The organism is Streptomyces sp. NPDC051207 (assembly GCF_040682395.1).
Lineage (GTDB): Bacteria > Actinomycetota > Actinomycetes > Streptomycetales > Streptomycetaceae > Streptomyces.
On record NZ_JBFBAX010000013.1, the window covers coordinates 55591 to 111350 of the forward strand.

Annotated in this window: 53 protein-coding genes and 3 pseudogenes (2 of these 56 only partly in view); 28 read left to right on the plus strand and 28 right to left on the minus strand. The window is 73.9% G+C overall.

Features of this window, described 5'->3' with window-relative positions; translation table 11 throughout:
- Together AB0M97_RS15470 and AB0M97_RS15475 are read right to left on the minus strand one after the other, a co-directional pair.
- Window positions 1-198: pseudogene (locus tag AB0M97_RS15470) on the minus strand (MFS transporter); it reaches 1154 nt to the left of the window's first position.
- An 86-nt stretch (window positions 199-284) separates the two neighbouring features.
- Window positions 285-1298, minus strand: coding sequence for a hypothetical protein (locus tag AB0M97_RS15475; protein ID WP_365961361.1), 1014 nt, complete (start codon window positions 1296-1298; stop codon window positions 285-287).
- A 178-nt stretch (window positions 1299-1476) separates the two neighbouring features.
- On the opposite strand from AB0M97_RS15475, the gene AB0M97_RS15480 reads away from it, so the two are divergent.
- Window positions 1477-1914 carry a DUF4442 domain-containing protein gene (locus AB0M97_RS15480; RefSeq protein ID WP_365961467.1) on the plus strand — a complete coding sequence of 146 codons (438 nt, stop codon included), beginning with the start codon at window positions 1477-1479 and terminating at the stop codon, window positions 1912-1914.
- 103 nt (window positions 1915-2017) lie between these two features.
- Entirely contained in the window at window positions 2018-2665 is a 648-nt protein-coding gene (locus AB0M97_RS15485) for a DedA family protein (protein WP_365961362.1), read from the plus strand.
- Between the two features lie 54 nt (window positions 2666-2719).
- Here AB0M97_RS15485 and AB0M97_RS15490 read toward each other — a convergent pair whose 3' ends face one another.
- Window positions 2720-3250: a gamma carbonic anhydrase family protein gene (locus AB0M97_RS15490; protein ID WP_365961468.1), complete on the minus strand. Its 531-nt coding sequence runs from the start codon at window positions 3248-3250 to the stop codon at window positions 2720-2722.
- A gap of 107 nt (window positions 3251-3357) precedes the next feature.
- Here AB0M97_RS15490 and AB0M97_RS15495 point away from each other — a divergent pair, with 107 nt between their 5' ends.
- The gene (locus AB0M97_RS15495) at window positions 3358-4122 is read left to right on the plus strand and encodes an acyltransferase (protein ID WP_365961363.1); all 765 of its coding nucleotides are present in this window, start codon (window positions 3358-3360) and stop codon (window positions 4120-4122) included.
- Between the two features lie 23 nt (window positions 4123-4145).
- On the opposite strand, the gene AB0M97_RS15500 is transcribed toward AB0M97_RS15495, so the two are convergent.
- On the minus strand, window positions 4146-5006 hold the full coding sequence (locus AB0M97_RS15500; protein WP_365961364.1) for a DMT family transporter: 861 nt from the start codon (window positions 5004-5006) through the stop codon (window positions 4146-4148).
- A gap of 132 nt (window positions 5007-5138) precedes the next feature.
- Between AB0M97_RS15500 and AB0M97_RS15505 the strand changes: the two genes are divergently transcribed.
- Window positions 5139-5711 carry an XRE family transcriptional regulator gene (locus AB0M97_RS15505; protein ID WP_365961469.1) on the plus strand — a complete coding sequence of 191 codons (573 nt, stop codon included), beginning with the start codon at window positions 5139-5141 and terminating at the stop codon, window positions 5709-5711.
- A 43-nt stretch (window positions 5712-5754) separates the two neighbouring features.
- Window positions 5755-6312 carry a YbaK/EbsC family protein gene (locus AB0M97_RS15510; protein WP_365961365.1) on the plus strand — a complete coding sequence of 186 codons (558 nt, stop codon included), beginning with the start codon at window positions 5755-5757 and terminating at the stop codon, window positions 6310-6312.
- Between the two features lie 92 nt (window positions 6313-6404).
- Here AB0M97_RS15510 and AB0M97_RS15515 read toward each other — a convergent pair whose 3' ends face one another.
- A complete protein-coding gene (locus tag AB0M97_RS15515) occupies window positions 6405-7541 on the minus strand; it encodes a cation diffusion facilitator family transporter (protein WP_365961366.1) in 1137 nt (378 codons plus the stop codon).
- A 61-nt stretch (window positions 7542-7602) separates the two neighbouring features.
- On the opposite strand from AB0M97_RS15515, the gene AB0M97_RS15520 reads away from it, so the two are divergent.
- Entirely contained in the window at window positions 7603-7962 is a 360-nt protein-coding gene (locus tag AB0M97_RS15520; RefSeq protein WP_365961367.1) for a metalloregulator ArsR/SmtB family transcription factor, read from the plus strand.
- Between the two features lie 52 nt (window positions 7963-8014).
- Here the strand turns inward: AB0M97_RS15520 and AB0M97_RS15525 are convergent.
- A pseudogene (locus AB0M97_RS15525) lies at window positions 8015-9015 on the minus strand (FAD-dependent monooxygenase).
- 148 nt (window positions 9016-9163) lie between these two features.
- On the minus strand, window positions 9164-9580 hold the full coding sequence (locus AB0M97_RS15530) for a CoA-binding protein (protein WP_365961368.1): 417 nt from the start codon (window positions 9578-9580) through the stop codon (window positions 9164-9166).
- Window positions 9581-9817: 237 nt separating this feature from the next.
- Here AB0M97_RS15530 and AB0M97_RS15535 point away from each other — a divergent pair, with 237 nt between their 5' ends.
- The 5 genes and pseudogenes from AB0M97_RS15535 to AB0M97_RS15555 all read left to right on the plus strand — a co-directional run bounded on the left by AB0M97_RS15535 (window position 9818) and on the right by AB0M97_RS15555 (window position 16269).
- Complete coding sequence (locus tag AB0M97_RS15535) at window positions 9818-10825, plus strand: hypothetical protein (RefSeq protein ID WP_365961369.1); 1008 nt, start codon at window positions 9818-9820, stop codon at window positions 10823-10825.
- A pseudogene (locus AB0M97_RS15540) lies at window positions 10822-11342 on the plus strand (histidine phosphatase family protein); the annotation flags it as partial. The gene AB0M97_RS15535 and the pseudogene AB0M97_RS15540, both read left to right, overlap by 4 nt.
- A gap of 43 nt (window positions 11343-11385) precedes the next feature.
- Window positions 11386-12012 carry a YigZ family protein gene (locus tag AB0M97_RS15545; RefSeq protein ID WP_365961370.1) on the plus strand — a complete coding sequence of 209 codons (627 nt, stop codon included), beginning with the start codon at window positions 11386-11388 and terminating at the stop codon, window positions 12010-12012.
- 106 nt (window positions 12013-12118) lie between these two features.
- The gene (locus AB0M97_RS15550; RefSeq protein ID WP_365961371.1) at window positions 12119-13282 is read left to right on the plus strand and encodes an exonuclease SbcCD subunit D; all 1164 of its coding nucleotides are present in this window, start codon (window positions 12119-12121) and stop codon (window positions 13280-13282) included.
- A complete protein-coding gene (locus tag AB0M97_RS15555) occupies window positions 13279-16269 on the plus strand; it encodes an SMC family ATPase (RefSeq protein WP_365961372.1) in 2991 nt (996 codons plus the stop codon). Before AB0M97_RS15550 ends, AB0M97_RS15555 begins: the two co-directional genes overlap by 4 nt.
- A gap of 7 nt (window positions 16270-16276) precedes the next feature.
- Here AB0M97_RS15555 and AB0M97_RS15560 read toward each other — a convergent pair whose 3' ends face one another.
- Window positions 16277-16723: an Lrp/AsnC family transcriptional regulator gene (locus AB0M97_RS15560; RefSeq protein WP_365961470.1), complete on the minus strand. Its 447-nt coding sequence runs from the start codon at window positions 16721-16723 to the stop codon at window positions 16277-16279.
- Between the two features lie 123 nt (window positions 16724-16846).
- On the opposite strand from AB0M97_RS15560, the gene AB0M97_RS15565 reads away from it, so the two are divergent.
- Window positions 16847-17323, plus strand: coding sequence for a rhodanese-like domain-containing protein (locus AB0M97_RS15565; protein WP_365961373.1), 477 nt, complete (start codon window positions 16847-16849; stop codon window positions 17321-17323).
- Window positions 17324-17393: 70 nt separating this feature from the next.
- Here the strand turns inward: AB0M97_RS15565 and AB0M97_RS15570 are convergent, their stop codons facing one another.
- Both AB0M97_RS15570 and AB0M97_RS15575 read right to left on the minus strand, forming a co-directional pair.
- Window positions 17394-19082, minus strand: a complete 1689-nt coding sequence (locus AB0M97_RS15570) for a DUF885 domain-containing protein (protein WP_365961374.1) — start codon at window positions 19080-19082, stop codon at window positions 17394-17396.
- Window positions 19083-19114: 32 nt separating this feature from the next.
- On the minus strand, window positions 19115-19606 hold the full coding sequence (locus AB0M97_RS15575) for an Lrp/AsnC family transcriptional regulator (protein WP_365961375.1): 492 nt from the start codon (window positions 19604-19606) through the stop codon (window positions 19115-19117).
- Between the two features lie 60 nt (window positions 19607-19666).
- On the opposite strand from AB0M97_RS15575, the gene AB0M97_RS15580 reads away from it, so the two are divergent.
- Window positions 19667-20842 (plus strand): PLP-dependent transferase, encoded by a 1176-nt coding sequence (locus tag AB0M97_RS15580; RefSeq protein WP_365961376.1) that lies wholly within the window; start codon window positions 19667-19669, stop codon window positions 20840-20842.
- Between the two features lie 196 nt (window positions 20843-21038).
- On the opposite strand, the gene AB0M97_RS15585 is transcribed toward AB0M97_RS15580, so the two are convergent.
- The 3 genes from AB0M97_RS15585 to AB0M97_RS15595 form a co-directional block, all read right to left on the minus strand.
- Window positions 21039-22460, minus strand: a complete 1422-nt coding sequence (locus AB0M97_RS15585) for a GNAT family N-acetyltransferase (protein ID WP_365961377.1) — start codon at window positions 22458-22460, stop codon at window positions 21039-21041.
- A gap of 175 nt (window positions 22461-22635) precedes the next feature.
- Window positions 22636-24222, minus strand: a complete 1587-nt coding sequence (locus AB0M97_RS15590) for an alkaline phosphatase D family protein (RefSeq protein WP_365961378.1) — start codon at window positions 24220-24222, stop codon at window positions 22636-22638.
- A gap of 168 nt (window positions 24223-24390) precedes the next feature.
- Entirely contained in the window at window positions 24391-26070 is a 1680-nt protein-coding gene (locus AB0M97_RS15595) for a PLP-dependent aminotransferase family protein (protein ID WP_365961379.1), read from the minus strand.
- Between the two features lie 95 nt (window positions 26071-26165).
- On the opposite strand from AB0M97_RS15595, the gene AB0M97_RS15600 reads away from it, so the two are divergent.
- From AB0M97_RS15600 to AB0M97_RS15640, 9 genes are all read left to right on the plus strand, one after another.
- Window positions 26166-26660 (plus strand): hypothetical protein, encoded by a 495-nt coding sequence (locus AB0M97_RS15600; RefSeq protein WP_365961380.1) that lies wholly within the window; start codon window positions 26166-26168, stop codon window positions 26658-26660.
- Window positions 26644-27609 carry a DUF2156 domain-containing protein gene (locus AB0M97_RS15605; RefSeq protein ID WP_365961381.1) on the plus strand — a complete coding sequence of 322 codons (966 nt, stop codon included), beginning with the start codon at window positions 26644-26646 and terminating at the stop codon, window positions 27607-27609. Before AB0M97_RS15600 ends, AB0M97_RS15605 begins: the two co-directional genes overlap by 17 nt.
- Before the next feature lie 31 nt (window positions 27610-27640).
- Window positions 27641-28774: an acyl-CoA dehydrogenase family protein gene (locus tag AB0M97_RS15610; RefSeq protein WP_365961382.1), complete on the plus strand. Its 1134-nt coding sequence runs from the start codon at window positions 27641-27643 to the stop codon at window positions 28772-28774.
- Between the two features lie 284 nt (window positions 28775-29058).
- Window positions 29059-30216, plus strand: a complete 1158-nt coding sequence (locus AB0M97_RS15615) for an SDR family oxidoreductase (protein WP_365961383.1) — start codon at window positions 29059-29061, stop codon at window positions 30214-30216.
- Window positions 30213-31490, plus strand: coding sequence for an aminotransferase class III-fold pyridoxal phosphate-dependent enzyme (locus tag AB0M97_RS15620; RefSeq protein WP_365961384.1), 1278 nt, complete (start codon window positions 30213-30215; stop codon window positions 31488-31490). Before AB0M97_RS15615 ends, AB0M97_RS15620 begins: the two co-directional genes overlap by 4 nt.
- A gap of 40 nt (window positions 31491-31530) precedes the next feature.
- Window positions 31531-31995 carry an SRPBCC family protein gene (locus AB0M97_RS15625; RefSeq protein ID WP_365961385.1) on the plus strand — a complete coding sequence of 155 codons (465 nt, stop codon included), beginning with the start codon at window positions 31531-31533 and terminating at the stop codon, window positions 31993-31995.
- On the plus strand, window positions 31967-32554 hold the full coding sequence (locus tag AB0M97_RS15630) for a flavin reductase family protein (protein WP_365961386.1): 588 nt from the start codon (window positions 31967-31969) through the stop codon (window positions 32552-32554). Before AB0M97_RS15625 ends, AB0M97_RS15630 begins: the two co-directional genes overlap by 29 nt.
- Window positions 32551-33873, plus strand: a complete 1323-nt coding sequence (locus AB0M97_RS15635; RefSeq protein ID WP_365961387.1) for an FAD-binding oxidoreductase — start codon at window positions 32551-32553, stop codon at window positions 33871-33873. Before AB0M97_RS15630 ends, AB0M97_RS15635 begins: the two co-directional genes overlap by 4 nt.
- A 199-nt stretch (window positions 33874-34072) precedes the next feature.
- Window positions 34073-35314, plus strand: a complete 1242-nt coding sequence (locus tag AB0M97_RS15640) for a wax ester/triacylglycerol synthase domain-containing protein (protein ID WP_365961388.1) — start codon at window positions 34073-34075, stop codon at window positions 35312-35314.
- A gap of 90 nt (window positions 35315-35404) precedes the next feature.
- On the opposite strand, the gene AB0M97_RS15645 is transcribed toward AB0M97_RS15640, so the two are convergent.
- The 6 genes from AB0M97_RS15645 to AB0M97_RS15670 all read right to left on the minus strand — a co-directional run bounded on the left by AB0M97_RS15645 (window position 35405) and on the right by AB0M97_RS15670 (window position 41986).
- Window positions 35405-36295, minus strand: coding sequence for an SAM-dependent methyltransferase (locus AB0M97_RS15645; protein ID WP_365961389.1), 891 nt, complete (start codon window positions 36293-36295; stop codon window positions 35405-35407).
- A 137-nt stretch (window positions 36296-36432) separates the two neighbouring features.
- The gene (locus tag AB0M97_RS15650; protein ID WP_365961390.1) at window positions 36433-37986 is read right to left on the minus strand and encodes an AarF/UbiB family protein; all 1554 of its coding nucleotides are present in this window, start codon (window positions 37984-37986) and stop codon (window positions 36433-36435) included.
- A gap of 101 nt (window positions 37987-38087) precedes the next feature.
- Window positions 38088-38708, minus strand: a complete 621-nt coding sequence (locus AB0M97_RS15655) for a hypothetical protein (protein WP_365961391.1) — start codon at window positions 38706-38708, stop codon at window positions 38088-38090.
- Between the two features lie 44 nt (window positions 38709-38752).
- Window positions 38753-39277, minus strand: a complete 525-nt coding sequence (locus AB0M97_RS15660; RefSeq protein ID WP_365961471.1) for a sigma-70 family RNA polymerase sigma factor — start codon at window positions 39275-39277, stop codon at window positions 38753-38755.
- 195 nt (window positions 39278-39472) lie between these two features.
- On the minus strand, window positions 39473-41248 hold the full coding sequence (locus AB0M97_RS15665; RefSeq protein ID WP_365961392.1) for a tryptophan 7-halogenase: 1776 nt from the start codon (window positions 41246-41248) through the stop codon (window positions 39473-39475).
- An 84-nt stretch (window positions 41249-41332) separates the two neighbouring features.
- The gene (locus AB0M97_RS15670) at window positions 41333-41986 is read right to left on the minus strand and encodes a hypothetical protein (RefSeq protein ID WP_365961393.1); all 654 of its coding nucleotides are present in this window, start codon (window positions 41984-41986) and stop codon (window positions 41333-41335) included.
- Window positions 41987-42215: 229 nt separating this feature from the next.
- On the opposite strand from AB0M97_RS15670, the gene AB0M97_RS15675 reads away from it, so the two are divergent.
- The 5 genes from AB0M97_RS15675 (at window position 42216) to AB0M97_RS15695 (ending at window position 47126) form a co-directional block, all read left to right on the plus strand.
- Window positions 42216-43619, plus strand: coding sequence for a cation:proton antiporter (locus AB0M97_RS15675; protein WP_365961394.1), 1404 nt, complete (start codon window positions 42216-42218; stop codon window positions 43617-43619).
- A 109-nt stretch (window positions 43620-43728) separates the two neighbouring features.
- Window positions 43729-44262 (plus strand): SRPBCC family protein, encoded by a 534-nt coding sequence (locus AB0M97_RS15680; protein ID WP_365961472.1) that lies wholly within the window; start codon window positions 43729-43731, stop codon window positions 44260-44262.
- Between the two features lie 130 nt (window positions 44263-44392).
- Window positions 44393-45262 (plus strand): alpha/beta fold hydrolase, encoded by an 870-nt coding sequence (locus AB0M97_RS15685; RefSeq protein ID WP_365961395.1) that lies wholly within the window; start codon window positions 44393-44395, stop codon window positions 45260-45262.
- Window positions 45263-45323: 61 nt separating this feature from the next.
- Window positions 45324-46205: an RNA polymerase sigma-70 factor gene (locus tag AB0M97_RS15690; RefSeq protein ID WP_365961396.1), complete on the plus strand. Its 882-nt coding sequence runs from the start codon at window positions 45324-45326 to the stop codon at window positions 46203-46205.
- Between the two features lie 168 nt (window positions 46206-46373).
- Window positions 46374-47126, plus strand: coding sequence for a GntR family transcriptional regulator (locus AB0M97_RS15695; RefSeq protein WP_365961397.1), 753 nt, complete (start codon window positions 46374-46376; stop codon window positions 47124-47126).
- Window positions 47127-47290: 164 nt separating this feature from the next.
- Here the strand turns inward: AB0M97_RS15695 and AB0M97_RS15700 are convergent, their stop codons facing one another.
- Window positions 47291-48445, minus strand: coding sequence for an ROK family transcriptional regulator (locus tag AB0M97_RS15700; protein ID WP_365961398.1), 1155 nt, complete (start codon window positions 48443-48445; stop codon window positions 47291-47293).
- A 232-nt stretch (window positions 48446-48677) separates the two neighbouring features.
- Here AB0M97_RS15700 and AB0M97_RS15705 point away from each other — a divergent pair, with 232 nt between their 5' ends.
- Window positions 48678-49121 (plus strand): hypothetical protein, encoded by a 444-nt coding sequence (locus AB0M97_RS15705; protein WP_365961399.1) that lies wholly within the window; start codon window positions 48678-48680, stop codon window positions 49119-49121.
- A gap of 45 nt (window positions 49122-49166) precedes the next feature.
- Here the strand turns inward: AB0M97_RS15705 and mug are convergent, their stop codons facing one another.
- The 8 genes from mug to AB0M97_RS15745 all read right to left on the minus strand — a co-directional run.
- The gene (mug, locus tag AB0M97_RS15710) at window positions 49167-49712 is read right to left on the minus strand and encodes a G/U mismatch-specific DNA glycosylase (protein ID WP_365961400.1); all 546 of its coding nucleotides are present in this window, start codon (window positions 49710-49712) and stop codon (window positions 49167-49169) included.
- A gap of 13 nt (window positions 49713-49725) precedes the next feature.
- A complete protein-coding gene (purB, locus tag AB0M97_RS15715) occupies window positions 49726-51168 on the minus strand; it encodes an adenylosuccinate lyase (RefSeq protein ID WP_365961401.1) in 1443 nt (480 codons plus the stop codon).
- Window positions 51169-51287: 119 nt separating this feature from the next.
- Window positions 51288-52094 carry an SGNH/GDSL hydrolase family protein gene (locus AB0M97_RS15720; RefSeq protein ID WP_365961402.1) on the minus strand — a complete coding sequence of 269 codons (807 nt, stop codon included), beginning with the start codon at window positions 52092-52094 and terminating at the stop codon, window positions 51288-51290.
- 127 nt (window positions 52095-52221) lie between these two features.
- On the minus strand, window positions 52222-53235 hold the full coding sequence (locus AB0M97_RS15725; RefSeq protein WP_365961403.1) for a hemolysin family protein: 1014 nt from the start codon (window positions 53233-53235) through the stop codon (window positions 52222-52224).
- The gene (locus tag AB0M97_RS15730; protein WP_365961404.1) at window positions 53232-54608 is read right to left on the minus strand and encodes a hemolysin family protein; all 1377 of its coding nucleotides are present in this window, start codon (window positions 54606-54608) and stop codon (window positions 53232-53234) included. Before AB0M97_RS15730 ends, AB0M97_RS15725 begins: the two co-directional genes overlap by 4 nt.
- A 166-nt stretch (window positions 54609-54774) precedes the next feature.
- Window positions 54775-55200 carry a GNAT family N-acetyltransferase gene (locus AB0M97_RS15735; protein ID WP_365961405.1) on the minus strand — a complete coding sequence of 142 codons (426 nt, stop codon included), beginning with the start codon at window positions 55198-55200 and terminating at the stop codon, window positions 54775-54777.
- Window positions 55201-55294: 94 nt separating this feature from the next.
- The gene (locus AB0M97_RS15740; protein WP_365961406.1) at window positions 55295-55432 is read right to left on the minus strand and encodes a hypothetical protein; all 138 of its coding nucleotides are present in this window, start codon (window positions 55430-55432) and stop codon (window positions 55295-55297) included.
- A gap of 165 nt (window positions 55433-55597) precedes the next feature.
- Window positions 55598-55760, minus strand: the 3' end of a protein-coding gene (locus AB0M97_RS15745; protein WP_365961407.1) for an FtsX-like permease family protein. The gene runs 2405 nt beyond the window's last position; only the last 163 of its 2568 coding nucleotides appear in the window; its start codon lies off the right edge, out of view; the stop codon is at window positions 55598-55600.

The following is a 55760-nucleotide window of genomic DNA, read 5'->3' on the forward strand; positions in this document are numbered from 1 at the left end:
CAGCGGCAGGGTGCGGGCGGCGGCCACCAGGCCCACGTCGCCGCCGTCGCCGCCCGCTCCGAGGACGGCGAACGCGGCGGCGACCAGCGCGCCGTGACTGCCGAGGTTGGTGACGAACGCGGCGGCGGTCAGCAGCGTGTAGTTGCGGCCCGCCCACGCGGGCACGCGGGCGCGGCGGGAGGTGTCGGCGGAGGTCACCGGCCGACTATGGCCGCAGCCGCCCCGACTTGCCAAACCGGTACTTCACGGTCCGGGGCGCGGAGCAACGGCCCGGCCGCCCCGGGTCAGCCGCCCGTCGGCTCACCGTGCGTGCGCACGGTGCTGAGGATCTTCATGACGGTCTCGTCGGGCACCTCGTCCTTGACGCCCCTGGCGCCGTAGAAGTTCCACGAGACGAAGTCGCCGGCCGAGTTCTTGAAGCCGAACGTGACCGCCTTGCCGTCGCTCGCGCACTTGCCCTTCTGGGGCGTGCCGCTCGACTTCGCGGTGGCGATGCTGCCCTTGATGCCGGCCTTGGTGGTGTAGGGCTTGGCCTTCTTGTCGAAGTCGATGCTCTTCTTGTCGGGCTGCGTGTAGCCGCCGTACACCCACCAGGCGACCGTGTTCACGGCGACCTCGTCGGTGCTCTTGGCGCCGTTGGCGCCCTTGGTGCCCGCGGCGGCGAGCGAGGTGTCCTCGGTGCGGCCGTCCTTGTTCTCGTCGCTCGTGCACCACTTGGACTTGTGGAGCGCCGGGGCCGACATCACGATGAGCGGCTTGCCGTCGTCGGACTTGTCGTCCTCGAAGCCGATGGTCAGACCGGGGGACTCGACCTCCCAGTCCGCGGGGACGTCGAAGGCCGTGCCCCACTTGGGGTTGACGACGACCTTCCAGCCGGGAACGGTCGGCTTCTCGGTCCCGGTGCCGCGCGGGTTGTCGTCGGAGCCCGAGGGGGAGCCGGTGGGTTCGGCCGGCTTCGACGGGGAAGCGGACACCGACGGGCCGCCGCCCTTGGTGCCACCGCCCGCCGTGTCGTCCTCGTCGCCGCCGAGCACCAGGAATCCGGTGACGCCGGCGGCCACCACGACCGCCGTGGCCGCCACGATCGCGACCAGCTTCGTCCGGTTGCCGCCCCCGCCGCCGGGCGGCTGCGGAGGCAGCGGCACCGTGGGCTGCCCCCACTGCGGCTGGCCGTGCGGGCCGGTCTGCTGGTAACCGGGCTGCTGGTACGGATTCGGCTGCTGGTATCCCGGCTGCTGGTACGGATTGTTCGCCTGCGGGTTCTGCTCGCCCCCGGGCGGCTGCTGTCCTGGCCACATGGGCAGCCACCCTAGCGGCGCCAGGGACACGATTCGGTCACCGCCCGTTGACGGGCACGTAGCAACACTGCCGGCCCGGACGGCTCCGAGGACAGGCCGATATACGGCGGTGGCCGTCAGGCGGACCTGGCCAGCCGTCGCTACTCGTGGGTAACATCCCGGTATGACCGCAGACCAGATGTCGATCGGCGAGCTGCTCGCCGCCACGGTGCCGATGGTTCGGAGCCTGAACCTGGAGTACCTGGAGACCACTCCGGAGAAGGCCGTGCTCGCCCTCCCGGACCAGAGCGAGTACCGCAACCACGTCGGCGGGCCGCACGCCGGCGCGATGTTCACGCTCGGCGAGTCCGCCAGCGGCGCGATCGTCCTGGCCGCCTTCGGGGACCAGCTCTCGCGTGCCGTGCCGCTCCCCGTCACCGCCGAGATCGCCTTCAAGAAGATCGCCCTGGGGCCGGTCAGGGCCACCGCGACGCTGGGCCGGCCGATCGCCGACGTCGTCGCCGAACTCGACGCGGGCCACCGCCCCGAGTTCCCGGTGAGCGTCGCCATCCAGCGTGAGGACGGCGCCGTGACGAGCGAGATGACCGTCGTCTGGACGCTGCGCCCCAACGGCTGAGCGCGCCCGGGCTCCCGGCGGCCCGGTAGGCTTCCCGGGCGTGCGCCGTGATCACGGCGCACGCCCGGGAACGCGGACAACGGGGACACGGGAGGAACCGGCGTTGCACGTCCAGGAATGGCTCGAGACCGTGCCCGCGGCGGCCGTCTACGCCGTCGTCGGACTGGTCATCGGCCTGGAGAGCCTCGGCATCCCGCTGCCCGGAGAGATCGTCCTCGTCTCGGCGGCCCTGCTGTCCTCCCAGCACGCCGGCATCGACCCGCTCGTCCTGGGCGTCTGTGCCACGGTCGGCGCGGTCGTCGGCGACTCCATCGGCTACGCCATCGGGCGCCGCGGCGGCCGGCCCCTGCTGGCCCGGCTCGGCAGGAAGTTCCCGGGCCACTTCAGCGAGGGGCACATCGCGGCGGCCGAGCGGTCCTTCGAGAAGTGGGGCATGTGGGCAGTGTTCTTCGGCCGCTTCGTCGCCCTGCTCCGCATCTTCGCCGGCCCCCTCGCGGGCGTGCTGCGCATGCCGTACTGGAAGTTCCTGATCGCCAACGTCTTCGGCGGCATCCTCTGGGCGGGCGGCACGACGGCCGTCATCTACTACGTGGGTGTCGTCGCCGAGGCCTGGCTGAAGCGCTTCTCCTGGGTGGGCCTGGTCCTGGCGGTCCTGATCGGCGTCACGTCGATGCTGGTCCTCAAGCGCAAGGCGAAGAACGCCCAGCCGGTCCCGGCCGCGGAGGCGGACCTCGTCGCGGCGGGCGACTGACCCGGCGCGGGGCGCCGCGCGGGCGGGCCCCGCCGGACAGCCGCGACAGGACCGTCAGTCCTCCTGTGCGTCCCGGTGCGACCGCGCCAGCTCCGCGTACATCGTCCCGTTGAGCGTGATCCCCTTCCGCTCCTCCTGCGACAGCTCGCGGCGGACCTTGGCGGGCACCCCCGCCACCAGGACCCCCGGAGGGACCCGCATCCCCTGCGGCACCAGCGCCTGCGCCGCGACCAGCGAACCCGCCCCGATCACCGCCCCGTTGAGCACCGTCGCGCCCATGCCGATCAGGCAGTCGTCCTCCACGGTCGCGCCGTGCACCACCGCGTTGTGCCCGATGGACACGCGCTCGCCCACGGTGACCGGGAAACCGGGGTCGGCGTGCAGCGTGCAGTTGTCCTGGACGTTGCTGCTCGCGCCGACGGTGATCCGCTCGACGTCGCCGCGCAGCACCGCCCCGTACCAGACGCTCGCACCGGCGTGCAGCGTCACGTCCCCGACGACCGAGGACGTCGGTGCCACGAACGCCTCCGGGTCCACCTTCGGGTCCTTGCCGCCGATGCCCTGGATCAGCGCCCTGTGCGTCATCATCGCCTCCCTGCTCAGGTGTTCCCCGGCACCGTACGCCACCGGGTGGGGTGAAGATCACAGGGCTGTGGTGTCCGGCGCGGGCGGCCGCTGAGTACGGTGAGCGGGTGCCCAAGCGCAAGAACACGTTCTCGTCATGGCGGCGCCGCCTCGGGCAGCGCGCCGTCCACGCGGCCTGGGCCTGGGCGCAGCGCACGGGCTCCGTGACCGCCGAGCACCCCGGACGGCTCCGCTTCGGCGCCATGGGCACCGGTACCAGACTGGCCTTCCCGCTCGGCACGGTCTTCGGCGAACCCTGGATCCGGCTGGGCTCCCACTGCATCGTCGGCGAGCAGGTCACCCTCACCGCCGGCCTGATGCCCGACCTCGACCTCGGACCGGAGCCCATCCTGCGGATCGGCGACGGCGTGGTCCTCGGCCGCGGCAGCCACGTCATCGCCGACACGACGGTCACCATCGGCAGCGACTGCTACTTCGGGCCGTACGTCTACGTCACGTCCACCAACCACTCCTACGACGATCCGCACCAGCCCATCGGAAAGCAGTGGCCGCGCATGGAACCGGTGGAGATCGGGCCGGGCTGCTGGGTCGGCACCGGCGCGGTGATCCTGCCGGGCGCGCGCATCGGGCGGAACGTCGTCGTCGCGGCCGGCGCGGTGGTGCGCGGCACCGTGCCCGACCACGCCGTCGTGGCGGGCGCCCCGGCCCGGGTCGTACGGCGGTGGACGGCGGCCGAGGGCTGGCAGCCGCCGCTGCGGACGCCGGCGCCCGTGCCGATACCCGAGGGGGTCACGCCCGGCCAGTTGCTCGCGCTGTCGGAGCTGGACGAGGAGTCGGCGGCCCGGCTGGCCGAACTGGAGCCCGGCGCCTGAAGCCCGGTCCGCCGGTCGTGCGGTCAGCCGCTCGCCAGCAGCACCGTGCCCATCAGTGCGAGGCCCGCGCCGGCCGCCTGCACCGCGCGCAGCCGCTCGCGCAGCAGGCCCCGCGCGGCGAGCGCCGTCACCACCGGGTAGAGCGAGGCCAGCACGGCGGCGACGGTGACCGGGCCGTGCTGGGCGGCGATCGCGTACGTGCCGTTGGCCGCCACGTCCGCCAGGCCGACGAACGCCAGCGCGGGCAGGGAAGCCCAGGGGAACCCGGCCGGCGACAGCGCGGGCGTGCCGCGCCGCACGGAGACGTACAGCGCGAGGCCGCCCGCGGCCACGTTCGTCACGCGCTGCACGAACAGGGCGAGGAACAGCCCGGTGAGCGTGGTCGACGCCTCGGCGATCAGGGCCATCACCGCGCCGAACCCGAAAGCCGCGAGCAGCGTGAGCAGGATGGCCTGCCGCTGCACCGGGGCTCCGCCGCGGAACTGCGGACCGCCCGCCAGGCACACCCCGGCGACGGCCACCAGGATGCCGGCGAGTTGCAGCAGGCCCGGGCGCTCGCCCAGGACCAGGCCCACCCCGACCGGGACGGCCACGCCCAGCGAGCCGAGCGGCGAGACGACGCCCATCGGGCCGAGGGCGAGCGCCTTGTAGAAGGCCAGCATCGCCACCGGGCCCACCAGGCCGGCCGCCACCGCGAACCACAGCCTCGGTCCCGCCTCGCTCCAGGCGCCCGTGGCGGCCACGATCGCGCCGAGCACGGCGACCGCGACGGACTGCGAGACCACGACCACCGTCAGCGCGGGCGTCCGGCGGGTGAGCAGCCCGCCCCCGAAGTCGGCGAGGCCCCACAGCAGGCTGGTGGCCAGGGCGAAGAGCGCTGTCATGGAAGGATGGCCTCGCAGTACAGTTCAGTGGACGATCAGGTGCAGCACACCATAGTTCATCTTGTTGCACCACGCCATGCAGAATATTGTTCTGACGTGTGGAGGGAACGTGGCTCGAACGTGGACGGAACGGTGTCGGACCTCGACCTGCTGACCCAGTCCCTGGCGCGCAACGTCAAGCGGTGGCGCACCGAGCGCGGCTTCACCCTCGACGTGCTCGCCGCCCGCGCCGGAGTCAGCCGCGGCATGCTCATCCAGATCGAGCAGGCCCGCACCAACCCCAGCATCGGCACGGTCGTCAAGATCGGTGACGCGCTCGGCATCAGCATCACCACCCTCCTCGACTACGAGCAGGGACCGAAGGTCCGGGTCGTTCCAGCCGACCAGGTGGTACGGCTCTGGCACACCGAGGCCGGCAGCTACAGCCGGCTGCTCGCCGGTGCCGAGGCGCCCGGCCCGCTGGAGATGTGGGACTGGCGGCTGATGCCCGGCGACAGCAGCGAGTCCGACCCGCACCCGGCGGGCACCGTCGAGATCGCCCACGTCACCTCCGGTGAGCTGACCCTCACCGTCGACGGCGTCGACCACCGCGTACCGGCCGGCGCGAGCGTCACCTTCGAGGCCAACGCCCCGCACGCCTACGGCAATCGCGGCGACGAGCCGACCGAGATGGTGCTCGCTGTGTCGGTGCCCCCGGTCCGCTGAGACGCCCCGCCGGACAGCGCCCGGGCGGCGGTAGCCTGCGGTCATGCACGCACCGATCGGACACTTCGACAGCGCCCGGCCCGCCCCCGACTGCCTCGACGAGCTGACCCGCCCGGTCGCCGACGCCGTACGCCACTGGAAGGGCAGCGTCCCGGCCGACCAGATCGTCTACGTCGACACCGACCCGCAGTGGGCCGACACCGCCGTCTTCGTGGAGCACTACGGCCGGGAACTGCTCGAACAGTCCGCGAACTGCGTCGTCGTCGCGGGAAAGCGTGCCGGTGAGAGCACACTCGCCGCGTGCGTCGTCCTGTCCACCACACGCGTCGACGTCAACGGCGCCGTCCGCCGCCGGCTCGGCGTGCGCAAGGCGTCCTTCGCCAGCATGGACACGGCGACCGGGGAGACCGGCATGGAGTACGGCGGCATCACCCCGCTCGGCCTGCCCGACGGGTGGCCGGTGCTGATCGACCCGGCGGTCGTCGACCTGCCGTACGTGCTGGTCGGCAGCGGACGCCGGCGTGGCAAGCTGCTCGTCCCGGGCAAGGCGTTCGCGGAACTGCCGGGCGCCGTGGTGCTGGAAGGGCTTGGGATCGCCTGAATTCCGGCGCGCGGGCCCCTGTCCGCGATGTGGCGTCAGGGAGGGGGCTTCGGCCCGCCCGTCGGGCTCGACGCGCATGTCCGGAGGCCGGCTCAGGCCGCGGCGTGGTGCGCCAGTGGCAGGTGCGGGTCCGTCTCGCCCGGGACGGGCTCGGGGTCGGCGTGCACCAGGGCGGCCGTCAGACGCGGGACCGCGTGCAGCAGGGCGTGTTCGGCGTCGACGGCGATGCGGTGCGCCTCCCGCACGGACACGTCCCCGCGGACGACGACCGCGACCTCCGCGCGCAGCCGGTGCCCGATCCAGCGCAGCCGCAGTTCGCCCACGCCGCGCACCCCCGCGACCCCTTCGAGCGCCCGCTCCGCCCGGTCCACGAGCGCCGGGTCGACGGCGTCCATCACCCGGCGGAACACCTCGCGCGCCGCGTCCCGCAGCACCAGCAGGATCGCGGCCGTGATCGCCAACCCGACGACCGGGTCGGCCAGTTGCCAGCCCACGGCGGAGCCGCCCGCGCCCAGCAGGACCGCCAGCGAGGTGAAACCGTCGGTGCGGGCGTGCAGACCGTCCGCGACCAGCGCGGCCGAACCGATCGCCCGCCCGACCCGGATCCGGTACCTGGCCACCCACTCGTTGCCCGCGAAACCGGCGAGCGCCGCCACGGCCACCGCCGGCACGTGCTCGACCGGACGCGGGTCCAGCAGCCGGTCCACGGCCGTCCACCCGGCGAACGCCGCCGACGCCGCGATCGTCAGCACGATCGCGATGCCCGCCAGATCCTCGGCCCGCCCGTAGCCGTACGTGAACCGCCGCGTCGCCGCCCGGCGGCCCAGCACGAAGGCGATGGCCAGCGGTACGGCCGTCAGCGCGTCGGCCGCGTTGTGCGCCGTGTCGCCGAGCAGCGCCACCGAACCGGAGACGGCCACCACGACCGCCTGCGCGAGCGCGGTGACGCCGAGCACCACGAGCGACACCCACAGGGCGCGCATGCCGCGGGCCGAGGACTCCAGGGCGGGGTCCAGCTTGTCGGCGCTCTCGTGGGAGTGCGGGGTGAGGACGTGTGTGAGGCGGCGCAGGCCGGTGGGGGAGGAGTGGGGGCGATCCCGGTGTGGGTGTGGGTGGCCGGGGGCCTGGTCGTGGTTGTCTTCGTGCCGGTGGTCGTGGCCGTGGCCGTGACCGTGTGTGTGCCGGTGACCGTAGGCGTGGCCGTGGTCGTGGTGGTGGCTGTCGCTCACAGGGCTCCCCTTCCGGTGGGCGGAGGTGGACGAGGGCCGCCCACGACGCCATTATGTGCGTATGAGCGCACGCATGCACCTGTCACCTGCGCACGATGCGCACCCGCGCAGCCCCGGCGAGGAACAGTTCGCCCTCGCCGCGGAACTCCTCGCCCTGCTCGGCGACCGCACCCGCCTCACCCTGTTGCACGCGCTGACCGGGGGAGAGGCCGACGTCACGACACTCACCGAGGTGTGCGGGGCGGCCCGCCCGGCCGTGAGCCAGCATCTGGCGCGGCTGCGGCTCGCGGGGCTGGTCACGACCCGCAAGGAGGGGCGGCGCGTCGTCTACGCGCTGCGGGACGGCCACCTGCGCCGCCTGGTCGACGAGGCGCTGAACGTGGCGGACCACCGGCTCAGCGACCGGCCGTTGCACGACTAGCCGGCCGTTGCACGACGGGAGGCTGTCACCGCATCAGCCGCGGCGCGGGCTGTCAGTGGTCGGTGTCCTTGCCGATGTACAGCTCGGCGAAGGCCGCCGCTGCCGCCGGGGAGCCGAGGATGCGGCGCAGCCGGGCCAGTGTGGTGCCCGCGTGGAACGGGTCCCCGGACGACGCCCCGTGGAAGATGCCGGACAGCCACAGCGAGAACTCCTGGTACTGCCACACCCGCCGCAGACTCGCCTCCGAATAGCCGTTCAGGCCGCTGTTGTGCATGTCGAGGACGTGCTTCTCGATCAGCCGCCCCTCGGTGAGCGGCGGCGCCCCGGACGCCGCGAGCCGGTGGCGCAGCTCGGACCAGACGCGTTCGTGCGGCCAGTTCTCCGGATCGTCGCCGGGCGGGCATTGCAGGTAGTAGCGGGTGACCTGGGGGCTGCGGGCCATGTGGGCGGCGAAGCCCCGCCGGTGGATGCCGAACACCACGCAGTCCGAGGAGGGCGGCGCCTCGGCCAGCAGTGCCAGCCAGCCGATCCCGTAGTAGTGCCGGGCCGTGCGCTCCGGGGGCAGCACTGTGCGGGTCACGCCTCGCGCTCCGTCGCAGCCGGCCACGAAGTCGCAGTGCGGACGTGCCGTTCGCCTGTGTCGGGGCAGACGTAGGACACGGACGGGTGGTCCGTGTCGGTGTCGTGCGGCGTCACGTCCCGGACGCCGAAGCGGACGGCGCCGCCGCGCACGTCGGCGTATTCGCGCACCAGGTCCGTCACCAGCAGCGGCTGCGGGTAGACGAAGTGCCGCTGCCCGGTCGGCTCGGTGTACCGGAGCCGCTGCCGGGCGCCGTCGACACGGAACTCGCACTCGGTGTGCGTCGGCGCGTGCTCCAGCAACCGCCTGGCCAGGCCGCGCCGTTCGAGACCACGGACCGCCCACTCCTCGATGAAGCCCGCCCGGGGCCGCTGCTCGATGAACTCCCGTGTCTCGGTCTCCAGGACCAGACAGTCCACGGACGCCGCCCGCAGGATGTTCCCGAGTGTGAGACCGGCCGGGCCCGCGCCCACGACCGGAAACCGGGGTGGGGAAGGGGATTCGGCATCGACCGGGGCGTAGGTCACCGGCTCATTATGGGTGCCGGTCCGGGTGAACGGGGGGGCGGACGAGCAGCGTGTCCGCAGGCGTCCGGTGCGTTGTGTTCCGGGCGGGCGGCGCTCAGCCCAGGCGCGGTATCTCGATCGCCGGGCAACGGTCCATGACCATCTCCAGACCGGCCGCGCGGGTCCGCTCGTACGCCGCCTCGTCGGTCACGCCGAGCTGGAACCAGACCGCCTTGGCGCCCTTCGCCACCGCCTCGTCGGCGACCGCGCCCGCCAGGTCGCTGTTCACGAACACGTCGACCACGTCCACGTCGAAGGGGATGTCCGCCAGAGAGGCGTAACCCTGCTCGCCGTGCACCCGCTCCGCCTTCGGGTGGACCGGCACGACGCGCTTGCCGAAGCGCTGGAGGACGTCGGCGACGCCGTACGCGGCGCGGGAGCGGTTGTTCGACAGGCCCACCACGGCCCAGGTGTCACCGAGCTCGGTGAGGATCCTGCGGACCGTCGCGTCCTCTGCTGCGTCGCCGTACACGGTCGCCTCCTTGGGCTGAGCTGCCGAGCTGCCGCTGTCAATCCACCCAACGGGCCGCGGTGCCCGATGATTCCCCGGCCGCCGCCGTGACGGCCGGTCGGGCGCGGCCGGATCCGGCCGCCTGCCGCCGTGACTGCCCTCGGACGCCGCCGGGTCCGACCGCGCGGCGCCGCCCGGCCCGAGTCGATCCGTGCCCGCCGGACTGCGCTCCGGCGCCCGGGCGCCTACGCTCGCCTCGTGCTGCGCATCACCGACGCCCGTAGCGGCGAACTCGTCGACGCCGCCCGGCCCCGCCGCGGCCTGACCCGGGTCGAGGCACACACCTCCGGGTTCGACCTCACGAACCTGCGCGTGCTGCTCGTCGCCGACACCCTCGTTCGCGCCCTGGAACTCGGCGGCACGCCCGTGTGGGCGCGGCTGTCCGGCGAGCGGGAGCGGGCCGAGCTGCGGGCCGGTGCCGCCGCCCTCGGCATCCGCCCTTTCGAGGAGGGCCCGGAGGCCGGGGCGGGCCTCGGGGAGGCCCGGGTCATCCACGTCGCCGCGAAGGCCGACGGCGGTGGCATGACGGGCGGGGGTGGCGTGACGGGCGGGGATGGCTCCGGGCCCGGTGGCGTCCCCGGCGCTTCCTCTGGCGGTCCCGCGCCCGACGGCATCCCCTGCGCGGGCAGGGACGACTCCGAGCAGGGTGGCGCCCTCGGTGCGGGCCAGGGCAGTCCCGCAGCCGCGGGGATCCCTTGCGCGGGCGAGGACGACTCCGAGCACGGTGAAGCCCCCCGTGCGGGCCAGGACGGCCATCCAGCCGCGGGAACGCCCGGCGCGGGCCAGGACGGCCCCGCAGCCGGCGGTATCCGCCTCGCCGTGGCCCCCGTCGTCGAGCACGCGGCGCCGGACCTGGCCCAGGAGGCCGACCCCGCCGTCCTGCGGCTCGCGCTGCTCGCCCGGCCGTGGAGCGCGCCCTGCCGTCTCGACCCGGCCGCGCTGCACGACGCGCGCGACACCCTCGTCCGCTGGCGCCGCGCGGTCGCCGGATGGGCGTGCCGACCCTCGCGGCCCATCCCCGACGAGGTGCGCGCACGCGTGCGTGCCGCCTGGGAGGACGACCTGGACGTGCCCGGCGTGCTCCGGGTCCTGCGGGACGTCGAGACCGACCAGGAGCTGCCGGACGGCGCCCGGTTCGAGACGTACGCGCACGCCGACCGGATCCTCGGTCTCGACCTTGCCCGCGACCTCGGCGGCCCGGCGTGATCGCGCGCTCCGGGGCGGGCCCGCCGCGCCGACTCGTCGTCCTGGGCCACGCCAAAGCAGCGCGGCCCGCGGACACCCCGACCACGAGCGCGCGCTCGCCCCGCGACGCCCCCGCCGCCGGACACGCCCTCGGTCAGGCCGACCTGCCGCCGGACCTCGCCCTGTGCTCCACCGCCGTGCGTGCCCGCCAGACCTGGGAGCCGGCCGCCGGGCAGTGGGGCACGCCACCGCCCGTACGCCACGACCCGCGGCTGTACGCGGCCGGCGCCGCCGAGTCGCCGACCGTCGTGCCCGAGGTGCCCGACGGGATCGCGACCCTGCTGCTCGTCGGCCACAACCCGGGCCTGGAGGACCCGGTGCTCGCCCTCGCCGGGGACGGGCTCGGCGACACCCTGGAGCAGGCGCGTACGAAGTTCCCGACGTCCGCCGTCGCCGTCCTCGCCCGGCACGGCCCCGGCCGGCGGTCCCCGGCACCGCCCTGCTGACCTCGGTAACGGTACCGCGCGGCGGCAGGAAGCAGCCGGTCCGCCGCGCACGCGGCCTGCGCATAGGCTGGCCGGATGCAGGACGAGTACCGCACAGTGGCCCACGCGGGCGTGCACGAGACCGAGGTCAACCGCTCCCGCTTCCTGTGCGCCCTCGCCCCGGCGGCCACCGAACAGGAGGCGCAGGACTTCATCGCGGCCGTGCGCAAGGAGCACGCCGACGCCAACCACAACTGCTGGGCGTACGTCGTCGGCGCCGACGCGGGCATCCAGAAGGCGAGCGACGACGGCGAACCGGGCGGCACCGCGGGTGTCCCGATGCTCCAGATGCTGCTGCGCCGCGACATGCGGTACGTCGTCGCCGTCGTCACCCGCTACTTCGGCGGGGTCAAGCTCGGCGCGGGCGGGCTGATCCGGGCGTACGGCGGCGCGGTCGGCGAGGCACTCGACGCGCTCGGCACGATCACCCGGCGCCGCTTCCGGCTCGCCACCGTCACCGTCGACCACCAGCGCGCGGGCAAACTGCAGAACGAGCTGCGCTCCGCCGGACGCGAGGTGCGCGACGTGTGCTACGGCGAGGCGGTCACGATCGAGATCGGACTGCCGGACGCGGACGTGACCGCGTTCCGCGCCTGGCTCGCCGACGTGACCGCCGGAACCGCCGGGTGCGAACTCGGCGGAGAGGCCTACGGAGACGCCTGACACAACAGGCACAGCGCGCGGACCGTCTTCGCGTCGGGCCGTCGTGGCGGGGCGATACGGGAGTAACCACCCGTGGTGTCGGACCCGGCCGTTAGTCTCGGGGATCATGCGACTGCTGCACACTTCCGACTGGCATCTCGGCCGCGCCTTCCACCGGGTGAACATGCTCGGGGCCCAGGCCGAGTTCATCGGGCACCTCGTCACCACCGCGCGGGAGCGCGCGGTCGACGTGGTGGTCGTGTCGGGGGACGTGTACGACCGGGCGGTGCCGCCGCTCGCCGCCGTCGAGCTGTTCGACGACGCGCTGCACCGCCTCGCCGCCCTCGGCGTGCCCACGGTGATGATCTCCGGGAACCACGACTCGGCCCGGCGGCTCGGCGTCGGCGCCGGGCTCATCGACCGCGCCGGGATCCATCTGCGGACCGAACCGGCCGCGTGCGGCACACCCGTCGTGCTGTCCGACGCCCACGGCGACGTGGCCTTCTACGGACTGCCCTATCTGGAACCGGCCCTGGTGAAGGACGAGTTCGGCGTCGACAAGGCCGGGCACGAGGCCGTGCTCGCCGCCGCCATGGACCGCGTCCGCGCCGACCTCGCCGCACGCGCGCCCGGCACCCGGTCCGTCGTCCTCGCCCACGCCTTCGTCACCGGCGGCCGGGGCAGCGACAGCGAACGGGACATCACCGTCGGCGGGGTCGCGGCCGTGCCCGCGGGCGTCTTCGACGGCGCCGACTACGTGGCGCTCGGGCATCTGCACGGCTGCCAGACCATCACCAACCGCATCCGCTACTCCGGCTCCCCGCTGCCGTACTCCTTCTCCGAGGCCGGCCACCGCAAGAGCATGTGGCTCGTCGACCTCGCCGCCGACGGAGCGGTCACCGCCGAGCGCGTCGACTGCCCGGTGCCGCGCCCGCTGGCACGCATCCGGGGCACCCTGGAGGACCTGCTCGCCGACCCCGGTCTCGCCCGGCACGAGGAGGCGTGGGTCGAGGCCACCCTCACGGACGCGGTCCGCCCCGCCGACCCCATGGCCCGGCTCACCGAACGCTTCCCGCACACCCTCAGCCTCGCCTTCGACCCCGAACGGCGCCCCGACGACCCCGACGTGTCCTACGCCCGGCGCCTCGCGGGCCGCGACGACCAGCAGATCGCGGAGGACTTCGTCGCCCACGTGCGCGGCGCGGGCCCCGACGAGCACGAGCGGGCCATCCTGCGCGACGCGCTGGACGCGGCCCGCGCCGACGACGCCGTACGGGAGGTGGCGCGGTGAGACTGCACCGGCTGGCCGTCACCGCCTTCGGCCCCTTCGGCGGGACACAGACCGTCGACTTCGACGCGCTGTCGGCGGCGGGCCTCTACCTGCTGCACGGCCCGACCGGCGCCGGCAAGACGTCCGTCCTCGACGCCGTCTGCTACGCGCTGTACGGCTCGGTGCCCGGGGCCCGGCAGAGCGGCGGCCAGGGCGCGAACCTGCGCAGCGACCACGCCGCGCCCGCGACCCGCACCGAAGTCGCCCTCGAACTGACCGTCGCCGGACGCCGGCTGGAGATCACCCGCCGGCCGCCCTGGGAGCGCCCCAAGAAGCGCGGCTCGGGCACCACCCTCGACAAGGCCCAGACCTGGCTGCGCGAGTACGACGCCGCCACCGGGGCCTGGAAGGACCTCAGCCGCTCCCACCAGGAGATCGGCGAGGAGATCACCCAGCTGCTCGGCATGAGCCGGGAGCAGTTCTGCCAGGTCGTGCTGCTGCCCCAGGGCGACTTCGCGAGGTTCCTGCGCGCCGACGCCGAGGCCCGCGGCAAGCTCCTCGGCCGCCTCTTCGACACGCGCCGGTTCGCCGAGGTGGAAAAGCGCCTCGCCGAGCGCCGCCGCGTCACCGAGGCCCGGGTGCGCGACGGCGACGCCGAACTGCTCGCCGACGCGCACCGCATGCAGCAGGCCGCGGGCGACACCATGGACCTGCCGGAGCTGTCCCCCGGCGACCCCGGCCTGGCCGACGCCGTCCTGAGCGCCGCCGCCGTCGCCCGCAGCACCGCGCGCGAACAGCTCGCCGTCGCGCACAGCCGTCTCACGGCCGCGGAGTCCGCCCGCGCCGCGGCCGACCGCGCGCTGGACGACGTACGCGAACTGGCGCGGTTGCAGCGGCGGTTCAGGGAGGCGCGGGAGCGGGCCGGGCGGCTGGCGGAGCGGGCCGAGGACAACCGGCGGGCGCAGCGGCGCATGGAGCGGGGCCGCAAGGCCGAGGCGGTGGCGCCCGCGCTGGACCTCAGGGAGTCCGCCGACGCCGCACACCGGCGCGCCACCGCCGAGGAGGCACACGCGCGTGCCCTGCTGCCGGACCGCTTCGCCGACGCCGGAGCGGCCGGGCTGGCCGCCGCCGCGCGCCGGACCGCCGAGGAACTGGGCGGCCTGGAGTCGGCACGCCGCGCCGAGCAGCGGCTGGCCCGGCTCGTCGCGGAACGCGCCGACCTGGACCGGCAGGAGCGCGCCGACGAGGACGTCCGGCAGGAGGCGGAGGCCTGGCTCGCCGACTGGGAGGCGCTGCGCGCCGGGCTCCAGACCCGGATCGACGCCGCCCAGGAGGCCGCCACCCGGGCCGAACAGCTCGCCGTGCAGCGCGAACCCGCCCGGCGGCGGCTGACCGCGGCCCGGCAGCGCGACCGGCTCGCCCTGGACGCCGACGACGCCCAGCGGCAGGCCCTCGCCTCGGCCGAGCGGGCCGTGGAGGCCCGCGCGCACTGGCTCGACCTCAAGGAACAGCGGCTGACCGGCATCGCCGCGGAACTCGCCGCGCACCTCACCGACGGCGAACCCTGCGCCGTCTGCGGAGCCACCGAACACCCCGCCCCCGCCCGCAAGGTCGCGGGCCACGTCGACCGGGACGCCGAGGAACGCGCCCTCGCCGCCTGCCGGCGGGCCGAGGAGCGCCGCAGCGAGGACGAGCGCCGCCTCGGCGCCGTACGGGAGGCGCTGGCCGCCGCGACGGCCGAGGCCGGTGACGCGCCGGCCGCGGAACTGGCCGCCGAGGCCGAACAGCTGGAGCGGGAGTACACGCGGGCGCGTGACGCCGCCTCCGGGCTGCACGCCGCGCAGGAGGAGCTGCGCCGGGCCGAGCAGGAGCGGGAGCGGCGCGTCGCCGTCCGGCAGGAGGCCGCCGTCCGTGCCGCGTCCCGGGTGGGCCACCGCGAGCGGCTGGACCGCGAGAGGGCCGCCCTGGAGGAGGAGCTGGCGCGGGCGCGCGGGGCGCTGGACAGCGTCGCCGCCCGGGCCGCCGAGCTGGAGCGGCAGGTCGCGCTGCTCACCGACGCGGCCGACCGCGCCCGCGCCGCCGAGGACACCGCCCAGCGGCTCAAGGAGGCCGACGCCCGGCTCGCGGACGCCGCGTTCCGCGCCGGTTTCGACACGCCGCGGGACGCCGCGGCGGCCCTCCTCGACGACGCGGCCCACCGCGAACTCCAGCACCGGCTCGACGCCTGGCACGCGGAGGAGGCCGCCGTGCGCGCCGTCTTCACCGAGGCCGGCACCGCGACCGCCGCGCAGGCCCCGCCCGCCGACGTCACCGCCGCCGAGCAGGCCCTCGCCGAGGCGGACCGGCGGCTGCGCGACGCCGTGTCCGCACGGGACGCCGCGGCCCGCCGCTGCGCCGAACTCGACCGGCTCTCCGCCCGGGCCACCGCGTCCGTGCGGCGCCTCGGACCGCTGCGGGAGGAGCACGAGCGCATCGCCCGGATGGCCGGGCTCGCCGCCGGGACCTCGGCGGACAACGAGCGGAAGATGCGCCTGGAGTCGTACGTGCTCGCGGCCCGGCTGGAGCAGGTCGCCGCCGCGGCCACCGCGCGCCTGCAGCGCATGTCGTCCGGGCGCTACACCCTCGTGCACTCCGACGACCGCACCGGCCGCGGCCGCAGCGGGCTCGGCCTGCACGTCGTGGACGCCTGGACGGGCCGGGAGCGGGACACGGCGACGCTGTCCGGCGGCGAGACGTTCTTCGCGTCGCTCGCGCTCGCCCTCGGCCTCGCCGACGTCGTCACCGACGAGGCGGGCGGCGTGCGCCTGGACACCCTCTTCATCGACGAGGGCTTCGGCAGCCTCGACGACCAGACCCTCGACGAGGTCCTCGACGTCCTCGACTCGCTGCGCGAACGGGACCGCAGCGTCGGCATCGTCAGCCACGTCGCCGATCTGCGGCGCCGCGTCCACGCCCAGCTGGAGGTCGTCAAGGGCCGGTCCGGGTCGGTGCTGCGCCAGCGCGGGTGAACCGGCCTCAGCGGCCCAGCGGACGCCGGGGCAGCGGCGAGGAGTACACGACGCTCGTCGTCACCGAGCCCAGGGCGCCGATCCGGCCCGAGACCTCCTCCAGGTGCCGCATCGAGCGGGCGGCGACCTTGATGACGAAGCAGTCGTCGCCGGTGACGTGGTGCGCCTCCAGGATCTCCGGCGTCGCCGCGACCAGGTCGTTGAACGGCTTGTAGTTCCCGGTCGGGTAGCGGAGCCGGACGAACGCCAGGATCGGCAGGCCCAGCCGGTCCGGGTCGACCACGGCCGCGTACCCCTGGATGACCCCCGCCTCCTCCATGCGCCGCACCCGCTCGGTGACCGCGCTCGGGGACATGGAGACGGCACGGGGGAGTTCGGCGAAACTGGCCCGGCCCTGCCGCTGGAGGACGTCGAGGATGCGCCAGTCGGTGGCGTCCGGGGAATACGTGGTCATCATCGAGGGATAGCAGGGAGATCCACGGCGTGACAAGGGATGCGCCGGGGATCGCCCCTTCTGGGCGGCGGCCCGCGGCCGTAGATTTCCGGACGTCGGGTACCTCCAGGAAAGGCCACCGCCATGAGTTCCACCACGACCGCCAACCCCGTCCTGCGCGTGCCGCCCGCGGCGCCCGCCGAGGCCGCCGCCCACTTCCGCGCGAGCCTCGCCTTCCACGCCGACGTGTCCGACGTCGCGGCGGCGCTCGCGGCGGGCGGCGACCCCGGATTCGTCGTCCTGGACTGCCGCTCCACCGAGTCCTGGGACCAGGGACACGTCCCGGGCGCCGTCCACCTGCCCACCGCGCTCGTCCCCGAGCGGGCCGGACAGCTCCTCGACACGTCCGTGCCGGTCGTCACGTACTGCTGGGGGCCCGCCTGCGACGGCGCCACCCGCGCCGCCCTCGCGCTCGCCGAACTCGGTTACCCCGTCAAGGAGATGCTGGGCGGCTTCGAGTACTGGGTGCGCGAGGGCTACGAGTTCGAGACGCGGCAGGGCCGCGAGCGCCGCGCCGCCGACCCGCTCACCGCTCCGGTCGGCGCGGACTGCGGCTGCTGACAGGGCAGTCGGGGCTTCACGGGTCGCGGACGCGGCCGGCAGGGGTGAGGGCCGGCCGCACCCGCGCCGCTCACAGCTGGGACAGCTCGTCCACCAGGTCGTCCAGGCCCAGCGAGCCCTGCGACAGCGCCGCCATGTGCCAGGCCTTGAGGTCGAAGGCGTCGCCGTGGCGGCTGCGGGCGTTCTCCCGGCCCAGCAGCCAGGCCCGCTCGCCCAGCTTGTAGCCGATCGCCTGGCCGGGAATGGTCAGATAGCGGGTCAGCTCGCTCTCCACGAACTCCGCCGGACGGCTGCTGTGCGCGCCGAAGAACTCCTGGGCCAGCTCCGGCGTCCAGCGCTCACCCGGGTGGAACGGCGAGTTGGCCGGGATCTCCAGCTCCAGGTGCATGCCGATGTCCACGATGACCCGCGCGGCCCGCATCATCTGCGCGTCCAGGTAGCCGAGCCGCTGCTCGGGGTCCGTGAGGAAGCCCAGCTCGTCCATCAGGCGCTCCGCGTACAGCGCCCAGCCCTCCGCATTGGCGCTGACCAGGCCGATCGTGGCCTGGTAGCGGGAGAGGTTCCCGGCGACGTACGTCCACTGCGCGAGCTGCAGGTGGTGGCCCGGCACGCCCTCGTGGTACCACGTCGACACCAGGTCGTAGACGGGGAAGCGGGTCGCGCCCATCGTCGGCAGCCAGGTGCGGCCCGGCCGCGAGAAGTCCTCCGACGGGGACGTGTAGTAGGGCGCGGCGGCGCTGCCGGGCGGGGCGATGCAGGACTCCACCTTCCGCACCGGCTCGGCCAGTTCGAAGTGCGTGCCGTCCAGCTTCTCGATCGCCTCGTCCATCAGGCCCTGGAGCCAGGCGCGGACCTCCTCGACACCCTCGATGTGCCGGCCGTGCTCGTCCAGGTGCGCCAGCGCCTGCCACGGCGTCGCGGCCCCCGGCAGGATCTTCTCCGCCTCCTGCTTCATCTCGCCGAGGATGCGGTGGAACTCGGACCAGCCGTAGGCGTACGCCTCGTCGAGGTCGAGGTCGGTGCCGTTGTAGTAGCGCGACCAGCGGGCGTAGCGCTCGCGGCCCACCGTGTCCGGCGCGCCCTGCACTTGCGGTGCGTACACGTCCCGCAGCCAGTCCCGCAGCTCCACCACGGCCGCGGTCGCGCCGCGGGCCGCCTGGTCCAGCTCGGCACGCAGCGCGTCGGGACCCTTGGCGGCGAAGTCCTCGAACCAGCCGCGGCCCTGGCCCGTGTCGGCCCACTCGGTGAGCTGCCCGGCGAACGTGGCCGTGGGACGCGGAGCCGCGTACAGCTTGCGCTCCAGGCCGAGCGCGAGGGATTCGCGGTAGCCCTCCAGCGCGCCGGGCACCGCGCGCAGCCGCTCGGCGATCGCCGCCCAGTCCTCCTCGGTCTCGTCCGGCGTCACCGAGAACACCTCGCGCACCGAGTGCGCCACCGTGCCCAGGTTGCCGACCGCGCGCAGGCCCTCGTCGGCCTCGTGCACGGCGAGTTCGGCGGTCAGCCGCTCGCGCAGCAGGCGGGCGCACCGGCGCTCGATGCCGCTGTCCGCACCGGGCTGCCGCTCCGCCTCGTCGAGCCGGGCCAGCGTGGCCCGCTGCAGGTCCGCGACGGCCGCCTGACCCGCGGGCGACAGGTCGGGCAGCCTGCTCGAACTCTCCTTCACGCCGAGGTACGTACCGGTGACCGGGTCGAGGGCGATGAGGTCGTCGACATAGCGGTCGGCGACCTCGCGGGGCAGCGGGCTCTTGGTGTCAGACATGCCGACCATCCTCGTACGAGGACCGCCGCACGTCACTCGGATTGAGCCGAGGGCGAAGGCGGTAGCAGCGGTCCGCACTCCCACTGCTGGAAGATCAGGCGCGTCTCCACCCGGGCGACCTCACGGCGTGAGGTGAACCCGTCCAGAACCAGCCGCTGAAGATCGGCCATGTCCGCGACGGCGACATGGACGAGGTAGTCGTCGGGGCCGGTCAGGTGGTAGACGGTCCGCGACTCCGGCAGTGCCCGGATCCGGTCCACGAACGGCCCCACCAGCTCCCGCCGGTGCGGCCTGACCTGCACCGACAGCAGCGCCTCCAGACCCCGCCCGAGCTTGGCCGGGTCCAGCCGCAGCCGGTGGCCGAGGATCACCCCGGCCCGGCGCAGCCGTGCCACCCGGTCCAGGCAGGTCGACGGCGCGACACCGACCTGCGCGGCGAGGTCGCGGTAGGTGGTCCGGGCGTCGTTCTGCAACAGCCGCAGCAGATGAAGATCGACCGGATCCAGTACGACAGCTTCGGGCATTGGCCGAACGTAGCACGGTGTTTCTGCCGGGCGCGCCGGTCGTCGTTCACTCTTCCCTTCATGGACACGCCCACCGTACCGAGAGCACTGGCCACCGAGGCCGTGCACGCCGGCCGCGACGATCTCGCCCGGCAGGGACTGCACGCCCCGCCGATCGACCTGTCCACCACCTACCCGTCGTACGACAGCCGGGGCGAGGCCGCCCGCATCGACGCGTTCGCCGAGACCGGCGCCGACCCGGACGGCCCGCCCGTGTACGCGCGGCTCGGCAATCCGACCGTCGCCCGCTTCGAGACCGCCCTCGCCCGGCTGGAGGGCACCGAGGCCGCGGTCGCCTTCGCCAGCGGCATGGCCGCGCTCAGCGCCGTCCTCCTCGTCCGCAACGCGATGGGGCTGCGGCACGTCGTCGCCGTACGGCCCCTGTACGGGTGCAGCGACCATCTGCTGACCGCCGGGCTGCTCGGCTCCGAGGTCACCTGGACCGACCCGGCGGGCATCGCCGACGCGCTGCGCCCGGACACCGGTCTGGTACTGGTCGAGTCACCGGCCAACCCGACGCTCGCCGAGGTGGACCTGCGGGCCGTCGCCCACGCCTGCGGTTCCGTGCCGCTGCTCGTGGACAACACGTTCGCCACGCCCGTCCTCCAGCGGCCCGCCGAGCAGGGCGCGCGGCTGGTGCTGCACAGCGCCACCAAGTATCTCGGCGGGCACGGGGACGTGATGGCCGGTGTGGTCGCCTGCGACGAGGAGTTCGCCGGGCGGCTGCGGCAGGTGCGTTTCGCAACCGGCGGTGTGCTGCATCCGCTGGCCGGCTATCTGCTGCTGCGCGGCCTGTCGACGCTGCCGGTCCGGGTGCGGGCCGCGTCCGCGAACGCCGCCGAACTCGCCGGGCGGCTGGCCGCCGACCCGCGCGTGGCCCGCGTGCACTATCCGAGGATCGGCGGTGCGATGGTCTCCTTCGAGGTGCACGGCGACCCGCACGACGTCATCGCGGGCGTCCGGCTGATCACCCCGGCCGTCAGCCTCGGCAGCGTCGACACGCTGATCCAGCATGCGGCGTCTATCAGCCACCGCATCGTCGACGCCGACGACCGGCGCGGCGCCGGGGTGAGCGACCGGCTGCTGCGCATGTCGGTGGGTCTGGAGGACGTCGACGACCTGTGGGCCGACCTGGACGGGGCGCTCGGGGAGCCGGCCGCCCCGACGCCGCGGCGGGCGGCGCTGGCCGGGGACTGAGCCGGGAAGGCGGGGCGGGCACGTAGCCGCCCCTGGAGGGGAAGGAGCGGCCCGGCGGAGGGATGCCGCCGGGCGGCCGCTCGGCCCTCGTCGGCCGCCCGCCGCCTTCGGCCGTGTGGAGCGCCGGCGGCGGGTGCGCCGGTTCCCTCGCCGTTTCGGAGGCCGGGGGTGTCCCGGTTCGGTGGTGGTGGGTGACTCAGTCGCGGCGTCCGGACCGCTGACCGTGCGGCAGGCGCGTGGCCGGCCGGGTGGCTTCCAGGCGGGCCGTGACGACGAGGGTGCCCTCCTCGATCTGGTAGTCGAGGGGCAGGCCCAGGCCGCGCATCGCGGCGACCATGCCGGTGTTGGACGACTGCGTCACGGCGTACACGCTCTCGCAGCCCGCCTCGGCGGCCATCGCCACCAGCCTGCCGAGCAGTTCGGCGCCGATGCCGCGCCGCTGCCAGCCGTCCTCGACGAGCAGCGCGACCTCCGTCTCGTCGCCGTCCCACAGCAGATGCCCGAGGGCGACCACGCGCCCCGAGGCGGTCTGCGCCGCGAGCGTGCGGCCGAAGCGCGGGCTGAGCAGGTGGTTCAGGTAACGGTCCGCGTCACCGACCGGCCCGTGGTAGCGCATCGACAGCGTCTGCGCCGAGCACCGCTCGTGCATCTCCTTGGCGGCGTCCAGATCGCCGGTGTCGGCGCGGCGCACCGTGATGTCGTCGCCCTCGGGCAGCGTCAGCACCTGCCGGCCGCCCGGCACCCGCGGCCCGAGCCGGGAGTCCAGCTCCACCAGGGCACGCGCCCGGGCGAACTCGGTCGGCGTAAACGGCAGGTACGGCCGCTCGACCGTGATCACCCCGCCCTCCGGCGCCCGCAGCCGCATCACGGTGCCCTCCAGGGCGCCCTCCACCGGTACGGTCTCCGGCGCCCGTCCGCCGCCGGCCGGCCGGGCGGGCAGCGAGCGGATGGTGCACCGGCCGAGCAACTGCCGCAACGCCAGCGGCAGTTCCGCGGCGTCCAGCGCCGTGCGGGTGGCGAGGCCCAGGACGCGGGTCGGGGCGTCCACCAGATCGTGGGCGTCGGCCCGCTCGATCCAGGTGCTGGTACCGCCCGCCGAGGACACCGCCCGCGTCACGTCGGCCGCCGCGAGCCCGGCCGGGGCGCGCAGCAGGAACTCGTCCACGGTGCCGTCGGCCAGCGGATGCGTCTGCAGGCTGAGGATGTCGACGCGCTGCCCGGCCAGCGCCGTGCACAGCGCGGCGAGCGAACCCGGCTCGTCCTTCACCGTCGTCCGCATCCGCCACAGCGTGCTCTGCCCGGCAGCGGTGCCCGGCGCCTGCCCCGACGCCCCGGCCTGCTGGGCGGAGAACAGAGGCCGGGCGCCGGTATCGCCCCTCGGCGGTGCGTGGCCGTGGCGGCGTGCCCACCACGCGTGGAACGCGGCCGTGACGATCAGCGCAACCGCCGGAACCAGCAGCGGTACCGGGCCGTCCGGGCCGTACCCGGCGCGACCGGCCACCGAGCCCGCGACCGCCACCGCCGTCAACAGGGCGGCCAGCCCGATCAGGTCCCGCCGCCAGTGGCGCACGGGACGCCCGTGCCGCGCGCGCGTCACATCAGCTACGTCTCGATTCATGCACCCACTGTGAAGGAATCGTGTTGCGTGATCACGAACGCTCTGTGTCTCACGGGTAAAGCCTGCTTCTGTCCCTTTTGTGAATTCCTGGACAGTTGAACGAGGCACCGCACACCGGGAGATGACGCCGATGCGCGGCAAGCCCTTCAGGCAACGGGAGCGAACGGGCCCGCCATCACTGCCCGACCAGGCCGGGCTGGAGCACCTTCGTGAACAGCACCGTGCCGTCCTGCTCGCGCAGACGCACCGTCATCTCCCCGCTGTCGCCGTCGATGCCGACCTCGCCGAAGAACTGGTAGCCGCCCGCGGGCGACACATTGGATGCGGTCGGCGCCTTCACGAACACGCGCTCCGGACCGAACGTGCCGTCCAGCGCGCTCGCCGGGAAGGCACCGGCGTTCAGCGGCCCCGACACGAACTCCCAGAACGGCTCGAAGTCGGCGAACGCGGCCCGCGACGGCTGGTAGTGCTGCGCCGAGGTGTGGTGCACGTCGGCCGTCAGCCACACCGTGCCGGTGATCCGCCGGTGCTTGACGAACCGCAGCAGCTCCGCGATCTGCAGCTCACGGCCGAGCGGCGCGCCCGGGTCGCCCTGCGCGATCGCCTCGAAGTGCCGCCTGCCCTCCCCGCCGTCCGGCACCACCAGCCCGATCGGCATGTCGGCGGCGATCACCTTCCACACCGCGCGCGACCGCGACAGCTCCCGCTTCAGCCACTCCAGCTGCTCCCGGCCGAGGATGCCCTGCGGGTCCACGGTCTGGTCACCGGGCGAGTTGGCGTTGCGGTACGTCCGCATGTCCACCACGAACACGTCCAGCAGCGGCCCGTGCCGCAGCACCCGGTACATGCGGCCCTCCTCGGCGCCCGGCCGCAGCGTGGACACCGGGTAGTACTCGCCGAACGCGCGCAGGGCCCGCGACGCCAGCACGTCGACGCTCCGCTCGGTGTAGCGGGCGTCGCTGTCCGGGACCGTCTGGCCCGGGTACCAGTTGTTGCGCACCTCGTGGTCGTCCCACTGGACGACGACCGGCACCTGGGAGTTGAACCGCCGGAGGTTCTCGTCGAGCAGGTTGTAGCGGAAGTTGCCGCGGAACTCGGCGAGGGTCTCGGCCACCTTGGACTTCTCCTCGGTGGTGATGTTCCGCCAGGTGCCGCCGTCCGGCAGGGCCGCCGTGGCCGGCAACGGTCCGTCGGCGTACACGGAGTCGCCGCTGAGCAGGAAGAAGTCCGGGTCGAGCCGGGCCATCGCGTCAAAGATGCGGTAGCCGCCGAAGTCCGGGTTGATGCCCCAGCCCTGCCCGGCCAGGTCGCCGGACCACACGAAGCGCACGCCGTCGCGGCGGCCGGCCGGCGCGGTGCGGAACGTGCCGGTGACCGGCTCACCGGTACGGCGCGGGTCGTCCGGGTCGGCGAGCAGCACGCGGTAGTGGATCTGCTCGCCCGGCGGCAGCCCCTGGAGCCGGGTGGTGCCGGTGAAGTCGGTGCCGGCGTCCAGCAGCGGGCCGCGCCATCTGCGCGGGTTGCGGAACGACTCGGTCGCGGACGTCTCGACGATCATGCGGGCCGGGCGGTCGGAACGCACCCAGACCAGACCGGAGTGGGCGGTCACGTCCCCCGTCTGCACGCCCCAGCCCGCCGAAGGGCGACCGGACCGGGCGAACGCCGGGGCCGCGCCCAGCGCGGTGGGCAGGGTGAGGGCCGCCGACGCGGCGAGCGAGCCGCGCAGAACGCTGCGGCGGCCCGGGAGCGGACGGTCTGACATGGCTGCGCCTCCAGGGACGTGATCCGGCCGGTGTGCAGTGCCACACCTACTGGTGCGCCGCAGCGCGCGCGCAAACCCCAAGTGAACAGCCGGCCGCACGCGGAAGGGAACCCGTACGGAACGGACCCGGGCGCGGTCGCGGGAGCGGCCCACGCCGCCCGCCCCCGGTCACCGCGCCGCGGCCTGCGCCATCAGCCGCACGCCCGACCGGATCCGCGCGGGCGGCACGTGCGCGTACCCCAGGACCAGGCGGACACCGGAGGGCTCGTCGCCGCGGGCGGCACGCGCGGGCGGGGAGTCACCGGCGCCGGAAGGCTCCCCGCCGCGTCCGCCACGCGCGTGCGTGGAGTGCGCGTCGGCGGGCTCCCGGCCGTGGCCGGCCCGCGCATGAGGGGCGTCGGAGGGCTCCTCGCCACGGCCGGCACGCACATGCGGGGCGCCGGGGGGCTCCTCGCCGTGCCCGCCGCGCGCGTGGGGGACACCGGAAGACTCCTCGCCGCCCCCGGCCCGCGCATGCGTGTAGTGCGACAGCAACCGTACGGCCACCCCCGCCCCGGCCATCCGCGCGAGGAACCGCTGCTCGGGCCCGTACCGCTCCGGCAGTGTCACGATCACGTGCAGGCCCGCCGCGATGCCGGACACCGCCGCGCCGGGGAAGTGCTCGGCCAGCGCCGCCACCAGCACGTCGCGCCGCTCGCGGTAGGCGCGCCCGCAGCGGCGCAGCTGACGGTCGTAGTCGCCGTGCTCCACGAACCGGGCGAACACCGCCTGGTCGAGCGCCGGATGGCCGAGGTCCGTCGTCCGCTTGCGCGCCACCACCTCGTCGGCCAGCGGCTCGGGCACCAGCAGCCAGCCGAGCCGCAGCCCCGGTGCCAGCGACTTGCTGACCGAGCCCGTGTAGGCGACGCGGTCGGGGTCGAGGCCCTGGAGCGCGCCGACGGGGGCGCGGTCGTAGCGGAAGTCGCCGTCGTAGTCGTCCTCCAGCACGAACCCGTCGACGGACCGCGCCCAGTCGAGCAGTTCGGCGCGGCGCCGCGCGGAGCACGCGATGCCGGTGGGGAACTGGTGGGCGGGCGTCGTCACCACCGCCCGTACACCCGAGGAGCGCAGCGGGCCCATCGCCGGGCCTTCCTCGTCCAGCGGCAGCGGCACGGTGGTGACGCCCGCCGAGGCGTACACGTCGTCGTGCTGCGGGCTGCCCGGGCTCTCCACGCCCACGGAACGCACCCCGCGCGCGTGCAGCGCCAGCCCGATCAGCGCCGTCGCCTGCGTCACCCCGGACACCACCACGATCCGCTCCGGGTCCGCCACCACGCCCCGGCGCCGGGCGAGCAGCTCCGCGAGCGCGGTGCGCAGCCGCGGCAGCCCGCGCGGGTCGGGATAGCCCAGCTCCTCGTGCGGCAGCTCCGCCAGCACCGCGCGCTGCGCCGCCGCCCACGCCGCGCGCGGGAACAGCGACAGGTCGGGCGTGCCGGGCACGAAGTCGGCGCGGGCGCCGGGGGAGCGCGGGGCGAGGTCACGCACCCGCGGACGCGCCGCACGCACCGCTCCACCCACCCACGTCCCGGCACCGCGGCCGCTGCGCAGATAGCCCTCCGCGGTCAGCTGCTCGTACGCCTCGGTGACCAGCCCGCGCGACACGCCCAGGTCGGCGGCGAGGTCCCGGGTGGACGGCAGGCGGGTGCCCGGTGCGAGCCGGCCCGAGCGGACCGCGTCCCGCAGCGCCGCCTGAAGGGCCCCGCCACGCGTGCGTGCCGGGGCCGAAGCGGCAGGCAGCAGCAACTCCCACGCGGCGGTCCAGGAGCTGGAGACGGCGGGGCCGCCCGGCTCGTTCGGCGACGGCGTCATGAACGCGACCCTACTGCCCCTTAGGGGCCTCACCCGCACATGCGTAAACAGGTATGGAAGACCACAGCGACTGTACGCGCAATCCTGGAGCGCCCGTGGACGCCAAGAACCGCTTCGAGACGAAAACCACCTTCGCGCTCAGCCGGATGGAATGGCTGGCATTTCTTGCCGTATCCCTTGTCCTCGCCGTCCAGCACCGTTCCGAGATCCGCTGGTGGGTGTTCGCGGGACTCTTCGCGGTGATCGACGTCATCGGCTACATTCCCGGCGCCGTCGCCTACCGGCGCAGCCCCGAAAAACGCGTCGCTCGCGGCTACTACGTGGCCTACAACGTGATGCACAGCCTGGTCACGGCGGGTGTGATCGCCGGAGCCTGGGTCCTGTTCGTCGGCCCCGAGTGGGCACTGCTCGCCCTTCCGATCCATCTCATGGGCGACCGGGCCCTGTTCGGGAATTCCCTCAAACCCTTCGGCGTCGCATTCGAACCGGAAACACATGCGGCCTACCACGTGTTCGAACAGCAATACCGCAATGGCGCGGCCGAATCCGCCCGGACTCCGCTGGAGGGCACGAATGCCGTCCGTGCTTGACACCCTCGCCGCGCACAGCGACAACCCGAGCGCATTCCTGGCACTCAACAACGGCAACGAATATTTCCGCGACGAACGCCTCGGCGGCGCCTGCGCCTACCGCAGAGCCGGGCGGCGGCACGTCCTGCAGTTCGGCGGCCCGTTCACCGCGCCCGAGCACCGCGCGCAGCTGCTGGAGTCCTTCGTCGCACACGCCGGGCCGCGCCTCGTCGCCGTGCAACTCCAGCGCGAGGACGCCGAGCTGTACGCGCGGCACGGCTTCACGGTCAACCAGATCGGCGCGTCGTACGCCGTCGACCTGTCCCGCTTCACGCTGCGCGGCTCACGGTTCGTCCGGCTGCGCAACAAGATCTCCCGGGCCCGGCGCGCCGGACTGGAGGTCACCGAGGTCCGGCACGGCGACGACTGCGCCGAACTGGACGCCGTGGACGACCGCTGGCTGCGCGACAAGGGCCGGCACGTCAAGGAACTGCAGTTCCTCGTCGGTCAGCGCACCGGCCCCCTGCAACAGCACCGCCGTCTCTTCGCCGGCCGGATCGACGGCGCGACGGTCGGCTACATCAACTACTCGCCCGTCTACGGCAGCCGCCCCGGCTGGCTGCACGACCTCAGCCGCCGGCACCCCGACGCGCCGCCCGGCGTGATGGAGGCCCTCAACGCCACCGTCATGGAACAGTTCGCCGCCGACGGCGCCGGCTGGCTGCACTTCGGCTTCACGCCCTTCACCGGGCTCTCCGAGGAGCACGAACTGCCGGGCGCCAGCCGCGCCTTCACCCGGTTCGTGCGCCTGCTCGCCGAGCGCGGGAACGCCATCTACCCGGCCGCCTCCCAGCTCGAGTACAAGCAGAAATGGGCCCCCCACACGGTCCTCCCGGAGTACATCGCCTTCCTCGGCCGGCCCCGCCTCGGCGCCGTCTGGCGGCTGCTGCGCGCCGCCAACGCCGTATGACCGCACCCCCACCCTGGAGGACAGGACGTCCATGAGATTCCTCGAGCGTGAACGCACCACTCTGGCCAAGCTGCTGCCCGACCTCGACCCCGCGCTGCGCGAGACGCCCCTGATGGACCTGGAGCGGCCCGGCAGCCCCGGCATCACGCTCTTCCGGGACAGCGGCGGGCCCGGACTGCTCGTGCCCGGCAGCCACCAGGGCCGGGGCGCGACGGCCGTGGACGCGCTGCGCGTGCAGCGGGCCATCGGCTCCCGCTCGCCGTCGCTGGCCGTCGGAACCACCATGCACCACTTCTCGATGGCCACCCTGGTCGGCCTCGGCGACCTCGGCGACAGCATGGCGTGGACGCTGATCGAGGGCGTCGCCGAATCGGGCTGCATCATCGCCTCCGGCTTCGCCGAGGGCCGCAGCGGCGCCGGCATCCTGGACCCCACCATGACCGCCACGCCGGACGGCGACGGGGTACGGCTCAACGGCGTCAAACGCCCGTGCAGCCTGGCCCGTTCCATGGACCTGCTCACCGCGAGCGTCCTGGTGCCGCGCGAGGACGGCGAGGGCGAGGAACTCGCCGTGGCCCTCGTGCCCGCCGACAGCGAGGGCATGACCGTCAGCAGCTTCTGGTCCAGCGCGTTCCTCGCCGGGGCGGAGAGCGAGCAGGTCACGCTCACCGACGTACGCGTGCCGCCGGAGCTGCTGCTGCGCACCTCCGCGCCCGCCGGACAGCGGCTGGACGAACTCCAGACGGCCGGGCTGATCTGGTTCCAGGTGCTGATGACCGGCAGCTACCTCGGCGCCGCCAGCGCCCTGGTGGAGCGGGTGCTGCTCAACGACCGGGTCCCCGAACACGACCGCGTCCGGCTCTACGTCGAGACCGAGGCCGCGGCCACCATGGTGGAGGCCGTCGCCCGCCGCGTCGACGACGGCGACCTCGGCGAGGCCACCCTCACCCAGTCGCTGTGCGCCCGCTACGCCGCCCAGGACACCATCGCCCGCGTCGTCCCGCGCGCGGTCGAACTGCTCGGCGGGCTCAACTTCATGACGTCCGACGAGGTCGGCCACCTCGCCGCCTGCGCCAACGGCCTCGCGCTGCACCCGCCGTCCCGGTCACGGATGACGGGACCGCTCGCCGCGTACATGGCGGACGGGCCACTGACGCTTGCCTGAGGGGCCGCAGCGGCAGGCCGTGGAGTGCGGGCTGCCGTCTGCCGCCTGCCGTCTGTGGCCGGTGGTTCGCCACCTCGACCGGTCTCCGCCGTCCCGGCCACGCCGCCCAGCCACCCCGTCCGGCCTCCGCCGTCCCGGCCACGCCGCCCAGCCACCCCGTCCGGCCTCCGCCGTCCCACCGTCCCGCCGATCGGCCGTCCGTCGCACCGTTCCGCCGTCCTGCCGGCCGGCTGTCACCATCCCGCGATCCCATGCCGCCAAGACCCTTTGGGGGAAGCACACCCATGCCGTCACACACGCCGCGTCCCACCGTCCTGCCCACCCGGCGCACCGCACCGCCGCCCGGCACGCCGAAGGGCGCGCCGGGCAACCGCCCCACCCTGCTGCTGACCGGCGGCTCCGGTGTGCTCGGGCGGGCCCTGATCGACGAGCTGTCGGCCGACTTCGACCTGCTCTGCCTGCGCCGCAACCGGCCGCTGCACGATCCGCGAGTGCGTGAGATCACGGGCGACCTGCTCGCGCCCCGCCTCGGCCTGAGCCCGCTCGCCTGGTACGAACTGGCCCTCGAGGTCGACATCGTCCTGCACTCCGCCGCCGAGACCAACTGGCGCACCCCGCCGGAGACGATCGTCCAGACGAACACCCTCGGCACCGAGGCCGTGATCGACCTGGCGGCCCGCGCCGACGCGCCCCTCTACCTGGTCAGCACCGCCTTCGTGGCGAGCGTCCCGAGCGAGGAGGACCGCCGGCGCTTCCCCGGAGCCGCCGCCTACCTCGCCTCCAAGACCCGGGCGGAGCAGATGTTCCGCGAGTCGGGGCTGCCCGGCGCCATCGTGCGCCCGTCGGTCGTGATGGGCGACTCGGTCACCGGGCGGATCGCCGGCCAGCAGGGCCTGACCAAGACCATCGGCTCCATGGTGCTGGGCCAGGTCCCCGTCCTGCCCGGCGCGCCCGACGCCCGCGTCGACATGGTCCCGCAGGACTACGTGTCCCGGGCCATCGGCGAACTCGTCCGCGGCGGGGTGGGCAGCGGGGAGTACTGGCTGACGGCCGGTGACCAGGCCATCCTGCTCAGCGAGATCGCCGACACCTGCGCGGAGTTCGCCGTACGCCACGGTCTGCCCAGGCCGTCGCGGCCCCGGCTGATCCCCGTCGAGGCGGTGCACCGGCTGCTGCTGCCCATGCTGGAGGGCACCTCGCTGCCCGCCTCGGTGCGGCAGCGCTTCCAGCACTACGCCGAACTGCTGCTGGTGTTCCAGCGGGAGCTGCCGCTCGCCTCCTCCCTCGGCGAACCGGGCTGCGGCAGCCGCCCCGACCACGCGGACATCCGCGCCGCGCTGTTCCGCAACCTGGAGAGCTGGGCGGAGGACCGGGCCGGCGTCCTGAACCGGCACCGTGCCCGCCCAGCCGCGACCCCTGCCCCCACGGAGGTGGCGTCATGACCGTTTCCCCGCCGGTGACCACGGCTTTCTCCGACTCCGACGAGACCGACGTCGTCGACCTGTACCTCAGGCACATCGGCTCCGGCCGCGCCGTCATGGGCCGCGTGATGGGCGGCATGGCCGAGGTGCGCTCCGAGGGCCCCTGGATCCACACCGACGACGGCCGCCGATTCCTGGACTTCGGCGGCTACGGCGTCTTCATCCTCGGCCACCGCCACCCCGCCGTCGTCGCCGCCGTGCACCGGCAGATCGACACCCACCCGCTGGCCAGCCGCGTCTTCCTGGAACCCGTCGCGGCCCGCGCCGCCGAGGCCCTGGCCGCGCACACCCCGCCCGGACTCGACTACGTGCACTTCGTCAACTCCGGCGCCGAGGCCACCGAGGCCGCCCTCAAGCTCGCCCGCGCGCACGGCCGCAACGCGGTCGTCACGACCCGGCGCGGCTTCCACGGCAAGACCCTCGGCGCGCTCAGCGTCACCGCCAACGCCACCTACCAGACCCCGTTCCAGCCGCTCATCCCGGACGTCACCCAGGTCACCTTCGGTGACGCGGCGCACCTGGAGAAGGCGCTGACCACCCGCCGCGACCGCGCCTGCGTCGTCCTGGAGCCGGTCCAGGGGGAGGCCGGCGTCCGCATCCCGGAACCCGGCTACCTGCGCCAGGTGTCCGACCTGTGCCGCGCGTACGGCGCGCTGCTCGTGGTGGACGAGATCCAGACGGGCCTGGGACGGCTCGGCACCTGGTGGGGCGTCGACGCCGAGGACGTACGCCCCGACATCATGCTCGTCGGCAAGGGGCTCAGCGGGGGAGTGGTGCCGGTCGCCGCGATGACCGCGACCGAGGCGGCGTACGCGCCCTTCAGCCGCGACCCCTACCTGCACACCTCCACCTTCGGTGCCTCCCCGATCGCCTGCGCCGCGGCCCTCGCCACCGTCGAGACGATGGAACGCGAGGAGACCGTCGCCCGCGCGGCCGTCCTCGGCTCACGCATCCTCGCCGGCGTGCGGGGCACCTGCGCCCCCTACCTGGGCGGCCTGGTCCGTGAGGTGCGCGGCCGGGGACTGCTGATCGGCATCGAGTTCGCCGAGGAACAGGCCGTCGGCGAACTCCTCCTGGAGCTGATCGCACGCGACGTCCTGGTGAACCACTCCCTCAACTCCACCCGGGTGCTGCGGCTCACGCCGCCCGCCGTCGTGGAGGACAGCACCCTCGACCTGTTCTTCACGACGCTCGCCGAGGCCCTGCTCACCGTCGCGGCCCGCCTGGCCGGTTGACGGCCCGTCAGTCACAGGAACCGAAAGGAACGGGACAACCATGCGCCACGTGGCCCTGCACGCGACCGTCGAAGGACAGCAGCCCGCCGACGTCTACCGCCGCATCACCGACTTCCGCCGCTACCCCGAACTCACCGACACCGTGCGCGAGGTCGTCGTCGACACGCTGCCCGACGGCTCGGCCGTGTCCGACTGGACCGTCCTGTTCCGCGGCGGCCTCATGCGCTGGCGGGAACGCGACACGTTCGCACCGGACACCCTCACCCTCACCTTCGAGCAGCTCAGCGGCGACTTCCAGACCTTCGAGGGCAACTGGCGCTGCACCCCACACGACGACGGCACGCTCGTGGAGTTCACCGCCTCCTTCGACCTCGGCATCCCGACGCTGGCGGACATCCTCGACCCGGTGGCCGAGTCCACGCTGCGCACCAACATCGCCCAGATCCTCGTCGGCCTGGTGGGCGCGGAGGTGATCGATGACCACGCTGCCGCCGCTCGCACCTGAACTGCCCGTCCGGATCTCCCGCCGGCCCCGCCCGGCCGGTGAGCCGCTGTGCGACGAGCCGGGCCCCGGCGCGGCCCGCTGCCTCGGCCTGTACGCCAAGCTCGCCGCCGGGGTGACCGTGGTGACCGCCCGCGGCGAGGAGGGGCCACTCGGCATGACGGTGTCCGCCGTCACCTCGCTGTCGGCCCGCCCGGCCCTGCTGCTGGCCTGTCTGCGCGACGGCTCACGCACGCTCGCCGCGATCCGCGCGAACGGCGCCTTCGGGGTGCACCTGCTCCGGGAGGAACAGCACGACCTCGCCATCCGGTTCGCGTCCCCGGCGGTCACCGCCGCCGAGCGCTTCGCCGGCACGGAACCCCGGGAAGTGCTCGGCGTGCCCGTGTTCACCGGGGCGCTCGCCTGGTCCGTGTGCCTGCTGGAGGACGTCCGCCGCTACGGCGACCACCAGCTGGTCGTGGGCCGCCTCGCCGCCGTGCACGTGGGCGGCGGCCGGCCGCTGCTGTGGCACGACCGCCGGTTCGGTTCCCTCACCGAGCCGGCCCCGGAAGGCGCCGGATGACCAGACCGACGGCCGGGACGTCGTGCTGGGAACCGGCGGAGCTGCCGCCGGTTCCCCAGTTGCAGGGCGTGGTCACCGCCGACGTCGCCGTGGTCGGCGCGGGCCTCGCGGGGCTGGCATGCGCCTACCACCTCACGGAACGCGCGCCCGGCCTCGACGTCGCCGTCATCGACGCGCAGCGCCCCGCCGCCGGGGCCAGCGGGCGGGGCACCGGGCTGCTCGGCCCCCGCGCCGGGCCGGCCGTCGACCGCGCGCTGCGCCGGTACGGGCCCCGGGCCGCCCGCCGCATGTACGTGGCCAGCGAGCGGGCTGTGCGGGCGGTCGTCGAGCTGTGCGAGCGGATCGACGCGCGGTGCGGTCTGCGGCCCGGCCCGCAGATCATGGCGACGCGCTGCCCGTCCGGCCTCGTCGCGCTCTCCCGGCAGGCCCACGCGTACCGCACGCTGGAACTCGACGTGCCGGCCCTGACCGGGCCGGCCGTCCGCTCCCGGATCGGCGTGCCGTACGCGGCGGGCCTGCTGCACCGCACCGCCGCCACGCTCGACCCGGCCGCCCTCACCTGCGCGCTCGCCCGCGCCTGTGCCGCCAAGGGCGTGCGGTTCTACGGCGACAGCCCGCTGTGCACCGTCCGCCCCGGCGACCTGACCGGACCCGAACTGGTCTTCCCGCACGGCCGTTTGTACGCCCGGCAGGCCGTCCTCGCCGTCAACTCCGCCGCGCAGCAGATCGGCCTGCCCGTCGGCACGGTACTGCCGCTCGAGGTGTACGCCCTGGCCACCGAGCCGCTGAGCGACGACGCCTACGAGGCGCTCGGCGGCGACACCGGGCACGCCGTGGTCGACGCGATGCCGCTGGCACCGTACTTCCGGCTGCTCCCGGACGGGGGACTGGTGGCGGGCGGCGGAACCGCCCTCGCCCCGACCGGGCTCGCCGCGCCCCGGCTGCAGGCCGGGCGCGAGCGGGCCTGGGGCTGGCTGGAGAGCTGGATGCGGTCGCTGCACCCGCACCTGCTCGACGTGCGCGTCACGCACCGCTGGTCCGGCCGCATCGGCATGACCGCGGACGGCCTTCCGGTCGTCGGGCCGGTCCACGGCCTGTCCGACGTCTGGTACATCGGCGGCTGCAACGGCCACGGGCTGGCCATGTCCGTGGCCCACGGCGAGTACGTGGCCGGCGCCCTGCTCGGCGAACGGACCGCGGCCGACACCCTCCCCTGGCACCGCCCCGCCGCGCCACGCCTGCCGACCCGTGGCCCGGCAATCCCGCTGCTACGGACGTACGTGGACATACTGGGGCGGTCGACGCGGAGGGCGTGCTGAGGCCATGACCGACCGCACCGGCACGCCACGCGGCGCCGCGCACCGACGGGGGGCGCGGCGCCGCGCGGCTGTGCGGGGTGGGCCTGCCTCCGCCCCGCCCTTCGCGGCCCGCCCGCCCTCCGCCGTGGGCCGTCGCCGACCCGCCGTCCCGCTCCCGGGCGGCCCACCCTTCTCTCACCTCTCGACAGGAAGGCTCCCCATGCGACCCCACCTCGGTATCGGGGGCGGGCTGCCGCCGGCCCTGGACCTGAGCACCGCGGATCTCGCCTATCTGCTCGCCACCGGTGGCAGGCCGTTGCCGCTCGCGTTCGTGTTCCGGTTCGACGGGCGCGCGCCCAGCCTGGACGCCCTGCGTACGCGGGTCGCCGAACGGGCGCACCGCATCCCGGCGCTGCGCTACCGCCTCGTACGGGACCGCAGGGAGCTGCGGCGGGCCGACCGGCTCGCCGTGGAGCGGCACGTCCACGAGGCGTGGCTGCCCGCCGACGCCGACGGCGCCGAGGCCGCCCGGCTGATGCTGTCCCGGCCCATGGCCGGGGACGACCGGCCGCCCTGGGAGGTGTGGCTGGTGCACGGCCCGGACGGCGGCCACAGCCTGTGCTACCGCACGGACCACACCTTCCAGGACGGCGTCGGCGCCGCCCACACCGCGCGGGCCCTCCTCGACGACCACGCGCAGGGCGGCCCGGCGGCACGCCCCAGGTCCCGGCCCACCGTCCGGGGGCTCGCCGGCGCGGCCCGTGACGTGGCCGACGCGTTCCGCGCACCCGTCGCCAAGCCGGGCTTCGACGGCCCCGTCGGCGGCCGTCTCGGCGCCTGCCAGGCGGAGATCCCGCTGGCGCGGCTGCGGACCGTCGCCCGAGCGAACAACGGCACGGTCAACGACGTCTACCTCGCCGCCCTGTCACACGCCGTGCACGTCTGGCACATGAAGGAGACCGGCACCGCACACCCGCCGCTTCCGGTGGCGGTCCCGATGTCGGTCCGGGAGCCGGGCGAGGAGCACGCGCCCGGCAACCGCATGGTCACCGCCCGCCTCCTGCTGCCCTGCGACGAGCCCTCGCCCCGTGACGCCCTGGCCCGCGTCACCGCGGCCACCGGCCGGCTGCGCCGCACCCGCCGCCGGGACGCCGTACGCGTGCTGCTGGCGGCCACGCCGAGGACGCTCGGCGCCCGGGTCGGCACCCGCCTGGTGAACGGCGCGGTCGTCGCCGGACCGGCCAGCAGCGTCGACTTCGGGACGGCCCTGGTCCACCGGGGCGTGGTGTCCCGCCGTACCGCCGTCTTCTCGGGTCTCGCGGCGGGCATCCGGTTCCTGACGACGCTGACGAGCCAGCACGACGTGGCCTGCCTGACCGTCGTGCACGACGAGACGCTCGCCACCGCCGACGAGATCCCGGAGCTGTGGCTCTCGGCCCTGTGGGAGCTGGAGCGCTGCTAGGGCCTGTACGCGCGCCTGTAGGCGCGCGAAGGAGCCCCGGGCCGGAAATGACGGCCCGGGGCTCCTTCGCGTCCTCGCCGCAGGCCCGCCTCAGCGGCCCCGTTCCTCGCGCACCGTCCCCGTGGTCAGGAACACGCACCGGGCCGCGGCCTCCGTGAGCAGCGGCAGGTACGGCGACAGCCGCTCGATGACGTACGGCAGGGTGAACAGGTCGGCCACGTCCGCCTCCCAGCCGTGCTGGAGCCACCAGCGCTGCGGCTCGGCGAGCTGCCAGTGCCAGTGGATGCCGGTGGACGCCAGGGCGTCCAGGAACGGCGTCACGAAGGAGGACGGCGCCGACCCGGCGTTGACGCACTCGGCACCGAAGGTGCTGCCGGGGGCGGACAGCTTCGTCATCGTCGCGACGATGGCCTCCACCGTGCGGGGCGGCAGATGGTAGAGGACCGTCTCGGCGAGCCAGGCCGTCGGCCGCCGCACGTCGAATCCGGCGGCGAGCAGCTCGGTGGCCCAGGACCCGGCCGGGTCGGCGGGCACCGTGGTGCGGCGCCCGCACGTGGGCCGGGTGTCGTTGAGCACTTGTTCCTTGAACGCCAGCACGGCGGGCTGCTCGACCTCGAAGACGTGTACCCCGGTCGGCCAGTCCAGGCGGAACGCGCGCGTGTCGAGCCCGGCGCCGAGCAGCACCACCTGCCGGCAGCCCGAGCGGGCCGCCGACAGCAGGTACTCGTCGAAGAAGCGGCTGCGCACCACCGCCCAGTCGGGCAGCATCCGCTGCACCGGACCGTCACCGGGCGGCGCGCCGGCGAACTGCGCCGCGTGCAGGAAGTCGGCGGCCCACGGGTCGTTGACGTACGGCCCGGGTCGGGAGGCCTCCGCGGCGTGCGCGGCGGCCGTCCAGAGCGCGACCGGCGAGATGCCGTCCGGCAGGGCGGAGTCGGGGCCGGGCTGCGGCGACGGCGGAGGGTGGGCGGCATCGGACATGGTGAACCTCCGTACGGTGGTGATGAAGTGACCGGCTGGTCGCCGGACATGCCCGCGGGCCCGTCCGGCCGGGAGCGGTGGACGCCCGCGGACCCGCTGACGGGGCGCGGCGGACGCCCAGGGTTCCGCTCACCCGCTCACGGGGAGCGGCGGCGCCCCAGCACCAGTGCCAGCGCACCCAGCGCCAGCAGCCCCCCGGACGGCCGGGTGGGGCGCTGCCCGCCCTGCGCGGCCGAGGTGCGCGGCTGGTGCACGTGCAGGGCGAACTGGCGGTTGGCGACGTCCGCGAGGACGCCCCGGACCTGCTCGGGGCTGGACACGGCCGCGAGCAGCAGCTCCATGGAGTTGCGGGCGAACTGGTGGCGGCCGAGGAACTCGCGCCCCAGCGAGAAGAGGATCTTCGGCACCTCCCCCTGGAACACCTCCGGCAGGGTGATCTCGGGGGCGAGATGCCGTACCGAGCCGTCCACGTTGGCGAAGGACTTGCCGAGCAGGGACACCGCGGGCGGCGAACCGATGCCCCGCTTGGTCGCCTTCGCCAGCACGGTCGTGAGCGAGACGCCGAAGTTGAGGTCCTCCAGCGACAGGTGGGACACCTTGGGCACGAACGCCGCCATGTCGGCGATGAACGCGGGCATGTTGGACCAGGACGTCATCCGGCCCATCTCCGCCCAGTGGTGCGCGAGCCCCGCCCCGTCGTTCTGCGCGAGCGTCATGAACAGCGGCAGCAGCTGGAGACTGGTACGCCGGTCCAGGCGCCCGACCATCCCCCAGTCGATCAGCGTCGCGGGACCCCCGGGCACCGCGAACACGTTGCCCGCGTGCGGGTCGGCGTGGAAGACGCGGTGCACGAAGTACCCGTGGTACATGAACCGCACCAGGTCCTTGCCGATCTGCAGGCGCTCGTCGTCGGTGAAGTGCGCCCGGTCGATGTGCCGCACCGACCTGCCGGCCGCCATCGACTGCACCAGCACCCGGGGACTGGCGTGCAGCACCCGGGGCACCTCCAGCGAGCGGAACGGCTTGACGTGCTCACGGGCCTCGTCCATGTTGCGGGCCTCGCCGTTGAAGTCGAGTTCCGGCTCCATCGCGTCGAAGACGGAGCCCAGCATCGCCTCGATGTCGATGACCTCGTTGAACCGGGGCGCGACCCGGGCGACGATCCGGGCGGCCCGGCGCATCAGCGCCATGTCGGCGAGCACGCCCTCGCGGATGCCGGGCCGCTGGATCTTGACCACCGCCGGCCGGCCGCCCGGCAGCGTCACCTTGTACACCTGGGCGAGAGACGCCGCCCCGAGCGGGGCGACGGTCTCGACGTCGTCGAACCTGAGCTTCCAGTCCGGGCCCAGGTCGCGCGCCAGCACGGGCTCGAAGACCGAGAACGGCTGGACGTCGACCTGGTCGTGCAGGTTCTGCAGCTCGTCGCGGATCGACTGGGGGACCATGTCGGGCCGCGTGGACAGGATCTGCCCGAGCTTGACATAGAAGGGGCCGAGGCTCTCCAGCGCCTGGCGCACCGCCTTGGCGCGCCGCTGCTCGGCCCCGGCGGAGGCCACAGCGGTCTCCGCCGGGGAGCTGTCCTCCCGTCGTGACCGGCGCCGCAACCGCGTGGCCTGCCCCACCTCGTCGGCGACGAGGCTCCCCAGGACCCTGACCACGAGACGCAACCGGTCCCCGACCACAGACGCCACCGAGTGCTCCTCCTCGTTCGAGTACTGCCGAGTACTGCGTACGACTGCGGCGCCGACGGCGGTGTGCCCGGCGCGACCCGCCGAGCGGGACCCGGGGGAGGTCAGGTGGCCGGGGGCTTCGGAACCGGGGCGGACGTCAGTGGCCCGCCCGCCGCCTGCAGCGCCTCGATCAGCTTGGGGATGATCTGCATCAGCTGCGAGAGCTGGTTCGGCAGCGCGGACACCGACGACAGCACGTCGCCCACGCCCGCGGCGGCGTGCCCCGCCCCTCCGGCGAGCTGTCCGAGGCCGCCGAGCGCCCCGGCCGCGCCGCCGAGCGCGCTCAGCGGATTCGCGGCCCCGCTGAGCGCGGCCAGCGGGTTGCCCGGGCCGCCCAGTGCGGCCAGCGGGTTGCCGGCTCCGGCGAGGAGCGCGAGCGGGTTGCCGCCTCCCGCGGCGGCGGCCAGTGCCGCGAGCGGGTTGCCGGCCGCGCCCGAGGCCTGGGTGAGGGCGGCCAGCGGGTTGGTGGCCCCGGCGAGCGCGGCCGCCGGATTCACGGCGCCCGCGAGCGAGCCGAGCGCGTTCCCGGGGAGATCCGTCAGCGACTGCAGCGGATTCCCCGACCGCGAGGAGCGGGAATTGTCCGGCCGGTTGAGGATGTCGTCGAATGCCTCCTTTCCGCTGTCGGCCATACTGCCGACCAGGTCCTTGAGGATGTCCTGCATGTTCTTGTTGTTGCTCATGGGCGTGCCCCTTTCGTTTTCGGTGGTTCGACAGGCCGCGTGGCTCATCCCACACGGTCTTCCAAGGCCTTCACGCAGGCTGACTTCAGCCGGGCGCGGCCTCTGGTGAAAGCGGCTTCAGCCGCTTTGACGGAGATATTGTTCAGCCGGGCGAATTCCGCGGTGGAAATCCCGGCGGCGCGGGCGAGTATGACTTCCTGTTCACGGCCCCGAAGGTGCCGCACCTGGTCCAGCAGCCACCTGCCGAAGTCCTCGTCGCAGACGTCCTCCTCGGTCGTACCGGAGGTGTCCAGCAGCGCGGCGCGCTGCATGAGGCGCCGACGCCGGTCCATGTCCCGGTAGAAGTCGATGCACAGGCGGAGCGCCACGGACGTCAGGAAGGGGCCGATCCGTTCCCTGTCCAGCGAGGTGTGGGCGGCTGCGCGCGCTATCGTCTCCTGGACGCAGTCCTCGGCATCCTGATGACTCGGAAGTCGTCGTCGTACCAACCGCATGAGGCGGTCCTGGTGCTGGAATATTTCTTCCCAGGAGCATGCAGCGGGCGATGGGCAGGTTGATTTTTGCGCCATGGAATTGCAGCCCGTTGTCTCTCGTCCGAGCAGGGGGAATGGTGGCCGGATTTGCATTTCTCGGCCATATTCCTTTCCTACCCGAGGCGGTGGGGCGGCAAACCGGAACACGATGCTCCTGAATTCGCAGGAATGATTTTTCGCTTGGCGTCGGGGCTTTGCCGTGTTTTCTTGACGGCAGTCACCGCGGGATGATCATTTCTGCATACGGGCCTCGGATCGCGGAGCCGGGCGGCGGGTCCAGTCGCGGTTCCAGTTGACCCACATGTCCCGCGCCGTCTGGTGCACCGCCGAGGCCCCGCGCCGCAGTTCCGTGGCGTACACCTGAGCCGCCTCCCGGCCCACGAGGCGGGCGCCGCCCGTGAAATAGGCACCCCGCACGTGCCGCGGCGAGCGGAACTTCCCCCACAGCAGGATCTTCATCAGCGGCCAGAGGGTGAACACGCCGGCCGGGCAGCGGTCCTCGGGGTCGAGCGTGCCCCACACCGACGGGCACAGCTCGCTCTCCCGCAGCAGCGCGTAGATCCGCTCGATCGCCTGGTCCTTCGTCAGCTCGCCGTCGCGGTACTCCAGCACGGCGTCCCGTGAGCGTTCGAAGAGCCGCTCCACCCACGGGTTGTCCACCCCCTGGAGCCCTCGGTACGGCGGTGTCTCCAGCGCCTCGAAGCACGTGGGGTCGTGGGTCTTCTCGTAGGTCACGGCGGCCTGGTTCTGGGCGTTCGTCCCGTAGAGCGTCGTGATGGTCCACACCCGGTTCCACGCGTTCCACAGGTCGAAGTCGTCGAACGACACGTAGCTGCACGACACCAGGTCGTCGTAGAACCGGAACATGCGCTTGGTCCAGTGCTCCAGGTACGCGAACCGGGCCGTCGAGAAGTCGTCCTGGCGCACCGCGTCGATGAGCCGGTGGCCGAGGGCGTTGAGCGCCATCACGGTGACCGCGAGCCCGCTGGAGAACAGCGGGTCGATGAAGTCGCTGGCGTGCGGCAGCAGGCACCACCGGTCGCCGACCACGGTCTGCGAGGAGAACTGCGTTCGGTCGGTGGCCACGAACGGCCGCACCGCACGCGCGTGCTCGAACTGCCGCGCCACGCTCGGGAACCGCTTGACGTGGCTCCAGAACTCGTCCTCCGCCGACACGTCCTCCGGCCGGGGAAAGCGGTCCAGGTCGAGGTTGACACCCACACTGCACAGCTCGCTGGTGCTGGTGGAGTGGTTGTCGAACGGGATCACCCAGAACCAGCCGCCCTGGAACAGGTGGTGCAGCGTCCCCTGGCTGAACGGGCTCGGCATGCCGTGCTGCTCACGCGGCGGCGCGACGGTGTCGAAGGGCCGGACGTTCACCATGTGCGTGAAGATGGTGCGCGACCGCGTGCGGTACGGCGGCTCCTGCCGCAGCCCCATCCGCTCGGGCAGCAGCGCCCGCATGCCGCCGGCGTCGACCACGTACGACGCCTGGAAGGTGCCCCGCTCGCGGGTGACGATGGTGGCGCCGTCCTCCTCGAACTTCACGTCCTCCACGACGGTGTGGGTGTGCGCGGTCGCCCCGTAGGACACGGCGACGTGGAACATGTACGCGTCCACGTCCTGCCGCAGGTAGTGCGAGTCGGGCCCCAGCGGCGGCCCCCACGTCGGGTACTGGGTGCACTCCTTGGCCCGGGTCGGCTCTCCCTCGCGGTGGTAGACGAAGCTGAAGTTGCGCTTGACGCCGCAGTTCGACGACACGTGCCGGCGCAGCGCCCCGTTGGTGGCCAGGTGCTCGATCTCCGGCACGTCGTAGCGGCGGGCGAGCACCCGCAGCCCGAACGTGGTCTCCGGAACGGTGGACTCCCCAATGGCGAACCGGGGGTGGCCGCTCCCTTCCAGAAGCAGCACGCGCACGCCGTGGCGCGCCAGGATCGCCGCCAGCATCGTGCCGCCGATGCCGCCGCCGATCACGGCGACATCGAAAACCCGCTGGTCCTCTTGCATGCGTTGGGTCCTTTCACGACGGGAAGAGCGAGTGGTTGAGCCGGTGGTGCACACCCGTGCCGGGCCCGCTGCCGGTGCCCGGGCTCAGCGGGCGGGCGCCGGCGGGACGGGCAGCACGCCGCGCAGCCCGCAGACGGCCACCCGGGCGGAGAACGAGACGGCGAACAGCGGCGTCGGGGCCAGCCGCGCCAGCCGGCGCCGCTCGCCGGGCACCTTGCGGGTGCCGCGGCCCGTGACGTCCAGCCAGGCCCCGAAGTGCAGCAGCCGTGCCTCGGGCGCGACGCCGCGCGCCGGGAACGGCCGCATGTGCTCGCGGACCGCGCGGTTCAGCACCCGCCGCCGTCCCTCGTCCACCCCGTGCCGCGTCAGGAAGCGGTCCAGCAACGCGGCGGAGCGGCACGGAAACCCGCCGGGTGCCGGTGGCGCGTGCCCGGTCAGGCCGGCGTCGTGGAACGCCGCCGCGACGAACAGCCCCGTACGGTCGTAGTGCGTTCCGCCCGCCCTCGCCCGGGCGTCGGCGAGCAGGAACGTGCGCAGCGAGTGCAGCGCGAGACGCGGCGACAGAATCCGGTGCATTTCCAGCAGGGCGTCCGCCACCAGCGGCTGGACGAGCATTCCCGCCAGCGGTGGCTGGGAGAGCAGCGGCTGCCACGCGTCCGGGAGCACCTCCCGCGGCACACCGCTCCCACCCGTCCCACCGGTGCCGGGACGACCCGCGTTCGGCGGCTTCGCGGTCATGCCCCACCCCCTCCCGCAGTGCCGTGCCGACTGTGCGTGTCTCACCCCTCTTTACGCTCCGGGCACCGTTCCCCCTCTTGGTCACTGCGGGACCGCTTCACGTTGGCCGGACTTCGCCCAGCAGTGGTCGAACGCCGCATCCCCAGGTCCGTTCGGCCGCCGGCACGGGCAGACATCTCCCTGCCGGACACCCGGCAAGGCGCTATTCCGACGTGAGAAGGAGCAGCCCGTGAAGGGCAGTACGACCACCGCCCAGGAATCCGCCGTCCGTCTCTCGCCGCGCCGCGTTCTGCTGGGCTACGGGGCGTTCGTCGGCATACCTGTCGCCGTCACCGCGCTGGTCCTCGTGTCCGTCGGATACGCCGGACCCACCGGCCACGAGCCCGCATCCTCCGGCGACGTCCCCCTGTACCGGGTGCTGGGTGTCCTCGCCCTCGTCACCGCGTGCGCGGGGGCGGGCGGGGTGCTGGCGCGCAGGCTCGGGCAGCCCCGCGTCGTGGGGGAGATCGCGGCCGGAATCCTGCTGGGCCCCTCGGTGTTCGGTGCGCTGGCGCCGGGCGCCCAGGAGTGGGTCCTGCCGACCGAAGTGTTCCCCTTTCTGAACAATCTGGGTCAACTCGGCGTGACTTTGTTCATGTTCACGGTGGGGCTGGAGTTGTCCCTGGCCACCCTGCGAAGCAATGGACTGCCCGCGTCGACGCTTATCGGCCATTCCGGCATCGCCCTGCCGTTCCTGACCGGCGTGCTCATCGCCCTCGTCGTCCCGGCCGGTCACCGGCCCGACGGCGTGGCCACGCTGCCCTTCGTGCTGTTCCTCGGGCTGAGCCTGAGCATCACGGCGGTGCCCGTGCTGGCCCGGCTGCTGTCCGACGAGGGCATGCTGCACAGCAGGCTGGGCACCCTCGCGATGGCCTCCGCGAGCGTCGCCGACGTCACGGCCTGGTGCCTGCTCGCCCTCGTCCTCGCCGTCGCCGCAGGCGGCTCGCCGGTCGCCGCGGCCACCACGGCCGGCTGGGTCGCGCTGTTCGGCGTCGTCGTGTGGTGGGGCGTACGACCGCTGCTGGCCCGGCTGCTCGCCGGGGAACGCTCCGACGGGCCCATGGCGGCGGCCCGCACCGCCACCGTCGTCCTCGTCACCGTGCTGCTGTGCGCGCTGGCCACCGAACAGGCCGGAGTGCACGCGCTGTTCGGGGCGGTCGCCGCCGGGCTGGCCATGCCGCGCACGGCGGCGGTGCAGGACATCGCCTGGCGGGTGGAGGGACTCACCAGCTGGCTGCTGCTGCCGTCGTTCTTCATGACCGTGGGCCTCAGCACCCACCTGGGCAGCGTCGCGGGCACCACCGGCTGGCTGCTCTGCCTGGCCGTGCTGGCCGCCGCGGCGCTCAGCAAGTTCGCCGGCACGGTCGTCCCGGCGCGCCTCGCGGACCTGTCGTGGCGGGACTCCGCACGGCTCGGCGCGATGATGAACTGCCGGGGCCTGACCGAACTCATCATCCTCAACACCGGACTGGCGGCCGGTCTGCTGTCGCCGTCGCTGTTCGCCATGCTGGTCCTGATGGCGCTCACGACCACGGCCATGACGGGCCCGCTGCTGCGCCTGCTCAACCGCGAACGGGAGAGGGAATCCGTCTGACCCGGGGGCACGGCGGCGCGTGCCCGGACGGGGGCGCGCCGGGCGCGTGCTCCAGTGCCCCCTTCGGGGGAGTGCCCGGGACCCGGCTCCCGGGCAGTTTCGGAGCGTGATCGCAGTACTGAACATCCACGAACGCGCACTGCCCGCCTCCGAGGAGGCGGTCGGCGCCCTCATCGACTCCCTGGGCGGCGAGAACGACCGGCTCCGGCCGCGCGACTGGCCGCCCATCCACTTCGAACGTCCCCTGGCCGTCGGCGTGACCGGCGGCCACGGACCGGTGCGGTACGTGGTCAGTCACTACGTCCCGGGACGGTGGGCGCGCTTCACGTTCACCGGCCCCCGGGGATTCCAGGGGTTTCACGAATACGCCGTCGAACCCCTCGGCGAAAACCGCGCCGTACTGCGCAACACCCTGGTGCTGCATGCGCGTGGCGTGCGCTGGCTGGGCTGGCTGCTGTTCTTCCGCCCCCTGCACGACGCGATGTTCGAGGACGCCCTCGACCGCGCCGAACAGGCCATGGCCGGCCACGTCGCCCGCCCCGCGACATGGAGCCCGTACGTCCGGCTGCTGCGCGCGACCGCCGCCCGGCTGGCACCACGGCTCGCCACGGGGGTCACCCTCGAAAAAGTCCCCTCGAAATGACGAGCCCCATATACACGATGGAAGGAATTCCTTCCCTCTATCGAGGGATCGTTGACTCCCTTCGGCGACGCGACACTCGAATGCGGAGACATCCGCAGAATTTCCAGCCGACCGCGACAGGGAGAAGGCCATGAGTTCCCTCAACCCTCGCATTCCCGGGCTCAACACCGACGACATCACCACGGACATCACCGAGGCGTCCCACCGGGCCGACGCACTCGCCAAGGCGGGCGCCGCCAACATCATCTCCACCGTCGACGTGCAGGCGGGCAAGGACGACTGGGACCTGCCGCTCACCGAGGAGCACCCGCGCCCCGTCGTCCTCGTGCACGGCACCTTCGGCAACCGCGGCTACACCTGGTCCTCGGCGGCCCCGCTGCTGCGCCGGCACGGCTACCGCATCTTCCGGCCCGACTACGGCAAGCACGTCAACCCCGTGCTGTTCGGGCTCGGCGACATCAAGGAGTCCGCCCGGCAGCTCGGCGAGTTCGTCGACGAGGTGCTGCGCCGCACGGGCGCCGAGAAGGTCGACCTGGTCGGCTTCTCGCAGGGCGGCATGATGCCCCGGTACTACCTCAACGCGCTGGGCGGCGCCGAGAAGGTGCACAACTTCGTCGGCATCGCTCCCAGCAACCACGGCATCACCGCCCAGGGCCTGATGAACCTCGCCCGCCAGATCCCCGGCGCCGTGCAGCTGATCGAGCAGGGCCCCGTCGAGGTCGTCGTGCCGGCCTGGCCGCAGCTCCAGCACGACCACCCCTTCCAGCAGGAACTCGCCGACCTGGGGGAGACCGCGGAGGGCGTCCGGCACACCGTCATCGCCACCGCGTTCGACGACGTGGTCACCCCGTACACCTCGTGCGCGCTCGCCGAGACGGAGGGCGTCCACGTCCGCAACATCGTCCTGCAGGACATCGACCCCGACGACCACACCCCGCACGTGAGCATGCCGTACAACGCGACCGTGCTGAAGGAGGTCCTGGCGGCCCTGGCCGAGTGAGACGGACGGCGCGCGGCGGGCCCTGCTGGACCCCGTCGCGCGCGTCGGCTGGGACGGGGCGGTGAGCACGGACATCGCGGCAGACGTCTTCGAAGAGCACCGGCCGGTCCTGATGGGTGTCGCGTACCGCATGCTGGGGCGCGTCGCGGACGCCGAGGACGTCGTCCAGGAAGCCTGGCTGCGCCGGTCCGGAGCGGACCGGGACGCGGTGCGCGAGCCGCGCGCCTACCTGGTGCGCGTCACCACCCGCCTCGCCGTCGACCGGCTGCGCCGGATCAAGGCGAGCGGCGAGACGTACGTCGGCCCCTGGCTGCCCGAGCCCTACGCCACCCGCTTCGCCGACACCGTCCCGGACGCCGAGGAGCGGGCCGTGCTCGCCGACTCCGTGTCCCTCGCCCTGCTCGTCGTCCTGGAGTCGCTGTCGCCACTGGAGCGCGCGGTGTTCGTCCTCCGGGAGGCGTTCGGCTACCCGCACGCCGAGATCGCCGCCATGCTCGACCGCGGCGAGGCGGCGGTGCGCCAGCTCGCCGCGCGGGCCCGCAGGCACGTCGAGGAGCGCCGGCCGCGCTACGAGGCCGACCCCGCCCAGCGCCGCGACCTCACCGAGCGGTTCCTGGCCGCCGCGGCCGACGGCGACCTCGAAGGCCTCATGTCGCTGCTCGCGCCCGACGTCCGCCTCGTCGGCGACAGCGGCGGCAAGGCCAAGGCGCCGCTGCGCGTCGTGGCGAGCGCGGACAAGGTCGGCCGCTTCCTCGCCGCGGCGGCCCGCACTGCCGCACCCGGCCTGACCTACCGCTTCCTGGAGGTCAACGGCGGCCCCGCGATCCTGGTCCTGTCCGGTGACGCGCCCGACGCCGTCTTCCAGGTGGAGGTCGCCGGCGGACACATCCAGTCCATCTACATCATTCGCAACCCGCACAAATTGCGCTCCTTGGCCGCCTAGCGCACGCCCCCGCGCCCTCGCCCGCCCGGCCCGGCGCGTCCGGCACTCGATCGAGGATTGGTCTTGACCAAGGGGTGGGGCCGCCCTATGGTCGCTGATAAGTGAAACAACCTTTAATAAACAAGGGCGCTGAAACGCCGCCGAGACACGGCGATCGCGGAGGACAGGGTGGGGACCACGCAGCTCGAATCGGTGCCGGAGCCGAAGTACTGGCACCTCAAGACCGTGCTCAGTGAGGCGCTGGACTCGGAGTTCACGGTGGGCGAGGTCCTGCCGAACGAGCGTGATCTCGCCGCCCGCTTCGGCGTCGCCCGCGCCACACTCCGCCAGGCCCTCGAACAGCTCGAGCTGGAAGGCCGCCTGCAGCGCCGCCGCGGCGTCGGTACGACCGTGGCGCCGCCCCGCGTGGGCGTCTCCGTCGGCACCGAGCAGCACGCCTGGCCCGGCGCGGCCGGTGACGCCTGGCAGCCCGTCGACTGCGACCTGAGCGCGCCGCCCGCCGCCGTCGCCGGCATGCTGGGCACCGGCCGGGACGAGCCCGTGCACACCGTGCGCCGCTCCCGGACCACGCACGGCCAGCCCGTCGCCGCCGAGCTGCTGTACGTCCCGCCGGCGTCCGTGCCCGACCTGACCGCCATCGACGCGTCCGGTCCCGCACGCGCGCGTGCCGTCCTGCGCGAGCTGCAGCGGCTGGACCTGGAGCGCCAGGAGAAGGCGGTCGAGCTGGGCTCGGCCCGCGCGGACGACGCCAAGGAACTCGACCGTCTGCCCGGCGCGCCCGTCCTCGTCGTCACGACGCGCTACTTCACGCCGGACGGCATCGCCGCCGTGTCGGTGGCCACGTACCGCGCCGACACCTGCCGCCTCACGTTCGGCGAAACGGGCGGCGTCCACATCCACGAGGACCGCCGGGCTTCCTGACCGGGGCCGAGCGTCCGGGGGAGGGTGGGCGCGGGCGACAGCCCGCAGGCGGCGGTCCGTGCGACGCCGTGACGGTCACCGCAGCGCCGTGACGGTCACCGCGACATCGGGCACCGGGAAATCCCCGGCCCCGCTGCCCGTCCGGCCGCCGCCCCGGACCCGCGTCACCGCCCGGTGACCGTCCCCTCCACCGCGAACAACTGCTCCTCCACGTGATCCAGCGCGAGCCGCAGCGCCCCCGTGGCCACCGCGGCCTCCCCGAGCAGGGACAGCGCCACCTTCGGCGGACGCAGGCAGTACCGCGCCAGCTCCCGGCGCAGCGGCTCCAGCACGCCGTCCAGCCCGGCCGCCCACCCCCCGACGACGACCAGCTCCGGATCGAGCGCCAGGACCAGCGCCGCCACGTCGTGCACGAGCCGCTGGAGGAAACGGTCGACCGCCGCGCGGGCCCGCTGGTCGCCCTGGCGCGCCTGCGTGAACACCTCGGCGACCGCCTGCTCGTCCAGCGGATGCAGCGGCTCGTCCGTGGTCGACAGCAGCGTCTCCGGCGTCGCCTCGCGCCCCAGCAGATGCAGCGCCCCGATCTCCCCGGCCGCCCCGCCGTACCCCCGGTGCAGCCGCCCCCCGATCAGCGCACCGGCGCCCGGACTCAGCCCGGCCAGCACGAACACCACGTCGTCGGACTCGGTGGCCGCCCCCTTCCAGTGCTCGGCGACCGCGGCGGCGTTGGCGTCGTTCTCCACCAGCACCGGGCACTTGAAGGACCGGCCCAGCCGCTCGCCCAGCCGCAGCCCCGTCCACTCGGGCAGCGCCGTGCCGAGCCGCACCGTGCCGTCCGCCTCCACGATCCCCGGCGTCGCCACGCCCACGGCCCGCAGCGACCCGCGTGCCACACCGGCCCGGCGCAGCAGCTCGGCGACGGCGGTGCGCAGCCGCTCCAGCCGCTCGTCGGCGGAATCGGTCTCGCCGACGGTCTTGGCCTGCGCGCCGATGACCCGCCCGTCCAGGTCGGCGAGGAGCGCGGCGACCCGGTGCGGGCCGATCTCCAGCCCCAGCAGATGCCCGGCCTCGGCCCGGAACCGGAACCGGCGTGCCGGCCGCCCCTGCTTGCGGGCGGCGCCCTCCTCGGCCGCCTTCTCCACGACGAGCCCGGCCTCGATGAGCCCCTCGACGACGCCCTCGACGGTCGGCCGGGACAGCCCCGTCACCCGGGTGATCTCGGTCAGCGTCGCGCAGTCGGTGGCACGCAGCGCGTGCAGCACCACCGCGGAATTGATCCTCCGCAACAGCGAGGGATCCCCGCCGGTCAGCCGACCCACCGTCCGTCCTCCCAGCTCGTGCGCGTGTTGGCCGGATCGTACTCGGCACCGGACACCCCGGCGACCGGGGGCACCCACCGGCCCGTCCGCGCCCGCGGCCCACCCGGGTGCGGCGAACCCCGACGCGTACGCCGTGATCACCGCCGGGGTGCGGCCCCGCGCACGGGCGTACGGCGCGGCCCCCGGTCTGACGGGGCGCCAATTGTCAGTGGGGCCGGGTTTACTGGATCACATGGACATCGCGCAGGCCCTCGCCAGGATCGAGTTGCTGTGCTCCCGGGACTTCCCCGCAGAGCACGGCCGGTCGGGCGCAGACTCCGCAGGGCCCGGCCACGTGATGACCGAGCTGACGACGAGCGACGGCTTCTGGGAGGACGACGGCACGGAACGGGAGCTGACGGAGGCCCAGTTCGACGCCTACCGGGACGGACTGAGCGAGCGGCTCTCCGCGCGCTGGGGCCCGCCCCACCTCGTCGGCCTGGCCGGGGTGTTCCAGCGCGCCCAGAGCGGCGAGGACATACCCGAGCCGTGGGCCACGCTCAGCTCCCACGTGCCGGACCTGCACCTGTGGCGCATACCGGACCGGGACCGCTGGATGGCCCTCGGCGTCTCCCAGTGGGACAGGGAACTGCCGTTCCAGCTCCTCGCCGTCGTCACGGACGTCGACCCGCCCTGACCGGCCTGCCGGGGACGTCGGCTGCCCTGCCGGACGAGGGTGCCCTTACGCGTCGGCGGCGGCCCTGAGCCGTGCGAACTCCTCGGCCATCGTCGCGGCCGTCCAGTGCGCGTTCAGACCGCTGGGGTTGGGCAGCACCCACACCCGCGTGTCCCCGATCCTGCGCTCCTGCGGCCCCACCTGCGCCTTGCGGTCGTCGAAGGCCGCCCGGTAGGCCGTCACGCCGACCACGGCCAGCCAGCGCGGTCGCAGCCGCGCCACCTTCAGCGCCAGCAGCCGCCCGCCCTCCCGGTACTCCTCGGCGGTCAGTTCGTCCGCCCGCGCGGTGGCCCGCGCGACGACGTTCGTGATGCCGAGCCCGTACGACAGCAACTCCTCCTGCTCCGACGGCTTCAGCAGCCGCGGGGTGAAGCCCGACAGGTGCAGCACCGGCCAGAAGCGGTTGCCGGGCCGGGCGAAGTGGTGGCCGGTCGCCGCGGTCATCAGACCCGGGTTGATGCCGCAGAACAGCACCCGCAGGCCGTCCGCGACGACGTCGGGTACGAGACGGTCGCGGGCGGCCTCCAACTCGGCGGCGGTGTAACGCGTCATGCCTCGAAGGGTGTCAGAGGATCGCGCCGGGCGTGTAGCCCGCGGCCCCGGGGTGCTGCTTGACGATCTCCTCGATGCGGCCCACGACGGCGGTGACCTGGTCGCCCGCGGCGCCCGTGAAGGACAGCTTGTCGGCCATCAGCGCCTCGAGCCCGGCGCGGTCCAGCGGGATGCGCTCGTCGGCGGCGAGCTTGTCGAGCAGGTCGTTGCGCTCGGCGCCCCGCTCGCGCATGGCGAGGGCCGTGGCGACCGCGTTCTCCTTGATCGCCTCGTGCGCGACCTCACGGCCGACGCCCGCGCGCACCGCGCCCATGAGCACCTTGGTGGTGGCGAGGAACGGCAGGTAGCGGTCCAGCTCCCGGGCCACGACCGCAGGGAACGCGCCGAACTCGTCGAGCACCGTCAGGAACGTCTCCAGCAGCCCGTCCAGCGCGAAGAACGCGTCCGGCAGCGCGACCCGGCGCACCACCGAGCAGGACACGTCGCCCTCGTTCCACTGGTCGCCCGCCAGCTCGCCGGTCATCGACGCGTAGCCGCGCAGGATCACCATCAGGCCGTTGACGCGCTCGCAGGAGCGGGTGTTCATCTTGTGCGGCATCGCCGACGAGCCGACCTGGCCCGGCTTGAAGCCCTCGGTGACCAGCTCGTGCCCGGCCATCAGCCGGATCGTCTTCGCCAGCGACGACGGGGCCGCCGCCAGCTGCACCAGCGCGGTCACCACCTCGTAGTCCAGCGAGCGCGGGTAGACCTGGCCGACCGAGGTGAAGGCCTGCTGGAAGCCCAGGTGCCCGGCGATCCGCTGCTCCAGCTCGGCGAGCTTGGCCGCGTCGCCGCCGAGCAGGTCGAGCATGTCCTGCGCGGTGCCGACCGGGCCCTTGATGCCGCGCAGCGGGTAGCGGCCGAGCAACTCCTCGACCCGGCCGTACGCCACCAGCAGCTCGTCGGCGGCGGTGGCGAACCGCTTGCCGAGGGTGGTGGCCTGCGCGGCGACGTTGTGGGAGCGGCCGGCCATGACCAGCTCGCCGTACTCGCCGGCCAGCTTGCCGAGCCGGGCCAGCACGGCGACGGTCCGGTCGCGCATCAGCTCCAGCGACAGGCGGACCTGGAGCTGTTCGACGTTCTCCGTCAGGTCGCGGGAGGTCATGCCCTTGTGCACCTGCTCGTGCCCGGCGAGGGCGTTGAACTCCTCGATCCGCGCCTTCACGTCGTGCCGCGTGACCTTCTCCCGCTCCGCGACGGAAGCCAGGTCGACCTGGTCGAGGACCCGCTCGTAGGCGGCGAGCGCCTCGTCCGGGACGTCGATGCCGAGGTCCTTCTGCGCGCGCAGCACGGCGAGCCAGAGCCGACGCTCCAGCCTCACCTTCTGCTCGGGCGACCAGAGCGTGGCGAGCTCGGCGGAGGCGTAGCGTCCGGCGAGGACGTTCGGGATGCGGGGCTTGGCGGGAGCGGAAGTCACGTGCACGGATTCTACTGGCGATTCGTGCAGGTCCGCGCCGCGGGCCGGTTCGTGGGAACCTACGAGACCCGGCCGTCCGCGTCAGGCGGGCCGGCGCAGGCCCGCGGGGAGGCGTGTGGCTACGCCGACGGCCCGTCGTACGGCAGCAGTTCGGGGCCCTCCAGGGGCAGCAGTTCCGGGCGCTTGGGCAGGCGGCCGTCGCCGGAGGAGCGGCCCGTCAGGCGGCGGCCGATCCACGGCAGCAGGTGGCGGCGCGCGAAGCGGACGTCCGCGCCGCGCCGCGCGGCCCAGCCCGGTGGCGGCGTCAGCGCCATCGGCGCGTGCCACTCGGGGTCCTCGGACTCGTAGCCGAGGCTCTGCCACACGGCCTCGGCGACCCGGCGGTGGCCCTCCGCCGTCAGGTGCAGCCGGTCCACGTCCCACATCCGCGGGTCGGCCAGTGCGGGCGCCCCGTACAGGTCGACGACCACTGCGCCGTGCCGGGCGGCGAGGTCGTCGACGCAGGCGAACAGGGCCTCCATGCGCGGCCGGATCCGCTCCAGGACCGGACCCTGCCGGCCGGGGCTGCGCATCAGCACCAGCTGCTTGCAGTTCGGAGCCAGCCGCTCCACCGCCTCGGTCAGCAGATCGCGCACCCGCCCCATGTCGCACGTGGGGCGCAGCGCGTCGTTCAGCCCGCCGACCAGCGTGACCACGTCGGCCCGCATGCCCGCCGCCACGTCGACCTGCTCGTCCACGATCTGCTGGATGAGCTTGCCGCGCACGGCGAGGTTGGCGTACCGGAAACCGGGCGTCCGGGCGGCCATCCGGGCGGCGAGGAGATCGGCCCAGCCCCGGTAGGAGCCGTCGGGCAGGAGGTCCGACATGCCCTCGGTGAAGGAGTCGCCGACCGCGACCAGGCTGGTGTGGGTGGGGTTCGTCTGCATGGCGACAGAAAGGGTAGCGCGTGCACATACCCGACGGTCGGTCCCCTCCCCGGTCCCCGCGACCGGCCCCGCACCCCGCGACCGGCCCCTCCCCGCCGCCCTTGCCCGGTCCGCCCGCCCCGGACGCTCAGGTCCGCTGCCCGAACAGCTCCCGCAGCACGTCCTCCATGGTCACCAGGCCCGCCAGCCGGCGGTCGGCGCCCAGCACGGCCGCCAGATGCGTACGGCTGCGGCGCATCGCCGTCAGCACGTCGTCCAGCGGCGTGCTCTCCCGTACGCGCGCGATGGGCCGCATGTCCGCCGGCCGGAACGGCACGTCGCGCGGCGAGGCGTCCAGGGCGTCCTTGACGTGCAGGTAGCCGACGATCCGGCTCCCCTCGTCCACCACCGGGAAGCGGGAGAACCCGGACTGAGCCGACAGCGCCTCCAGTTGCTCGGGCGTGACGCCCACGCGCGCGTGGACGACGCGTTCCACCGGCAGCACCACGTCCCGTACAGGACGGCGGCCCAGCTCCAGGGCGTCGTGCAGCCGCTCCTGGGCACGGTCGTCGATCAGGCCCGCCTCGCTGGAGTCCTTCACGATCCGGGCCAGCTCGGCGTCCGAGAACGTCGCCGTGACCTCCTCCTTGACGTCCACCCGCAGCAGCGTCAGCAGCGCGTTGGCGAACGCGTTGATCGTGAAGATCACCGGCCGCAGCGCCCGGGACAGCGCCACCAGCGGCGGGCCGAGCAGCAGCGCGCTGTGCACCGGCTCCGCGAGCGCGATGTTCTTCGGCACCATCTCGCCCAGCAGCATGTGCAGGTACGTCGCCAGGGCCAGCGCGATCACGAAGGACGCCGCGTGCCCCGCGCCGGACGGCACGCCCGTCGCGTGGAACACCGGTTCCAGCAGGTGCTCGATCGCCGGCTCCGCGACGACGCCGAGGACCAGGGTGCACAGCGTGATGCCCAGCTGGGCGGCGGCCATCAGCGCGGACACGTGCTCCAGGCCCCACAGCACGCTCTTCGCGCGCCGGTCGCCCTCCTCGGCGTACGGCTCGATCTGGCTGCGGCGCACGGAGATCAGCGCGAACTCGGCGCCCACGAAGAAGGCGTTCAGGACCAGCGTCGCCAGGCCGATCAGCAGTTGTACGACGGTCATCGTCCGTCCGCCCCCTCGTCGTTCGGCACGCGCGTGCGGCGCGCGCGGTGTGCCGCGCCCGTCTCGCCGGCCAGCGGCGCGCGCAGCAGCACACGGGCCGCGCGGCGTCCCGTGGCGTCCAGGACCGTCAGCCGCCAGTGGGCGACGTCCACGGTGTCGCCGACGGCGGGGATGCGGCCCAGTTCCGTGGCGACCAGCCCGGCGAGCGTCTCGTACGGGCCCTCCGGCGGGCGCATCCCGACCTGGGCGAGGTGGTCGACGCGGGCCGCGCCGTCCGCCGAGTACAAGGCGTGCCCGTCCTCGTCGATGCCGGCCGCGGCGATGTCGGGGGTCTCGTGCGGGTCGTGCTCGTCGCGCACCTCGCCGACGACCTCCTCCACGATGTCCTCCAGGGTGGCCACCCCGGCCGTGCCGCCGTACTCGTCGATGACGACGGCCATCGTGCGCCTGCCCGACAGCCGGTCCAGCAGCCGGTCCACGGTCAGCGACTCGGGCACCAGGAGCGGTTCGCGCATCACGTCGGAGACCGGCACGCGCGCGCGGCGATCCGCGGGCACCGTCAGGACGTCCTTGATGTGGGCCGTGCCGACGACCGCGTCGAGGCTGCCGCGGTAGACCGGGAACCGGGACAGGCCGGTGGCCCGCGTCGCGTTCGCCACGTCCTCGCAGGAGGCCTGCGCCTCCAGCGCGACGACCTGCACGCGCGGGGTCATGACGTTCTCCGCGGTCAGGTCGGCGAGGTTCAGGGTCCGCACGAACAGCTCCGCGGTGTCTGCCTCCAGGGCGCCCTTCCTGGCGGAGTGCCGGGCGAGGGCGGCGAGTTCCTGCGGCGAGCGCGCGGAGGCCAGCTCCTCGGCGGGCTCCACGCCCAGGCGGCGCACCACGCGGTTCGCGGTGTTGTTGAGGTGGGTGATGAAGGGCCGGAAGACGGCGCTGAACCAGCGCTGCGCGTTGCCCACCCGCTTGGCCATGGCCAGCGGCGAGGAGATCGCCCAGTTCTTCGGCACCAGCTCGCCGACGACCATCAGGAACACCGTCGACAGGGCCGTACCGAGGACCAGCGCGAGTGAGGACGCCGTCGACCGCGAGGCGCCGAGGTCCTGCAGCGGGCCGGTGATGAGCGCGGCGATGGACGGCTCGGCGAGCATGCCGACCACCAGATTGGTGACCGTGATGCCGAGCTGCGCGCCGGAGAGCTGGAAGGTCAGGTTCCGTACGGCCTTCAGGGCGCCGGGGGCGCCCCGCTCGCCGCGCTGGGCTGCCGCTTCCAGCTCGCCGCGCTCGACGGTGGTGAGCGAGAACTCGGCCGCGACGAACGCGCCGCACGCCAGCGACAGCAGGATCGCCACCAGGAGCAGGAGCACTTCGGTCATCGGGTCACCTCCGTCCCATGATCGGGCAGGCGGGGGTGGTGCGCGCGATGTCGTGTACGCGGAGGCTCGCCCATGGGCGGTGGCTCATCACCTTTCGTGGCTGACCCGGCCGTCCGGCCAGGGTAAAAAGCGGTAAAGTCCGGCAGGGGCGGGCCGGCTTCCGGCCCTACTCGGGGAAGGGCTTCACCCAGCGCCGCCACTGCTCCTGGGGCGTGTACCCGGCGGCCCGCCAGGCATGGTGGGCGGTCTCGTTCCGGGTGAGGACCATCGCGTCCACGCGGCGACCGCCGAGACGTACGAAGCGCTCCTCGGCGGCGGCCAGCAGCGCCGACGCGATGCCCTGACGGCGGCGGCCGGGGTGCACCGCGAGCCGGTACAGGTGGCAGCGCCACCCGTCGAAGCCGGCGATCACCGTGCCCACCGGTTCGCCGTCGGACTCCGCCAGGAGCAGCGCCCCGGGGTCACGGGCGACCAGGAGCTCCACGCCGTCCCGGTCGTCGCTGATGCTCGTGCCCTCGGCGGCCGTCTTCCAGAAGGCCAGCACGGTGTCGAGGTCCTCGGGTCCGGCGGCCCGGATGCGCGGTGCGGTCATGCGGTGATCCCATCACGCGCGTCGCGCGGCGACCGGGCATTCCGGCATCCGGACGCTCAAGCACTGCCCAGCCGCGCCGTCCGACCGCCGCCGCTCAGAGGCCGCGCAGCCGCTCGGCGACCGGCGCGAACGCCTCCCTGTGCGGCTCCAGGACGGTCAGGCGGCCGGATCCGCGGCGCTCCCGCAGGGCCAGGACCTGTCCGGTGATCCGCTCCGGGGGACCGGCCGGCACGATGGGCAGCTCCAGCGCCTGCTCGGCCGTCGGACGCGGCAGGCACTCCAGGAACGGGCCACTCCCCGGCCGGGACCGGGGTCAGGAGACTCACGGCGAAACGGAACGGACGGCGCGGCACGCGATCCCCCTGACAGCCGGTGAGCCGACGCCGCCGCGAGTCGGTCACTCGTGCGCGATGGCCGCCAGCACGTTCATGCGCGAGGCCCGCAGCGCCGGCAGCAGCGCCGCCACGACGCCCACCACCGCCGAGCCGATCACGACGGCCACGATCGTGCCCCAGGGGATCGCCAGCGCCCGCATGCCCTGCAACTCCAGCACCTGCTGT

Excerpts from the sequence above, each read along its gene's own strand:
- AB0M97_RS15475 (WP_365961361.1), bottom strand. The coding sequence starts at position 1,298 with ATGTGGCCAGGACAGCAGCCGCCCGGGGGCGAGCAGAACCCGCAGGCG.
- AB0M97_RS15480 (WP_365961467.1), top strand. The coding sequence starts at position 1,477 with ATGTCGATCGGCGAGCTGCTCGCCGCCACGGTGCCGATGGTTCGGAGC.
- AB0M97_RS15490 (WP_365961468.1), bottom strand. The coding sequence starts at position 3,250 with ATGACGCACAGGGCGCTGATCCAGGGCATCGGCGGCAAGGACCCGAAG.
- AB0M97_RS15500 (WP_365961364.1), bottom strand. The coding sequence starts at position 5,006 with ATGACAGCGCTCTTCGCCCTGGCCACCAGCCTGCTGTGGGGCCTCGCC.
- AB0M97_RS15510 (WP_365961365.1), top strand. The coding sequence starts at position 5,755 with ATGCACGCACCGATCGGACACTTCGACAGCGCCCGGCCCGCCCCCGAC.
- AB0M97_RS15520 (WP_365961367.1), top strand. The coding sequence starts at position 7,603 with ATGAGCGCACGCATGCACCTGTCACCTGCGCACGATGCGCACCCGCGC.
- AB0M97_RS15545 (WP_365961370.1), top strand. The coding sequence starts at position 11,386 with ATGCAGGACGAGTACCGCACAGTGGCCCACGCGGGCGTGCACGAGACC.
- AB0M97_RS15550 (WP_365961371.1), top strand. The coding sequence starts at position 12,119 with ATGCGACTGCTGCACACTTCCGACTGGCATCTCGGCCGCGCCTTCCAC.
- AB0M97_RS15560 (WP_365961470.1), bottom strand. The coding sequence starts at position 16,723 with ATGACCACGTATTCCCCGGACGCCACCGACTGGCGCATCCTCGACGTC.
- AB0M97_RS15565 (WP_365961373.1), top strand. The coding sequence starts at position 16,847 with ATGAGTTCCACCACGACCGCCAACCCCGTCCTGCGCGTGCCGCCCGCG.
- AB0M97_RS15570 (WP_365961374.1), bottom strand. The coding sequence starts at position 19,082 with ATGTCTGACACCAAGAGCCCGCTGCCCCGCGAGGTCGCCGACCGCTAT.
- AB0M97_RS15575 (WP_365961375.1), bottom strand. The coding sequence starts at position 19,606 with ATGCCCGAAGCTGTCGTACTGGATCCGGTCGATCTTCATCTGCTGCGG.
- AB0M97_RS15580 (WP_365961376.1), top strand. The coding sequence starts at position 19,667 with ATGGACACGCCCACCGTACCGAGAGCACTGGCCACCGAGGCCGTGCAC.
- AB0M97_RS15585 (WP_365961377.1), bottom strand. The coding sequence starts at position 22,460 with ATGAATCGAGACGTAGCTGATGTGACGCGCGCGCGGCACGGGCGTCCC.
- AB0M97_RS15590 (WP_365961378.1), bottom strand. The coding sequence starts at position 24,222 with ATGTCAGACCGTCCGCTCCCGGGCCGCCGCAGCGTTCTGCGCGGCTCG.
- AB0M97_RS15595 (WP_365961379.1), bottom strand. The coding sequence starts at position 26,070 with ATGACGCCGTCGCCGAACGAGCCGGGCGGCCCCGCCGTCTCCAGCTCC.
- AB0M97_RS15605 (WP_365961381.1), top strand. The coding sequence starts at position 26,644 with ATGCCGTCCGTGCTTGACACCCTCGCCGCGCACAGCGACAACCCGAGC.
- AB0M97_RS15610 (WP_365961382.1), top strand. The coding sequence starts at position 27,641 with ATGAGATTCCTCGAGCGTGAACGCACCACTCTGGCCAAGCTGCTGCCC.
- AB0M97_RS15615 (WP_365961383.1), top strand. The coding sequence starts at position 29,059 with ATGCCGTCACACACGCCGCGTCCCACCGTCCTGCCCACCCGGCGCACC.
- AB0M97_RS15620 (WP_365961384.1), top strand. The coding sequence starts at position 30,213 with ATGACCGTTTCCCCGCCGGTGACCACGGCTTTCTCCGACTCCGACGAG.
- AB0M97_RS15625 (WP_365961385.1), top strand. The coding sequence starts at position 31,531 with ATGCGCCACGTGGCCCTGCACGCGACCGTCGAAGGACAGCAGCCCGCC.
- AB0M97_RS15630 (WP_365961386.1), top strand. The coding sequence starts at position 31,967 with ATGACCACGCTGCCGCCGCTCGCACCTGAACTGCCCGTCCGGATCTCC.
- AB0M97_RS15635 (WP_365961387.1), top strand. The coding sequence starts at position 32,551 with ATGACCAGACCGACGGCCGGGACGTCGTGCTGGGAACCGGCGGAGCTG.
- AB0M97_RS15640 (WP_365961388.1), top strand. The coding sequence starts at position 34,073 with ATGCGACCCCACCTCGGTATCGGGGGCGGGCTGCCGCCGGCCCTGGAC.
- AB0M97_RS15645 (WP_365961389.1), bottom strand. The coding sequence starts at position 36,295 with ATGTCCGATGCCGCCCACCCTCCGCCGTCGCCGCAGCCCGGCCCCGAC.
- AB0M97_RS15655 (WP_365961391.1), bottom strand. The coding sequence starts at position 38,708 with ATGAGCAACAACAAGAACATGCAGGACATCCTCAAGGACCTGGTCGGC.
- AB0M97_RS15660 (WP_365961471.1), bottom strand. The coding sequence starts at position 39,277 with ATGGCGCAAAAATCAACCTGCCCATCGCCCGCTGCATGCTCCTGGGAA.
- AB0M97_RS15665 (WP_365961392.1), bottom strand. The coding sequence starts at position 41,248 with ATGCAAGAGGACCAGCGGGTTTTCGATGTCGCCGTGATCGGCGGCGGC.
- AB0M97_RS15670 (WP_365961393.1), bottom strand. The coding sequence starts at position 41,986 with ATGACCGCGAAGCCGCCGAACGCGGGTCGTCCCGGCACCGGTGGGACG.
- AB0M97_RS15685 (WP_365961395.1), top strand. The coding sequence starts at position 44,393 with ATGAGTTCCCTCAACCCTCGCATTCCCGGGCTCAACACCGACGACATC.
- AB0M97_RS15705 (WP_365961399.1), top strand. The coding sequence starts at position 48,678 with ATGGACATCGCGCAGGCCCTCGCCAGGATCGAGTTGCTGTGCTCCCGG.
- mug (WP_365961400.1), bottom strand. The coding sequence starts at position 49,712 with ATGACGCGTTACACCGCCGCCGAGTTGGAGGCCGCCCGCGACCGTCTC.
- AB0M97_RS15720 (WP_365961402.1), bottom strand. The coding sequence starts at position 52,094 with ATGCAGACGAACCCCACCCACACCAGCCTGGTCGCGGTCGGCGACTCC.
- AB0M97_RS15725 (WP_365961403.1), bottom strand. The coding sequence starts at position 53,235 with ATGACCGTCGTACAACTGCTGATCGGCCTGGCGACGCTGGTCCTGAAC.
- AB0M97_RS15730 (WP_365961404.1), bottom strand. The coding sequence starts at position 54,608 with ATGACCGAAGTGCTCCTGCTCCTGGTGGCGATCCTGCTGTCGCTGGCG.
- AB0M97_RS15735 (WP_365961405.1), bottom strand. The coding sequence starts at position 55,200 with ATGACCGCACCGCGCATCCGGGCCGCCGGACCCGAGGACCTCGACACC.